Below are 57,671 nucleotides of genomic sequence, written 5' to 3' on the forward strand. Positions count from 1 at the left end.
CGTTGCCGAGCTGCTTGCTTTTGACGGGTTAATTGAAAATTCATATGACGCTGTAAGCGGAGCAGATTATGTAGGTGAAATCGCCTCTGGAATCTCGCTCGCAGCGATTAATCTTGGACGATTTACGCAGGAGCTGCTGCTGTGGTGCACACAGGAATTTGGAGTCATTCAAATAGCTGCCCCATACGTCCAGATCAGCTCCATTATGCCGCAAAAAAGAAATCCCGTTTCTGTTGAGCATATTCGTTCACTCTTATCCAGCATTGCAGGCAATGCTCAGACCGTCCTTACGATGATTCACAATACGCCTTTTGGCGATATTGTGGATACCGAAGACGATATGCAGCCCTATGCTTGGCGCAGCCTAGAAACGCTTGAAGTTGTGTATCGATTGTTGTCCAAGGTCATCTCTACCTTGCAGCTAAACGAGGATGTTCTGAGGCAGCGCACTGCTGCAAGCTTCGCTACCGTTACCGAGCTTGCTGATACGATCGTCAGAGCTGAAGGATTATCTTTTCATAAAGCACATTCAATCGTAAGCAAGCTCGTCACGCATGCCGTTCAGCATGGCAACAAGATAACTGACTTGAACCTTGAAGCATTAAATGAAGCTGCGATCCAAACCATTGGCTTCCCGCTTGGGCTGACTGAGAAGCAATTAAAGCAAGCGTTGGAGCCTGCGCATTTTGTAAATATACGCAGTCTGCGGGGCGGCCCTAGCCCTGCCGAGATGAACCGGGCACTTACCGTTCAGCAAGTTAGATTATCTGAGCTTGCGCTATGGCTGGAGGAACGAGAATCCCGATTGGAAGCTGCTGCTGCCGATATTGATTTGATTTTGACTGATTGGATCATCAAGGAATTATGAATGGAGTGAAGCTATGTTTCGCAGCCAATTTAAAGTATTTGATGTACATGGACATCTTCCTTACCGATTAGTGCTAGGAAACAACAAACGGCATGAATCCGTTGCTCGCTATGGTGCAGAGAGAAGCGAGCGAATGCGGCTCACTTGGGATTTTCCAGATGCAACGATTGCAGAAAACGATAGTGAAAATGAAAACACGCCGTTAATTGACCGATGGGCGAAGGAGCTTGATAAGTACGGGATCGGAGGGCTCAACTTCCTCACCGCGCTTGATAATGACAATTTGGCCGATCATCTAGCCAGTCATCCTGATCGTTTTACCGGCTTTGCCCATCACGCCATCGAGGATGCTGGCGCAGAGGAAGAACTTCGAAGGGCAGTCAATGAATTAGGGCTTAAAGGTTATAAGCTGTTCGGCCCGCTGACTTCCATCCCTTTTGATGATCCGTCCCTTACGCCCGTATGGACCTTTCTCGCAGAGAAGAAGCTTCCTGTGTTGATCCACTTCGGCTTACTCGGCCATGCGGGAGGAATTGCCCATCATCCGAATATAAGTCCTCTAGCTATTTTCAACACGGCAAGAGAATTTCCAGACATTCCGTTCATCATTCCTCACTTTGGCGCAGGTTATTTCCAAGAGCTGCTTCATCTGTGCTGGAGCTGCCCGAATGTATATGTCGATACTTCCGGCTCCAATCAATGGATGCGCTGGATGCCCTATGAGCTCACCTTGGAATTCGCGCTTCGCAAAACCTATGAGCTGATCGGGCCTGAACGTATTATTTTTGGAACGGACGCCAGCGGATTTCCTCGAGGTTACCCTTATCGTTACCTGCAGGATCAAGTTCGCGCTTGCCGCGAACTGCGATTCGGAGAGGAAGATATCGAGAATATATTCGGCAATAACGCTAGGCGCCTGCTCGGTCTTGAACTGCCGCCTAACACGATTACCAAGAAATCCGACATCGCAAGCCAAGCATAAGCACCGTTTTTTTTATAAAAAAGGAGTGGATACCATTGAAGAAAAAAAGCTCAGTTTCTATCGTTACAGGATCACTTATCATCGCACTTGCTCTAGCAGGCTGCGGCAGCAACAATCAAGCAAACAGCACAGAACAAAATAAAGCAACGGAAAAACCAACCGATAAAGCAACAAACAAAGAAACAGACAAAGAAACAGATAAAAAAGTGACGATTGAATATTGGCAATATGAATTTCCAGCCAAGGTTGAACTGATCAACGAACTCATAAAAGAATTCCAAACCTTGCATCCGAACATTACCGTAAAACAAACCAACTTCCCTTATGATCAATACAATCAGAAGGTTGCTACGCTGGTGCCAGCCGGCAAAGGCCCAGATGTTATTAACCTCTACTATGGCTGGCTGCCGAAATACGTCTCATCCGGTTATTTGCAGCCGCTGCCTGAGGATCATTTTCCAACTGCGGAAATTGAAAGCAATTTTTACCCATTAGTGAGCGCCGCAAAAATTAATGGCTCCTATTACGCTATTCCTACTGCCGTACGCACACTCGCCTTGTTCTACAATAAAGATCTATTGTCCAAAGCCAATATTACTGAGCTTCCTACAACATGGGAGCAGCTGGTAGACGTATCCAAGAAACTGACAGAAACAGATGCCAAAGGGCAGTTTGTCACTGAAGGTTTCGCATGGGAGCCCGGCGCGCAGCTGCATCACTGGTATCGAGATGGTCTGCTGCATCAAGCAGGCGGTCAAGACTTAAGCGATGATCGTCGCAAAATATTATGGGCAGAAACACCTGCAGGTTTGGAGGCATTTCAATATTTAATCGATTTTGCCGTGAAGCATAAGGTTGGGATTAACGGATTTTATGAGAATGACAGCAATGCCTTTATGACCGGTCATGCAGCTATTAATATCGACGGTTCCTTCCGACTTGGCTCCATTAAGAAGGACTTTCCAGATTTAAATTATGGCGTTGCACCTCTACCGTCCTACAAAACCAAATCAGCTCCTTCCTCCTTCTGGGCGAACGCCATTCCCAAAAATGTTGAAGGCGACAAGCTGAAGGCTGCTTCTGAATTTTTGGAATTTCTAACGAGCAAAGAGGTTCAGGAGAAATGGGTAGAGCAAATCGGAGAGCTTCCAGCACAGAAAGCTGTTGCGACGCAGGATAAATACGTAAACGACGAGAAGCTAGGGCCATTTATTTCCCAATTGGACGATAGCCGCGCGCATTTCTTCATCGACGAAACCCAAGAAAAAACATTGTTTGTTGATGCGACAAATGAAGTGCTGCTCAATAAAGTTCCGGTCGAGAAGGCCTTCCAAGACCTTGTAGCCAAAACGCAAAAGCTCTATGACGACTATTGGGCTGCTGCAGACAAAAAGTAATATAAAAGGCGCTCGGCCTAGAGCGAGCGCCTTTCTTTTGATGAAATGGAGGTGAGTTCCATTATGATTGCACATGCCTTAAAGCTAACCGTACGCAAAAGCCGAGAACTGTTCCTCACACGTTTGTCCTACCGCACGCAGCGTTATTTGTTTATTTATATTACGCTCGGAATTCCTCTGCTTTATTTCCTCAGCACGCGGCTGCTCCCCATCCTGTATGCCTTCAATGTAAGCGTTCGTGAATGGGATTTATTGTCCCCAAGCAAACCTTATGTTGGACTGGCGAATTTCAAGGCGCTGTTCACAGATGAAATCTTCCTCAAGTCGATCGCCAATACGTTCAAATTTGTTGTTATTGGTGTGCCCGGACAGCTGATCGTTGGGCTTTTTGTCGCACTGCTGCTTCAAAATATTAAGCGGCTGCGCGGCTTATTCCGTACCGTATACTTCATTCCTTACGTCACAAGCATCGTTGCAGTAAGCTGGGTATTCCGGTGGATTCTCATGCGCAACGGCTGGTTAAACGAGATGTTATTAAATCTCGGTCTCGAACCGCAATTGTTTCTGCAATCGCCGCGTCAGGCGCTTTTTCTCATTACGCTAACGATGATATGGCAAAGTACCGGCTTTCAAATGCTTATCTTTATGACAGGGCTTGAAGCGATACCGCGCATGTATTATGAAGCGGCAGCTATCGATGGCGCAAGCGCATGGCGGAAATTCCGTCATATTACGCTTCCGCTGCTTAATCCCGTCATCGTTTTTTCGGCTGTCATTGGCGTCATCTCTTATTTGCAATCATTCGGGCAGGTGCTGAGCATGACAAATGGAGGACCGCTGAATGCGACAACGACGATGGTGCTCCATATTTACAATTTAGCGTTTCAGCAGTTTAAGATGGGCAGCGCCGCAGCTGCTACTGTTATTTTGTTCGTCGTCATTTTGGTGCTTACGCTGCTTCAATTAAAAGTGTTGAACAAAAAAGTAGAATATTGATGGGAGGACGAATCAGTGAGCACACAAAGCGTTTACAAAACACAGAAAAACGCAAAGTCCCCCGCAGAGAGGCTGCGCACCCTTGTCATTTATTTGCTGCTGACGCTCGGCGTAGGCATCATGTTGTTTCCGTTCTTATGGATGGTCGCTACCTCCTTCAAGCTTCCACAGGACGTTTACAATCTTCGCTTAATTCCTGAGACGATAACCTTTGACAACTACTCTGCCATATTCAAAAAGGCTCCTTTCGCACAATGGATCAAAAATACGCTCATCATCTCTCTGATTGCAACCTCTACTGTTCTAATCTTCGATACAGCGGCAGGGTACGTGCTTGCCAAATTTTCATTCGTCGGCAAACAGCTCATTTTTCTGCTCATAATCAGCACCTTAATGGTTCCAACAGAGATGCTCATCATCCCTTGGTATTTAATTGCGAATGAATTAGGCTGGTCCGATACTTATTGGGGCGTGCTGTTTCCCGGTATTATTACGGCCTTCGGCATCTTTCTTATGAGGCAGTTTATGGACTCCATTCCTTCCGATTTGCTGGATGCGGCTCGTATTGATGGACTTAATGAATGGCGTATTCTGCTGCATATCGCCATCCCACTAGTGAAGCCAGCTATAATCACTTTGATTATTCTTACGTTTATCGGGAACTGGAACCAGTTCATCTGGCCGCTCATCGTGCTGCAAACGGAGGAGAAATTCACACTGCCCGTCGGGATTGTTTATTTTTCCAGCGAACTGAAGGATACGAGCAATTGGATTTTAATTATGGCAGGAACAACGATTTCAATCGCTCCGCTTATTGTTATTTTTCTTATTTTTCAGAAGCAAATCATTCGTGGAATTGCGCTTAGCGGCATGAAATAAACAGGAGGTGATCCAGATGAGCGAGCCTAATCAAAGAATGATTTTAAATTTATTTCTACACAATGCGGGCGCTCACAAAGGAGCTTGGCGTCATGCAAGCACGAAGCTGGACGAAATTCATGACGTCAGTCATTTCCTGCGGATCGCCAAAAAAGCGGAAGCCGCCCGGATAGACTCCCTATTTATCGCGGACGGTCTGTCGATTGAGGCAAAAGCAGTCCAGCATGGTCCGATCTTCGGCTTCGAACCACTGACATTGTTATCCGCAATTGCGACCGTAACGGAACGAATCGGCCTTATTGCTACCGTTTCTACAAGCTTCACCGAGCCCTATAACACAGCTAGAATATTCGCCTCGCTTGATCATATAAGCGGCGGGCGAGCTGGTTGGAATATTGTAACTACTGGCGTAGAACGTACAGCCTTCAACTTTGGGCTGGAACAATTGCCAGCTCATGCAGAACGTTACGAGCGAGCGCGGGAATTCACAGAGGTCGTGCTCAAATTGTGGAGCAGCTGGGAAGCCGATGCGCTCGTTCAAGACAAAACATCCGGTGTGTATGCCGACGTCAACAAGGTTCATGATATACAGCATCAGGGGAATTATTATTCCGTACGCGGTGCGCTTAATATGATGCGCCCACCACAGGGAAGGCCTCTGCTTGTCCAAGCTGGAGCCTCAGAGGATGGCAGAAATTTAGCTGCTCAATATGCCGAGCTTATATTCACCGTCCAAAACTCATTTGAAGACGCGCAGCTGTTTTATCAAGACATCAAAGAAAGAACTGTCAAAGCCGGACGTTCCCCGCATGATATTAAAGTATTGCCGGGCATTCATGTTATTGTTGGTGAAACGGAGGCTGAAGCTCGTGACATTGCGAGAGAGCTGCAGCAGCTCGGTTCAATAGAACGTTCCGTCATGTCTCTTTCCAATTTGCTTGGCATCGATTTTTCGGGATATGCACTGGATGATCCTTTTCCTAAGCTGCCTGATATGGGCCAAGTTAATGCGTATCAAACCTTCTATCAGATGGTCAAAAAGATTGTTGATAATGAACAGCTGACACTCCGGGAGCTGCTCGAGAAATATTGGGTAGGCAACGGCCAGCTAAGCATCGCTGGAACACCTAACCAAGTAGCTGATATTATGGAGCATTGGTTCGTAAATGGTGCTGCTGATGGCTTTAGCGTTATGCCTCAGCTGGCATTTGGCGGTATTGACGCCTTTCTGGAACTAGTCGTTCCTGAGCTGCAAAGGCGAGGATTATTTCCTAGCGAGTATGCTGGAAAACATTTGCGTGAAAACCTCGGCTTCAGTCCGTTGTAACTTATTAAAATAAGGAGGCTGCTCACATAACGAATACGAGCGATTTACAATACCCTAATGAACATCTGCTGGCAGAGGTGCATTGGCTTGATAACTATTACCAAGAGCCGAACATCGTTTTATTAGATGTTAGAGCCAGCGGATATCAATCAGGTCACATTCCAGGAGCGTACTGGCTGGACGCCAAAGCATTAAAGGATAGCTCACGCTGCACTATAGCTGCCGCGGATACTCTTGCTTATTTGCTTGGAAATGCTGGCGTCAGCAGTGATTCAACAATTATCGTCTATGATGATGGAGGCGGAGTGTTAGCGGCGCGCGTCTTTTATGTGCTGGAGTATTATGGTCTGAAGGATCAAGTGAAGCTATTGCATGGCGGTTTCGCAGCGTGGACAGCGGCGAGTTATGAGACAACAACTGATTTGCCGCCAGCCTCTAAAGGTACACTGACGTTATCTGCCCATTCAGAGCTGGTTGCCACGAAAGCATCTATCCAAGCTGGGCTCGATAATTGCCTTCTTGTCGATACACGTTCCGCTTTAGAATACACCGGAGCTGATCAACGCTCGAATCGTAAGGGCGGGCATATTTCTGGCGCAGTTCATAAAGAGTGGAACGATTCCCTAGAAGGGGCAGATCAAGATGGCGTCGTGCTTTTCAAAGCTTATCGAGATTTAAAGCAGCAATTTGATGCTCTTGGCATTGACCCTGCAAAAACAATCGTGCCTTATTGCCAGACAAATCAACGCGGAGCGCATACTTATTTTACTTTACGACTAATGGGCTATCCTCATATTCGCCCCTATGAAGGCTCTTGGGATGAATGGGGCAACGACGAGTTTACCGAAGTGAGCCAATTGAACGCCTCATTCTCTAGCTTATCTAACTCGTAGGTTTGCAAGAAAAAGAGCTGTGCAACGGTCATCGCAGACCATGCACAGCTCTTTTTGCCATTGAATATTTTACTCGGCTTTTTCTTTCTCCTCAGGAGGCAGCAGGATAATCTTGCCTTCTCCAAGCTCTACGCGCAGCTTATTTGAGTTTTTCACACCGATGGATTCCAAATAGTTGGAAGGCACCTGCAATCGGCCCGCTTTATCAAGCACCGCATATTCTACATGCGTGCCTTCCTCATCCTCCTGCTCTAGCTCCGCCAGCTCTTCCGCATATGAACGTTTGCGCAGCATTTCGGATGAAATCTTGCCGTCTCGGATTGCCGCTACACGATCTACCTTCTTCGCAAGCTCTGGATCATGCGTAACGATAACAACGGTAATGCCAATCGTACGATTCAGTTCACGGAATAAGTCCAAAATCTGATTAGCCATTCGCGAGTCTACCGAACCAGTAGGCTCATCCGCAAGCAGCAGCTTAGGATGATTGGCGAGCGCAATGGCGATTGCCACCCGCTGCTGTTCTCCCCCTGATAATTCATATAGCTTATTTGAAGCACGGTGGCTTAGGCCAACGGCGTCAAGCAGCTCCTTCGCTCTCCAGCGCTTGCGACTGCCTGTTAGCAAAATAGGCAGCTCTACATTTTCAAGCGCGGTTAAATAAGGAATCAAGTTTCTCGCATTATTTTGCCAGACGAAACCTACGCTCTCTCGCTTATACCGAACGAAGTCGCGTTCCTTAAACTTCAGCATATCTCTTCCGTCAACGGTCAGCTTGCCTGCCGTCGGACGGTCCAGTCCGCCAAGCATATTCAGCAGCGTTGATTTGCCGCTGCCGCTGTTGCCAATAATGGCCATCAGCTCGCCGCTTTCAATTTGAAGATCGAGGCCTTGCAGGGCGAATACCTCTAGGTCGGCTGTTTTGTATATTTTGACAAGCCCTTCGCAATGAATCATCCGTCAATCCTCCCCTAGCTTGATCGCTTGATGAATACGCAGCTTCGATAGCATATAAGCTAATATGCCAAGTCCGATGACCAACATAAAGCCGACAAGCACATAGATCCGTATTAAATCCGTAGCATCGAACATAACCTTGAAAGGCGGTACAAGGCTGCTTGGATTAAACGCAATTTGGAAGTTAGGCACATACAATCGACTCGCGATATTTCCGACACCTATTCCAATAAGAACGGCAACGCCCGATGTTAACAGCTGCTCAACCCCAAGCATGCCGATGAGCTGTCTCAGCGATAGGCCAATCGCGCGCAAAATACCATTTTGCAAGGTCCGGCCTCGGAGTGATAGTACCCAATATAATAGAAACCCGATAAAGCTAACAAGAATCGACAAGACAAAACCTAAAGTCAAAATACCGTTTAGTGCCATGAGGAACGGATCGTTTTTGGCAGTCACAAGCTTCTCTCTTGTATTGACAATATTCGTAATCGGAAGCTTCGATTCCTTAAGCCCCTCATAAAACTCGGAAGTGCTCACCTCCGGCTTTAGCTTAAGCCATACGTCGTAAGGCTCAAGTGCAAGCTGAACTTGAATACGCGGCAAATGGCCGACAATCAGCATCGGTGCTCGGCCACCCGATGTATCTTTATCTTCACTAACATTTACGCTGCCTACAGCAGGGTTCGGATTAAAGGTTGGGAAATAATTAATGATGCCATACACCTTGAACGGCTGCTGCGGTACGTCGCTCCAGCCTACCCAAATCGTGTCGCCAGGCTTCACTTTGTTCTGATCGGCTAAGGTCCGCGATATGAGAACAGCCTGCGGATCTGCTGCAAGCAGGTTCAAATAATCATTAAGCGGATAGTCAAGCAAGCTGTCACGGAACCACGTTGTTTCACCGAACTCATCGGAATCGATACCAATTAACGTTGCAGGGCCATTGCTTTCATTTACGCTAAAGGCGACTTCTTTCTTGAATACTTTAGCTGCATGCTCTACGCCTTTGAGTGCTTTAAAGGGCTCGAATGCCGGCTCCAAGTAATGGACTGGCGCGAGCATAGCTAGATCCTGCGCCGGCGTCGACGGTGCTCCCGGAGGCGGGGGCGGCGGTGCATCGTTCATCCATTGTGTAGTCAATACAACCTCTGCGCCATTGCCATACCTGATTCGATCCTCTGTGTTATTGTTGATCGTTCTTGCCGCTGAAGCGCTAAATACGCCGGTAGCAATCGTCATAATAAGAAAAATCATTAAAAACTGATATTGCGAACTGGAGCGTCCAACCTGAATTAATGTCGCATATACGGAAGGCGGCCACCATTTCTTGCCGATCCAATAGATGAGTCTAAGAACCCACGGGTACAAACGAAGCAAGAGCAAACCCGCACCCATAATAAACAAAGCAGGAACAACAAATTGCAACGGATCGATGTTCAAATCATCTGCATTTAAACCTAAGCTCTGCAAATCAGCAAGCCTTTTCCGGAATGTGTATAAGCCATAAATAGCTAACGCTAATGCAATCACATCAAGGAACATTTTGTGCCATAACGGTGATTTCAAAAGTCTAGCGAGCTGCTGCTTATGACCAACAATAGAGACGCGAGTAGCCATAATGATAGGAATCATCATAATGATAAAACAAACGCCGGAGGCAATGGCTCCATAACGGAAAGACTCGTCCGTAAGTTTGACAGGCAGCCGAACGCGCTGTACAAATTCAAGGAAACCATTGGATGCACCAAGCATCTCGGTTAGGATGACGCCAAGCAAAGGACCCACACCAAAGGCGATGCCGCATAAAATAATGCCTTCCACTGCATAAGAGCTAATAACCTGCCAACGTGCAGCTCCTCTGCTTCGCAGAACAGCAATCTCATTTTTTTGCCGATCCGCAATTAGATTGGATACCATGAACATGTAGAACCCGAGCATAATCAAAACAGGAACATTAAGCGACCACATGAGCGTCTTCAGCTGTTCTGCCCGCACCATGTATTTCGAAATCGTATCCAGAGCCGGTGTTTCCGAGACGGCTTGATACATCGTTACATTATTAAGCATAACGTTGCGAATTTTATTCGTTGTTTGTATGAAGCCATCTACCAAGCTTAGCTCAAGCTTTGAATAATCCAATACAAAAAACCAACCAACGGACGCTACCGGAATCCGGCTTTCCTGCATGAGCTGCTGCTTGGCGAGTTTGTCGCTAATGACAAAGCTTGAGCTTAGCTCGCTTAGATCCGTATCTCTAAAATAGGGGTCGTCATCCTGCTTTTTCTTGAATACGCCTACCGGTTTAAATGCTATTTCCCCGGCAATTTTATCGTCGTTCACATAAAACTTTGAATCCAGTACTGTTTTGAACTGAACGAGGCTTCGTTCTGTAACAAGCACCTCATAAACGCCATCAACTGGCTGCTGCTCAGCCGGCATTCTGCCGTCCGTCAGCGTAATATGCTTCTCAAGATCGCTGAAGGAGCGCAGCGACATCGTCTTGAGATTTTTTTTCGTATCTGGCTCAGGATCATTCTCCGGCCTGATCTTCATTGATCTGGATTGAAAATCAACGATAAGCTCCTGCACCGGTATGCCAAAGTTGGATTGTGCTTGCTCACGTATGTAGCGATCTACTTTTGTATAAATCTTATTTACTTGCTCCGGTGTTTCTTTCGTGTAAAAAAGTTTATTGTATTGATTGCCGGGATATATCCCCCGCTCGCTCTGCATAGTCTCCAAATCCTTGACCAGCATCCTCGATAAAATGGCTTCCGAATAAATCGGCATGCTGCTTACCAAGGCTACGGACATGACTAAGCCAATAAACAAGCTCCCGACCAACCACTTATTTTGCACCATTTTACGAATAATCATAATAAACAAAGCCACTTCAAAACCTCCCAAGCGTAAACGGCTCATAACCTTCCTTATGGAGCTAGTTGATGGTTATCGATCGTTCTATACAGACTCATTATTGAAGTACAACAATCGCGCCTTCTTCCAAGCCCTTCGTAATTTCAATTTCCGTCGAGCCTTTTATGCCCGTTTCAACATCAATCTCACGAATTTTATTGCCATCCTCAAGCGTTCTTACGAATGTTCTGCCAAGGAAGCTGCGCACGCCGCTGCGTGGAATTTTGAGTACATCATCACGCTGCTGCAAAATAATTTTGACATCAGCAAACGCACCGATTGTGGCGTTTCCAGGCACTTTCGGCACTTCAATAAATAATGTTTTGGAGTAACGATCCTGAAGCTGCTGGTTCAGCGTTGAAGGTGCCGATGATGGTGTTTGTACGACTTTGCCTTTCACTTCTTCGGAACCGAACGTAACCATTGCTGGGAAACCCACATCAACGCTGCTAATTTCCGCACCTGATTCAACTCGCAGCGCTAGACGCAGCTGAGATGGATCGGATATGACAACAAGCGTTTGATAAGCCTCAACAAAATCGCCTTCCTTCAGATCCTCTACGAAAGTTACTTGGCCGTTTATTTCGGCAACAAGCTGCTTGCTGTTAAAGGTCGCCGTCAAACGATCCAGCTTTAACTGTTCAATATCCATTTGCAGCTTAGCGATATCGATCGCATCATTGTCACCGCCTAATTTGGCCTGTTTAAATGAAAGCTTAGCTTTGGCATAGGCGAGCTGCTGTTCCTTTAGTTGAATGTCCAGTCCATCTACATTAAGCTGAACTAAAATATCACCTTTTTTCACCTGCGCTCCCGAGGTAACCATCATCTTCGCAATACGGCCGCCTTGTCCTTTAAACTGCGCAATCTCTGATTGTGTCGACTCCAGGCTTCCGCTTCCTTTAATTTCTTGTGTAATTGTCCCCTTCTCGACCGTTACCGTGCGGTAATTTTCTTGCGCCGGCTTAACAAGAGGAGGTTTCAAGGCTGCCTCCTCGGCAGGAAGCAAGGAGCACCCTGTTAGTGAAGCGCTAAGAAGCAGCGCGAATGACCAGCCGAGTATCGGCTTAAGCTTTTGCGACAATTTGTCCATCCTCCAATTCATAAACATGGTCAACAATTTCCATTATTGCAGGATCATGTGTCGTCATGATGATTGTCATTCCTGCCATTTCTACCAAATCACGAAATACTTTCATAATTTGCAAGCCTGTGCGGCTATCCAGTTCAGCTGTAGGCTCGTCTGCCAAAAGCAGCTTCGGCTTATGGGCAATTGCCCGTGCTATAGCTGTTCGCTGCTGCTCTCCGCCCGATAGCTCGAATGGCCGATGATGCATGCGGCTTTTTAAGCCAACTTGCTCTAAAGCGTTAATCGCTGCTTCCTTGCGGCCGTTTGCCGCCATACCTGAAACTCTTAATATAAACTCCACATTCTCATAGGCTGACATCAGAGGAATGAGCGCAAAGGATTGAAAAATAAGCCCCATTTCCTTGCGGCGTACCATATCTCTCTCATGATTCGACATCGCCGTCAAATCGCGTCCAGCAAACGTAATATTCCCTTCGGTCGGACGGTCCAGTGCGCTTAACAAATTAATAAGCGTCGTTTTTCCAGAACCTGATCTTCCTTTAAAGGCAATAAGCTTGCCGGATGGTATCGACAAATCAACACCTTTTAACACGGTAACTGCACCGTTTCCACGTCCAAATGTTCTTTTTAAAGCGCTTGCATGAATAATATCATGCGCGATAGGCAGCATCTAGTAATAGACCTCCATTTCCAATAAATCGATTGCCCTTGTATCTTTTTCCATTTTAACCTTGTCCATCTTGTTGCACAAGAAATAAAAAACCTAACAAACTCAAAATTAAGAGGTTGATAGGTTTACTAGTTTCTAGATATCAAGATTTAAGAAAAAAATGACTGCGGTAACCGTGACTATACTTAAAATAGTAGAAACGAAAACAGATTGCGAGGCAAACTCTGGCTCGTTGTCGAACTCTACAGCGAGCAGCACACTGCTGAGTGAAGTAGGGACAGCTGATGAAACGATGAGGGCAGCTGCCGTCAGCTTGTCGAGTCCCATCAGCCAGACGATCAGCCATGCGAGCAAAGGACCGGCAATCAGTCTGAGTATGCCCGATATGCTGACATCAATGAGGAGTGAGCGCTTTATTTTCCACTCCATATTACCCAGCTGTACGCCCAGTGTAATAAGCGCTGTACCGATAAACGCTGCTGATAAGTAACCGATCGGTGTAGCTATAGGCTGCGGGATGGGAACATCGAACCCTCTGAGCAGGAAGGCAAGCGGGATGACATATATAATCGGCATTGAGATAATTGTCCGCCAAATCGCCCTCATATCTGCTTTGTGCGCGTTGACGTTATATATGCCATACGTGTTCGGTATAAGAGATTGCATCATCATAATTAATATCTGAATAGCGAGTGTCTTCTCGTTTCCTGCAAAAGCCAGCTGATTAAGCGGTATGCCGTAATTTGCGCTGTTATAGAATAAGACGCTGTTGCGCATCGCGCTTTTCATGCTTGGCTGATACCCTCTTATTCTAATAACCAGCTCAACGATAATATATTGCGTAACCATAAACAGCACAAAAAACAATAAAATTCTCCCTACCACTTGGGCAGAAATGTCCGTTTTATACAGGAGGTCAAACATAATAGCTGGTGAAAATAAATAAAAATTCAGCTTCGATAACGTTTTAATATCCAGCTTGAACGCTCTTTGAATAATAATGCCAAGCCCAATCATGATGACCATCGGAAGCACGTTTGTCATTAAAATGTGAAAGAAAATATTCATCGCTGCATCTGCTTCTTTCTATTATATAGTGTGAAAAATGATAGTGTCGGAAATGGCCATGACTGCGACTAAGATCGCTTCCTCATTTTAATAGGTTCATGCTTGATAAGGCAAGCATTCATGTGGCGCTTATTGTTGTGACAAAGTGTTTGGTCTTCAGTGAGTTGCTGTGACTTGTTGTGATGTGTGATACTACAAATCAATTCACATACACATCCATGCGGCGAATCAGTCCATATATTCTCTAAGAAGTGAATCAGCTGAAATAGATCTAGAAACTAGATCTATTTCCATCAAATTAGCTGGTTTCGTGCAAATAAGACTAGAAACTAGTCTTATCCGTAAGTAAACTCGCCCCACTATTCTCGTCTAATCGGCGAATCAACAGAAATAGAACTAGAAACTAGTTCTATTTCCAACCAATTAGCTGGTTTCGTGGGAATAAGACTAGAAACTAGTCTTATCCGTAAATAAATCAACCCAATATACCCCTCAAAGTACCAAATCAGCAGAAATATAACTAGAAACTAGTTCTATTTCCATCATATTAGCTGGTTTCGTGCATATAAGACTAAAAACTAGTCTTATCTGTAAGTAAATCGCCACACAATTCCCGTCCAAACACCAATTCAGCAAAAATAGATATAGAAACTAGATCAATTCCCACCAATCCAGCTTGATACGTGCAAATTAGTCTAGAAACCAGACTTAAACCCCAGATGGCGCTCATTCAACAAAGCAAACAATCGTTTAGTCAATGAACCATTCCTATTAACCTAACCGCTCACTCCAGAACAGTCTGCGCCTGTTGCTGCCTTACGCTCCCTCCATCCGCAGCAGCAAATAAAAGACAGCCTTTGGCTATATCGCCTCTGGCTGTCTGTCCTTCTACTATGACCAAACCTTTAAAGCTGCTGCTCCTGTTGATACAGCACCGTTGACAAGTAGCGCTCGCCGTTGCTTGGGATTACAGCAACTACCCGCTTGCCGGTGCCCAGCTTCTGCGCCAATTGAATAGCGGCATATATAGCTGCTCCTGAGGAAATGCCGCCTAAGATCCCTTCCTCCTTGGCCACTCTTCTAGCTGTCTCGAATGCATCATCATTGCTCACTTGAATAATCTCGTTATAAATATCGGCATCCAATATTGAAGGTACAAAACCCGCGCCAATGCCTTGAATTTTGTGCAGGCCAGGAGCACCTCCCGATAAAACCGGTGATGAGGACGGCTCAACAGCTACAATATGGATATCAGGGAAGCGATCACGCAGTACTTCGCCAGCGCCCGTAATCGTGCCTCCTGTGCCCACACCTGCTACAAAACCGTCCAGCTTGCCATCAAGCGACTCCACAGCTCTTACGATTTCAGGACCAGTCGTTTCCCGGTGAATTTTCACATTTGCTGGATTATCGAATTGCAGCGCTGGAAAATAATCCGGATGTTTCTCTTGCAGCTCCTTCGCGGTGCGAATCGCTCCCTTCATTCCCTCGGCTCCGGGCGTAAGCACTAGTTCTGCACCGTATGCCCGCAGCAGATTGCGGCGCTCCAAGCTCATCGTCTCCGGCATAACAAGCACCGCTTTATAGCCTCTTGCTGCGGCTACCAATGCGATTCCAATGCCCGTATTGCCGCTCGTCGCTTCAATGATCGTATCGCCCGGCTTCAGCTTCCCTTCCCGCTCCGCCTCTTCAATAATGCTGATGGCAATTCGATCCTTTACGCTGCTGCCTGGATTAAAAAACTCCAGCTTCAAATAAATTTCTGCACTTCCGTCCGGCACGACCCTGTTCAAACGAACCAAAGGCGTGTTTCCTATCAAATCCGTAATATGATTGACAACATGACTCATCTAATCTGCCTCCTATATGATGAATGGCCTAGCGGCTCGTGCCGAAAAAAGGAAAAATGGCGCAAAAAGAGTTTTATACAGCAATATTGCCTTGCGAATGCTCATACAGCTCCTTATAGTGTCCATCATGCTCCAGCAGCTCCTGATGATTGCCTTGCTCCACGATTTCACCATGGCTCATCACAATAATCCGATCCGCCTGCATAATCGTCGACAAGCGATGCGCAATTACAATGGTTGTTCGATCTTGCGATACGACCTGAAGCGCATTTTGAATTAATTGTTCCGTATGAGAATCCAAGTTAGCGCTCGCTTCATCCAAAATAAGCACTTTAGGCTTGAACACAATAATTCTCGCAAAAGAAATCAGCTGCCGCTCACCTGCGGATAAACCGCTGCCGCGTTCTGACAGCATCGTATCGTAGCCATCCTTCAGCTTATGGATAATCATATCCGCGCCTACAAATTCACAGGCACGAATAACCTCCTCGCGAGAAATGGATTCGTCGAACATTCTTATATTCTCAATAATGCTGCCCGAATACAGATAAGGCTCCTGCTGAACCAAGCCGACTAGTCGATGCAAGGTTGCTTGCGGGATATCCCTCACATCGATCTCATCTATTCGTATGCTGCCTTCCTTCACATCATAGAATCTGCATAATAAGCTGATCAATGAGCTTTTGCCCGCTCCTGTTGTTCCTACGACGCCAATAAGCTCACCCGAATGGATATGCAAATCCAAATCTTTTATGATCGGAATTCCTTCCTCATAGGAGAAGGAGATCCGATTAAAATCGATTTGGCCCTTCACCTGCTCCAAGCTCAAAGTGGATATAGATGCTTGACGTTCATCCGCCTCTTCATCGCTATCCGTCTTATGCAGCTCGATCGATTCAAGCTCGCGGTCTGTAATGTCCGGCTTATTCGCGAATACGCCCCAAATTCTCGTAATGGCAACGGTAGCAGACTGCAACGTATTCCATTGCTGCGTAATCGTATTAATTGGCTGAAAAAACTGGCGGATATACGTAATAAACGCATACAATACGCCGAATTCCAGCTGGTGGCCAAGAACAGCATTCCCGCCAATCCATGTCACAAAAGCAATCGATAAATTGCTCAAAATATCAAAGGTTCGGCCAAACACAACATTCGTCCGAATTTCCCGAAGATTTGCTTTAAAATATAAGCTGTTTCTCTCGTTGAATTGCTTCTCTTGCTCCTTCTGCTGATGAAACACCTGTACAAGGTTCATCCCCGACAGGTTCTCGGCAACAAACGCTACAAGCCGGGATAGCCTCGTTCTAGCAAGCTGATAGGTCGTGCGCATAAAGGAGCGGAAGGCGATCGCAATCGCCCATATGATCGGCAATAAAATCAAGCAATAAAGCGCAAGCTCCGTGTCTAATTGAAACATCATCACCATAATAAAAATGAGTGTAAGCCCATCCCTAAACAGGCTCAGCAGCACCTGATTAAAAAACTGGTTCAGCGCCTCTGTATCGCTTGAGACATGCGTAATTAAGCTGCCGCTCGACATCCGATCGAAATACCGCATAGACTGCTTCAAAATATGACCAAACAGCTGCTTGCGAATGCGCGACACGATGCTTTGCCCAATATTTTGAAGCAGATTGTTTTGCAAATAGCTAAAAAGCAAACTAGACACGGATAAGCCCAGATATATGAAACAAATGGTTAGCAGCCCTTTGTAGTCATTTTTGCCGGATAACAAATTGTCATCGATCGCTATTTTCATTAAAAAAGGCTGGAACAAATCAGATAAAATCGCGATTAACGTACAACAAAACACACCAATAAAAGCCCATAGATGAGGTCTCGCATACCCGAACAATGTGCGGAAGGCCGAGACATATTCCGGTTTCTGCTCCGGTTGATTCGGATCAGCCTTCTGATCTGCCTGCCAATTATGAATGGCTTGTGCCGGTCGCATGTTGACTTCCCTCCTCCTGAATCGCATGAAGCGTCGCATAGAGTCCTTGCTGCGAGAGCAGCTCTATATGAGTGCCCCGCTGCACAATCAAGCCGTCATCCATCACAATGATTTCGTCCGCATGCTTGATTGCACTAATTCGGTGCGCAATAATGATCGTCGTTTTGCTGTCTCTTTCCGTTTGAATCGCTTCTATAATATCCTTCTCTGTCACCGCATCTACAGCACTAACACTATCGTCCAAAATCATAATCGGAGCATCCTTAATCATTCCGCGGGCCAAGCTTGTGCGCTGACGCTGACCGCCGGATAAGGTTAATCCGCGCTCGCCGAGCCTCGTTTCAAACTGATCAGGCAGCTCAGCGATATTATTATAAATTTGAGCTTGCTTCGCAGCTTGCTCAACCGCTTCAAGCTCAAGCTCTCGATTTGAGAAAGCAATATTTTCTCTAATTGTGGTACTGAACAAAAAGCCGTCCTGCGGTACGTAGGCAACTTGAGTTCGCAAGCTTTCAAGCGTCATTCCTCTTATATCTGTTTCTCCATACCAGACCGTCTCTGGAGGCGGGTCGTAGGTGCGAAGGAGCAGCTTCATCAATGTTGTCTTGCCGCTCCCTGTACGCCCGATGATGCCAAGTGTTGAGCCTGGTTTAACGTTCAGGTTAATATTTTTCAGTACTGGACTAGACAACGGATCGTATGAAAAGGATAAATTACGAATCGTAATGCCCGCGTCTGTCAAATTCACTTCTTTCGCGTTAGGAAGCTCCATAATTTCGGTTTGCTGCGACAATAAGCCGTTTAAACGCTCAAGTGAAGCGCGAGAACGTTGAATCGAATTAATGACATTGCCGATTTGCTGGAGTGGATTCATCAGCATTCTAATATAAAGCGTCAATGCAACGAAGTTGCCCAGCGTAATTTGCTTCGTGATCGTCATGTAACCGCCAAAAGCAAGCGCGACGATTAAAGAAATTGCTCCTAGAAAAGGAATCAACGCTTGGAAAAAAGATGAAACGCGCACTAGCCGCAATTGCTTCAGCCTGATCTGGTCGACCGTTTTGCCGAAGCGCTCATTCATAATGTCTTCTACCGCAAATTTTTTCGTTACACGAATGCCGCCGAATTGCTCCTCTGCCGTCTCTGTCATGAGGCCTAGAGATTCCTGCACCTCAAGCGACCTTTTTCTAATAATAGGTCCGAGATATACGACGATAAAAGGGATAAGCAGCAGCGGAAATATCGAAGCCAATATCAAATAATAAGGAATATGGCTGACAAGCATCATCGTTATGGAAGCCACGAGCAGCATCGACGCATTCGCTGTTGAATTGACCCCCATCGAGATCGATTCCCTTACAGCTGTAACATCGTTCATAAAGTAGCTGAGCAGCTTGCCTACACCATTTTTCGAATAAAACCGTTCGCCCATTTGTGTAAAATGCTTGAATAGTCCTCTTCGAACAACAAATTCAAATTTTCTTCCTACATACATAACCAAGTACATTGCGATGCCGTTAAACAGCACCTGCCCAACGCCAATAAGCAGCAGCAATATGCTGTAATCCACAATAAGCTTGCTTGTTAATCCGCCAATTTGCAGCTTATCCGTGAATTGTCCCAGTACCTTTGGAAAAAAAACGTTGATCAGGTTAGAAATCAAATGGAAAAAGAGAGAGAACAGGTAAATATGCCACGTACTCCGAAAAAAATCGGCCAACAGCCTTTTTGATTTCAAGAAGCGACCACTTCCTATTTTTCAAAATTATTGTTCTGAAACATCCTTTTGCGGGAATTGCAGCTCATAGAGCTGACTGTACCGGCCTTGATGATTGAGCAGTTCATCATGCGTTCCATGCTCAACGATTTCACCTTGCTCCAATACGTAAATCCGATCCGCCTTCTGAATCGTAGACAGACGATGCGCGATGACGAGACAAGTGCGGCCTTGCAATAATTGTGCGAGCGCGTCTTGAATATGCTGCTCTGATTCAGTATCAAGTGATGCAGTTGCTTCATCCAAAATAATAATCCGCGGATTTTTTAAAATCGCCCGCGCAATGGAAAGCCGCTGCTTCTGCCCGCCTGACAGCTTCACGCCGCGCTCGCCAATTTGCGTCTCATAGCCCTGCGGGAACGATTCTATAAAGCCGGCAGCATTTGCCGCTTTTGCCGCTGCAAGCACTTCCTGATCTGTCGCATGCAGATTGCCGTACCGAATATTCTCTTCAATAGAGCCATTGAACAGCACAATATCCTGTGATACGATGCCGATTTGCTCCCTAAGAGACGCGATCGTTATATCCTTTAAGGAATAACCATCAATCGTGATGTCGCCAGACTGAGGTTCATAAAATCTAGCGATAAGATGTGCAATGGTTGTTTTGCCAGAGCCCGAAGATCCAACAAGCGCTGTCACCTTGCCTGCCGCAAGCTCCAATTGAAAATCTTTTAACACAGTCGAATCCTTAGAATAAGCAAAATCAATATGATCAAAAACAATATGCCCGCTCACTGGCGGAAGCTTCACAGCTCCTTTCTTCTCAATAATTTCAGCCTTCGTGTTCATAACCTCCATAATGCGTTCATAGGCGGCGGCCGATTGCTGAATCGTATTAATAATGCGGCTGAAGTGACGAATCGGGTTTTGCAGCAGTCTGAGATAAGCTATAAAAGCAACGATTGTACCCACTGTCATTTGTTCTTTCATTGCAAGCCATGCGCCAAAAACAAGGACGATTGCAAGGCCAAGAAAATTAAGAAAATCAATAATAGGTTCATAAGCGGCTCGCAGGCGAGTCACTTGAATATTCGCATCCATATTTTTCTGTGTTCGCTCGGAGAATCGTTCGGACTCGTAATTCTCGGCAGTAAACGCTTTAATAAGGCGGATGCCGGTTAACGTATTTTGCAGATGATCGCTAACATCAGCCACCGATTCCTGTACCGTTCGGAACGAGGAGCGCATTCTTTTGCTGAAAAATCTAGTTGTCAAAATCATAAAAGGGAAGGTCGCAAGCAGCATTAGCGTCAGCTTCCAATCGATCCACAGCATATAAACCGCAATGGCCGTAAAGGTGAAAAAATCGGTAAACAGCTGCATCATGCTGGAGGAAATCATTTGCTGTAGGATGCTTACGTCATTCGTAACCCGAGACATTAAATCACCGGTACGATTGCGATCGAAGAAAGAAATATCAAGGCTCTGCATATGCCGGTACAAGTCGTTTCGCAAATTGTATAGCACCCTTTGACCGATAGAAGCCATAAGTGAAGTGCTAATATAGCGCAAAGCACCGAGCGCAACAGCTGCTCCCATGACGCCGCCGCCGATAAGCAGCAGTTTATTAAAAAGCTTATTCGGAATGATGTGGTCAATCGTCAGTCTCGTTAACTGCGGAACGATGAATTCAAGCAGCGATATGGCGATAACGCAGGCCACTGCTGCAATCAATGCGGGCAATTGCGTCCGCGCATGCGCATATATTCGTATAAACATGCTGTAAATGCTGGCAGGCTTTACTTTCTCGCCTGTTCCGAATTTTCTCATGCCGCCCATTCCTGCCCCGCCTCGAAATGCCGGTGCTGAATTGTGCTGCTCTCTCATATCGCGCCGCCTTCTCTGCTGTCACATTCGGATTCTGTTGTGATTTGGCGAAGCGCTACTCGAAGGTCATCCAGGATGACGCGCAGCTGCGCAGCTTTGCTCGGATCAGTGACAGCCGCTCGTTCTGCAGCCTTCAGCAAATGCAGCAGCTCCTTGCCAGCAGGCGTCAATCGACGGTTCGGCTTTCTTCTCTCAAAGGGAGCGCCTTCGTCTTCGGATTCACTCTGCTCAGGGCGTTCCATTCCCGTTCCAGCATTATCGTTCTCCTCCAGCAAATAAGCTCTGCCTTCCTCAGTAATCTCAAACACCTTTTTGCCGTCTTGCTTGGAGGACTCTACAAATCCTTGATCCCGCAGCATCTGCAGTGTGGGATAAATGGAGCCAGCACTTGGTTTATAGGTGCCTCCTGATTGCTCCTCAAGCGCCTTCATCATTTGGTAGCCGTGCATGCCCTCCTGTTCAAGCAGCGCCAGCAAAGCATATTTAACTCCGCCGCGGCTGAAAAAACGTCTGCCCGAGCCGTGTCCCTCCCTTTCATTCGCATGATGTAAAAACAATTGTTCCTCTGGCTGCCATTCTTTCGTCATTGTGCAATCTCCTTCGTTAACGATATATCGTATTAATTTACATACTATACGATATATCGTTAACTGGCAATTACTTCTTGCGATTTCATGACAAAGTCCAGTAACGAGATGCTCTTTACTGGACTTTGCTCATTTTTGGCCAGAGATGATTAGAATGAACCTCGTGTAGATACAGGGCCGTTATCGATAACCGCTGCAATACGTTCTAGTGTCTCATGATCAAGTGCAATACCTGATGCCTTCACGTTTTCTTCGACCTGATCGGGACGGCTTGCACCAATCAAAGCGCTGGATACGTTCGGCTGGCGCAAAATCCATGCGAGCGACAGCTGACCCACCGTCAGCTCCAGTTCGGATGCGATTTTCTTCAGCAGCTCAACCTTCGCCAGCTTTTCCTCAGTTATGCGGTTTTTAAAATTTTCTTGCTTCGCGGCTCGCGACTCATCGGGCACTTGTTGATTGGATAAGTACTTCCCTGTGAGCAGCCCTTGCGCAAGCGGCGAGAACACGACCTGCCCGAAGCCCTTTTTAATGCCAAGCGGTATGATTTCCTTCTCGATGTAGCGCTCAAACAAATTATAGATAGGCTGATTCACGACAATACGATCGAGTAAATATTTGTCTGCGATGGCGAACGCTTCGGTTATTTGAGCAGCCGTCCATTCGCTGACGCCGACATAATGCACCTTGCCTTGACGGACCAAATCCTCAAAGGCGCGCAGCGTTTCTTCAAGCGGCGTCTCGTGATCAAAGCGATGGCTGTAGAACACATCTACGTATTCAAGTCCAAGCCTCTTCAAGCTTGCATTTGCCGATTCGATCACATGTTTGCGAGAGAGCCCGCGATCATTCGGTCCATCGCCAATTTTCCCATAGACCTTGGTCGCCAGCACATAGGATTCACGGGGATAAGCACGCAGCGTTTCTCCGACTACTTTCTCGGCTTCGCCTTTCGCATATACATTAGCTGTATCAAAAAAATTAATGCCGAGATCATACGCCGTTTGAATCGACTTCACTGCATTTTCACGCTCGACATAACCGCCATACGTCAACCAGCTCCCGAGACTAATCTCACTAACCTTTAATCCGCTTGCGCCTAAATTTCGATATTGAATCGCCATATGAACAACCTCCTCAAATGTATACAAACGTTAGTTTTCTGCTGCGGCAGCGGAATGAGAACTGCTGCCTCGTTATGGAAATCAGCCGTTTATCTTTTCTGCTTCTCTGCTTAAAGCCCATATCGCTTTATGTTTATTTTCCGGCTTTTCCAGCCCTAAATTCTCGCGCAGCGTTTTGCCCTCATAGGCCGTTCGGAAGAGTCCGCGATTTTGCAGCTCAGGAATGACCTTATCAACAAACGTCTCCAACCCGCTGTAATAAATATGAGGCAAAATATTAAAGCCGTCCGCGCCGTTATTTCTAATCCAGCTTTCAATAAAATCAGCCGTTTGCAGTACAGAACCCGTAAACGATACATGACCATGACCGGCTGCGCTTCGAGCAAGAAATTGCCGAATTGTCATTTTGTCTCGTACCGCAGCATCCACCACTACCTCTTGCCGGCTTGTAATGCCTGTCGTTATCGTTCCGTATGGCTTTGCTTTATCGATTGGAACAAGACTATCAAGCGGATACTCTGACAAATCTACTGTAAAATAGTTTGAAAGCCGCTTTAATGCTTGCTTCGTATTCAGCAGTCCATTAAACTCGTCTTCGATATCGCGGGCTTCTGCTTCCGTATCAGCCACAATCGGACTAAGCCCTGGCATAATGAGCAGCTGCTCCGGCGTCCTTCCATGCTTCTGCAATCTCCCCTTCACATCCGCATAAAACGCCTGAGCAGCGCCTAATGTTTGCTGTGCCGTAAAAATAACATCCGCTGTTTTGGCTGCCAGCTCCTTGCCGTTTTCCGAGGAGCCCGCTTGCACTAGAACCGGATATCCCTGCGGAGGCCGCGGTATGTTAAGCGGTCCTTTTACCGTGTGGTATTTGCCCTTAAAGTTAATTTCGTATACTTTGCTTTTGTCCAATGAGACATCTGCGGCTCTGTCATAAATCAATGCATCCTCTTCCCAGCTATCCCAAAGCTGCTTCGTCACCTCAACAAATTCATCGCCGATTTCGTAGCGCTTTTGCACGTCTGGATGCTCCGTCTTATTAAAGTTTTCAGCATCATCTTGCGAATGCCCCGTTACGATATTCCAAGCAGCCCGCCCTTTGCTGATATGATCCAGCGAAGCGAATTTGCGCGCTACATGGTAAGGATCGTTATAGGTTGTACTGACGGTTGCGATAAGTCCAACATGCTTAGTCAGCGCAGCAAGCCCAGAGAGAAGTGTAAATGGCTCCAGTCTCCTGCCAAGTCCGGAATAGTTGTCGGCTGTAAACAACGAATCAAACAGCCCTCTCTCCGCAATCTTTGCTATGTTCGCATAATACTCCAAATCCAAATCCTCCTTTGGATTCGAATCCGGGTGTTTCCACGCGGCAGAATGATGGCCCGCTCCACGCAAAAACACGTTAAAATGCGCCTTCTTGTCCCGCTTATTCTCGCTCATTTGCCATCCCTCATTTTCGGTTCATTATAAAAACACTCCAAGTTCAATGCTGCTTCTCAGGCTTCGTTTCTTCACCACGATATTTGGTGCCACTTGAGTAATTAACATGAATTTCTCCTGTTAATTCAGCGGAATTCGAAGAGAAAATGGATTTAACAGGAATTTCTCCTGTTAATTTAGACATTTGCTGATAAAACCGCTTATTTCCGCCCATTTAACAGGAACTTTTCCTGTTAATTGAGTCCTATTTAAATCATTCGAAAAATTAGCTGGAGCTTTTCCCGTTAGATTAATAAAAAAGATAAGAATCCAAATAAAATGATCTAACTAACAAAAAAGAGACTTAGCTTATCGTCAGCTAAATCTCCGGTGGTCCGGTCGTATGGTATGGATTGTGCCTTTTATAAATAAATTCATTTCAGCTTGAACCCTTGACCTACAAGGAAGTCATGCAAATGATCACGCAGCCGATCCGACTTGAACCTTCTTAACATTTCACGAGACCATCTTGTTTCCTGCTCTCCGCCTTTGCCTCCGCCTTTGCGCGTAGCATAATACTCCCGAGTGATCGAATCGTAAGCAATAATTTCATCCTCCAACCCGCTCTGCTTATACGTTTCTTGATGATAGACAGCTGCGAGCGGCAATCTTGGACGAAGATCAGGCTCTTGATCAGAAACGCCTACGCACATGCCAAACACCGGATAGACAAGCTCAGGCAGCTCAAGCAATTCCGTTACTTCTTTAGGATTATTGCGAATTCCACCGATATAAACGATCCCATAACCAAGTGACTCCGCAGCGATTGCCGCATTTTGAGCAGCCAGTGTCGCGTCAATCGTTCCGAGCAGAAACAGCTCCACGTTCTGACGAAGCTCTACATCCTCATGCAGCCTTGCTGCCAATCTGACTTTATTTAGATCGGCACACCAGATGAGAAACACCGGACTTTCAACTATTTGCTGCTGATTGCCGGCAAGCTCCGCAAGCTTTCGCTTCCGCTCTGTGTCCTTTACAGCAATTACGCTGTAAGCTTGGATATTGGATGAGGTGGAGGCTGCTTGCCCTGCCAATATGATTTGTTCCAAATGCTGCTCAGGAATGGGCGAGTCTTTATATTTGCGGATGGAGCGATGGTTTTTTAATAAAGCAATAACTTCGTTCATTGCTTTACCTCCTCTACATGAATAAGTGCTCTTGAAACAAAAAAACCGAAGACACAGATCAACTGTTGTCTCCGGTTTTCCGGTAGAACTATAATCCCGATTATTCAAACTGTTTTAGTGCAAAAAATGTACTGAAAATTTATCACGTAATAAATCTTTTGTCAATCATCATTGTTGTACGCAATACGATCTATCGTACCTTTTAGAAAAAAGTGTATTGTAAAACATATTATTCTTAGTATAATACTCGGCATAAAATCAAAACAACTCAAATGGAGGTGAAATCTGTGGTTGATCTCATCATTATTGGCGCAGGCCCCTACGGAATTTCACTTGCCGCTCATGCAGCCGCAAGCAAAATGTCCTATGTCCTTCTGGGCAAACCTATGTTTTTCTGGAAGGAGCAAATGCCGCAAAATATGTTCATTCGCACCCATCCACGCTACATCAGTCTCTCCGATAAGAATGATGAATTCACCATTGAACGATTCAGCTGCGAAACCGGCATAGAACTGCAGCCCCCCTTTCCTCGTCCTCATTTTGTTGATTATGCCTTATGGTTTGCCAAACAAACCGAGATCTCCTTCACTTCGGAGCATGTATCAGAGCTTCATTATTCATCCTCTGGCTTCAACGTAATTACTCACGAAGGTAAGCAATATCAAGCCAAACATGTGGTCATAGCTACAGGTTTGCAGCATTATAGCTACATCCCTCCAGTACTAAGCTCGTTGCCGCCACCGCTCATCTCCCACACCTTCGCTCATCGTGATTTTAACCCCTACGCAAACAAGAAGGTAGCTGTTATCGGCAGCGGCCAAAGCGCTTGGGAAGCCGCCGCACTGCTTCATATGGCTGGAAGCGAGGTTGAGCTTTTGTTCCGGCGTGACGCCGTCCAGTATGCAAGCGAGGATAATGTCGAATCTGGCCAGAAGCTCATCGACTCCGCTGAACAGTTCTATCTACAGTCCGACCAGCTCAAGGAGGAGCGGAGAGATACACCGCGTCAAAGCAGTGTTGCTCCTTTCTTAAAGCCCTACGTAGAAGGGAAAGTGACGATGACTGGCGGCGCAGCCATTACACATGCAGAAGCTACGATTGATGGCAAGGTGCTGCTTCAGCTTGGAAACAATGAAACTCGCCTCGTCGATCATGTTATTGCCGCTACCGGCTACCAAATCAATCTAGACCAGGTGCCTTTTCTGCCGTCCCATGTGTTGCAGCTTATCGAGCGAGAGCCAAATTCTAATACAAAATTCCCTCTGCTAAGCGCTCAATTTGAAAGCAGCATACCTGGACTTTACTTTGCCGGCCCACTAGCGACCTTTACTCATGGTCCCGCTTTCGGCTTCGTTGCAGGCTTGCGCCAAGCATGCCGATCCATTATTCCTCATATCCAGCAGCATACGTAATAAAAGCAGGGGCAAATGAATGTTACATTCACTTGCTCCTTCGCTTTCCTTCCTTAACCCATTCCAATCCGCTTAAATGAACAGCACAAAACAAAGGGGCCGCATTTTACGCTGCACCTTTGCTTTGGCTCTCTAATCTACTTATCTCCTATTGTCGTTCGGAGCGTTTCAACGTCTTTGTTGATGGCCTCCGTTGCTTTGCGAATTGCAGAGTTTACATCCAACCCGTTGATGGCTAAATCCTCAGCCGCCTCTGTCAATCTTGTCGTTATTTCCAGTTCGTAGGGATGAACGTAATGCTCCTGCAGCGGCTCGCCAATAAACACGTTTTGCACCGTTTTACCCTGCAGCACTGGAATGTCCAGCCCATATTCCTTCTCCAGCTCTGGATTAATAACAGCCGGAACCCGGCCATTTCTAGATAAAATCCGCTGGCCCTCATCCGATAAAATTTCAGCAATGACTTGGAAAGCTTCATCCTTATGCTTGCTCTGGCTGTTCACCGAAAGCGAATGAATTTGCGCCTCTCTTGTTTTGCCCAGCTGGTCGCTAAAGTTTGGTGCCGGAGCGAAATCCCAATTAAACTCAACGCCCTGCTGACGCAGCTCCTCCAGCGGACCGATCATATTTGCCAGCCAAGTTACCCGCATGCCGATAATTTGATCCTTCATAAATTGATCGCGACCCCAGTTCCATGTATGTTCTGGCGTTACGTAACCAGGAATTTCAAAGATGCGCTTGTTAAGCTCAAACACGCGCAGCCAGTCGGGCGTATCGAGTGCAGCATTTCCCGTGTCATGATCGACGTACGGCAGCCCCAGCCCTTTGGCTAGCCCCGTTAGGTTGTCAACCGATAGACCGATATACTGCACGCCATTCTCCGTACGAGTCAGCTTTGCAGCAATATCCAGCACCTCATCCCAGGTCAGCTGTTTTTCTGTAGGATACGGAACACCAAACTTATCAAAAATATCTTTATTATAGTAGAGGATATGCTGATTGGAGTTAAACGGAATCGCATAGATTTCGCCTCCCTTGTCTTTCGTTATATCTTTGATGTAGTCATACAAAATCGGTTTGATCCGGCTCTCATCAAAATGATGGCGTTTAATAAGCTCTCTCAAATCCTCATAGGCGCCCGTTCGGATAATGCGCTGATGGGAGGAAGAGGAGGAATAAATAATGTCTGGAACATGTGTGGAAAGCACTTCTTCATTTGTAGTTGTTGCCGCAGGCGTTATTCTTTCGATAGTTACATTTGGATATTTTTTCTTAATCGGGTCTGCTATGAGCGTATTAAATTCCACGTCTGGAAAAGTACCGCTCGTGCTGAAAAGGGTCAACGTAAGTGGTTCGTCACCAAGCTTTTTGAAGTCCGCTTCTTCCGTTACGGCTGCGTTCGTTTCTTGCTGCTTATTTGCATTGCTCTCAGCCTTGTTAGCCGGTGTATTATCCTTACTGGCACAAGCCCCCAATATAGCAAACAACATTAAAATAACTACGCCTATCGTAAGTTTTTTCATGATTAATCTCTCTCTCCTCTATCATGAGGTTCAGCTGTGTCGTTTAATAGCCAACATGCTCTCACCTAGTCTTTTAAAGTACAGCTTTGCTCTCATAACGAATATTCGCCGGCCGCTTCAATCCAAGCTGCTCTCGCAAGCTCGTTCCCGAATATTCCGTCCGAAACAATCCGCGATTTTGCAGCTCTGGAATCACCTTGTCTACAAATTGCGTAAGGCCGCTCGGGAAAATCTGTGGCATAACATTGAACCCATCAGCAGCGCCGTTAACAAACCAATTTTCAATCACATCTGCAAGCTGAAGAGGTGTACCTGTAAACGTAAAATGTCCTCTGGCTCCTGCTAGGCGATTAATCAATTGCTTCAGCGTTAACTGCTCATGGCGAACGAGATCCAGTATGAGCTGATGTCTGCTTTTGTTGCCATTAACCTCATCCGTTTCACGCACGCCCTCCAATGAAAGCGGCTCATCAAGCGGATACTCGGATAAATCAATGCCTAATCGTTCCGATAGCTGTTTAATTGCACCATCTTTATTTACATAATTGAATAGTTCGCTCTCGATTTCTCTCGCTTCCTCCACCGTGTCTGCCAATATCGGGCTAATACCCGGCAAAATCTTCAGCTGGTCAGCCTCTCTTCCATACTTCGGCAGTCTTGATTTTACATCCTTATAAAACTGCTGAGCACTTTCAATGCTTTGATGCGCGGTAAAGATAACTTCCGCTACCTTTGCAGCAAATTCCTTGCCGCTCTCCGAGGAACCCGCCTGCACCAGCACAGGATAACCCTGCGGCGGCCTTGCGATATTTAGAGGTCCCTTCACCGAATAATATTTTCCTTTAAAATCAATCGTATGAACTTTGTCTTTATGGATACGGGTTCCCACCGTTTTATCATTAATGACCGCCTCATCCTCCCAGCTGTCCCACAGCTGCTTGGCGATTTCTACGAATTCATCTGCTTCCTCGTAACGCAGCGCATGATCGGGATGATCCTCCCTGCCGAAATTATGTGCGGCTGATCCAGCACCCGTAACGATATTCCAGCCCGCTCTCCCTTTGCTTATGTGGTCTAGGGAGGCAAACTTCCGCGCCACATGAAAAGGTTCATTATACGTAGTGCCAACCGTAGCAATTAATCCGATATGCTTCGTCCTGCTTGCCAGCGCAGCCAGCTCCGTGAATGGTTCGAGCTTATTGGAGCGTCCGATATAGCCATCAGCCAGAAATACGGAATCCATTAGTCCTCTTTCAGCCGTCTGAACGATTTGCAGCACATGCTCGAAATCAAGGTTGCGGCTCGGCTCCGCCTCCGGCAGCCGCCATGAAGCTTCATGATGGCCGGTCCCGAACAAAAAGGCGTTGAGATTTAATTTGCGCTCCGATTCTCCCATATTTAATCCCCTCTCCATCGTCTGCTTATTGACCGATCGTCGTTTTTAAAGTCTCTACATCTTTATTAATCGCATCCGTTGCTTTGCGTATAGCCGAGTTAACATCTAGACCATGGATGGCAAGATCCTCAGCTGCTTCGGTAAGCCGTATCGTAATGCTCGATTCATAAGGATGAATGAAATGCTCTTGAATGGGCTTCCCAATAAAAACATTCTGAACGGTTTTGCCTTGCAGAACCGGTATTTCTAAGCCGTAATCCTTCTCCAGTTCCGGATTGATAATAGCTGGAACACGCCCGTTCTTAGCAATAATTCGCTGCCCCTCATCCGATAAAATTTCTGCGATCACTTGAAACGCCTCATCTTGATGCGGGCTTTGGCTGTTGATCGCAATAGAGTGGATTTGCGCTTCTCTCGTATTGCCAAGCTGATCGCTGAAGTTTGGCGCCGGCGCGATATCCCAGTTGAACTCCACACCCTGTTGGCGCAGCTCCTCAAGCGGACCAACCATATTGGCAAGCCAAGATACCCGAATGGCAATGTTTTGATCCTTCATGAAATGGTCACGAGTCCAGTTCCATGTGCCGTCCTGCGCTACATAACCTGGTATTTCAAAAATCTTCTTCTGCAGCTCGAATACGCGAAGCCATTCCGGCGTATCGAGCGCAGCCTGCCCCGTCTCCCGGTTCAAGTAAGGAATGCCCAGCGATTTACCCAAACCAGTTAAATTGTCTACAACAAGCCCGATATATTGAATGCCGTTTTCTGTTCTGGTCAGCTTCGTGCCAAGCTCTACCGCTTCGTCCCATGTCAACTGCTTCTCGGTTGGATAAGGAACGCCGAATTTATCAAAAATATCTTTGTTGTAATACAAAACATGCTGATTGATATTGAAAGGTAGCGCGAGAACCGCATCTCCTTTGCCCTTCGTTATGTCCTTGATATAGTCGTAGCCAATCGGTTTGAGACGGCTCTCGTCAAAATGATGTTTTTTGATTAATTCTCTTAAATCCTGATATACACCCGTCCGAATAACCCGCTGCTGCACACTGCCAAATATAATGTCCGGCACATGTGTGGACAGCACCTCCTCCGGAGTCGTCGTCGCTGCTGGCGTAATTCGTTCAATGGTTACGTTCGGATACTTCGCATGAATGGGACCTGCGATCATCGCTTCGAATTCCACGTCCGTAAAGGTAGCGCCAGTGGAATAAAACGATAATTTCAGCGGCTCATCCCCAAGCTTCTTGAAATCCGCGGTTTTGGTCGCACTGTTCGTTGCATCCTTCTTGCCTGATGCATCATTCTGCTTTGCAGGTGCGTTATTGTCTCCCCCGCATGCGGAGATCGATGCTGCAAGAACAAATATGACGATAATAACCCCTAGTTTCTTCATCCTATATCCTCTCATTTCTATTATTTATTTATATTTGCTGAAGATGGCGCGTATTGGCGGGACGCTGTAGCCCTAAGCTGTCACGAAGCGTCTTGCCTTCATATTCGGTACGGAATAATCCACGGTTTTGCAGCTCTGGAATGACCTTGTCTACAAAGGCCTCAAGCCCTGTAGGAAAGAGCTGCGGCAGCACGTTGAAGCCATCAGCCGCATGGTTTTTAAACCATTTTTCAATAAAATCCGCCGTTTGAAGCACAGACCCGGTAAACGTGATATGCCCATGTCCTCCATTGCTGCGATAAAGAAGCTGGCGAATCGTAAAGCTTTCTCTGCGCGCCGCATCGATAATGACCTCCTGCCTGCTGCGAATGCCGTTGAAATCCTCAGCAGGTTTGGCTTTCTCCAGCGGCACCTGCGCATCCAGCGGATAATCATTCAAATTCACCGTGAATCGCTCCGATAAGCTATCAAGCGCACGCCTTGTATCTACAAAAGCATGCAGCTCCTCCTCAATCTCGCGCGCTTCCGCTTCCGTATCAGCCACAATCGGAGCGAGCCCTGGCAAAATAACGAGCTCATCAACCGTTCTCCCATACTTCGCCAAACGTGATTTCACATCGTAGTAGAAGGCACGACCTGCATCGAACGTTTGCTGCGCCGTAAAAATAACCTCCGCCGTTTTCGCTGCCAGCTCCTTGCCTTGCTCGGAGGAGCCTACTTGCACGAGCACCGGATATCCTTGCGGCGGACGCGGAATATTGAGCGGTCCCTTCACCGAATAGGTATGTCCTTTAAAGTTGATCTCGTGCACCTTATTTGCATCCAGCAATTTACCCGCTTTTTTATCGAAAATAAGGGCGTCGTCTTCCCAGCTGTCCCATAGCTGCTTCACCACTTCCACGAACTCCTCGCCCGTCTCGTAGCGCTGCGCATGCTCTGGGTGTTCGTCTCTGCTGAAGTTATGGGCAGCTGAGCCAGCACCCGTCACGATATTCCAGCCAGCTCTGCCGCCGCTTATATGATCCAGCGAGGCGAATTGCCTTGCGACATGGAACGGATCGTTATATACGGTCCCGACTGTCGCAATCAAGCCGATATGCTCCGTTACAGAAGCAAGTGCTGCGAGCAGCGTAAACGGCTCCAGCTTGCTGCCGCCGCCTGCATATCCATCTGCTAAAAATACGGAATCCAGCTTGCCACGCTCAGCGATTCGAGCCAGCTGCCCTAAGTAATCAATGTCCAGCTCCAAATCCGGACGAGCATCTGGATGCCGCCAAGCTCCCGCATGATGGCCTGTCGCTCTCAAAAAAACGTTCAAATGAACCTTTCGACTCGCTTCACTCATTAGGAATGCACCTCTTCTTCCGTTTTTTTGGCCTGCCAGCTATTTGCAGGTCTTGCTAAACCTAGATTTCCGCGCAGCGTTTGCTCTTTATAGGAGGTACGGAACAATCCGCGATTTTGCAGCTCAGGGATAACTTTGTCGACAAAGCGCTCCAGCCCGCTCGGATACACCTGCGGCATCACATTAAAGCCATCGGCCGCCCCATTCTTGAACCACTTTTCAATGACATCGGCCAGCTGCAGCGGTGTACCCGTAAAAGTAAAATGCCCTCTTGCCCCTGCTAAGCGATTGATCAATTGCCTGAGCGTCGGCTGTTCGCGTTCTACTAAATCCAAAATAAGCTGGTGGCGACTCTTCATGCCGCTTACCTGATCTGTCGTTTGTGCGCCATCCAGATTGACAAGGTCATTAAGCGAATGATTAGACAAATCAACGCCTAAGCGACCCGATAACCGCTTAATCGCTCCTTCATGATCGATAAGCTCAAACAGCTCATTTTCCAGATCCTGCGCCTCTGCTTCTGTATCCGCCAATATCGGACTAAGTCCTGGCAATATTTTCAGCTGATCCGTCGTCTTGCCATACTTCGCCAAACGTGACTTCACATCTTTATAAAAAGCTGCTGCCTCCTCGAAGGTCAGTTGAGCAGTAAAAATGACCTCCGCCAGCTTAGCGGCAAATTCCTTGCCCGTCTCAGATGAGCCCGCTTGGACGAGTACAGGATAACCTTGCGGCGGCCGCGCGATATTAAGCGGTCCCTTTACTTTGAAATACTTCCCGGCATAATCAATAGTATGAACCTTGGCTTCATCAATAAGAATGCCGCTTATCTTGTCATTTGGCAGCGCGTCATCCTCCCAGCTGTCCCACAGCTGCTTGACGATCTCTACAAATTCCTCCGCTGATTCATAACGATCATGATGCTCCGGATGCTGCTCCCTGCTGAACTGCTCTGCAGCAGGTCCCGCTCCCGTCACGATATTCCAGCCTGCGCGACCCTTGCTAATATGGTCTAAGGAAGCAAACTTTCTTGCGATATGAAACGGTTGATTATAGGTCGTTTCTACCGTTGCAATTAAGCCGATATGTTTGGTTGCCGCTGCTAATGCTGACAGCATGGTGAACGGTTCAAGCGATCCCGATCCCGCCCAGTAGCCATCCGCCAGAAATACAGAATCGAGCAAGCCGCGTTCGGCAATTTGAGTCAGCTTTAAGTAGTGTTTAATATCAATACCTCGCTCCGGCTGCGTATCCGCATGCCGCCACGATGCTTCATGATGGCCTGATGCGGCCAGAAACGCATTAAGATTTAGTTTTCTTTCCAATCCACTCATCGCACGACTCCCCTTAAGTTATTTTCGAATGAAATAACTTTGTTCAATTCCCCAAAAAAAATAGCCAGAGCTGCCCTAAGGCAATCTCCGGCTATCCGGTCGATAATTTCCAATTAAATCAATTGGTTTTATAAGGATTATAGTAAGTGCTAAGAATTTATCATCTCAACTTCGTAATGTCAACGTTTTTTTGATTTACTATTCTACTAATCCTGTCCGTTCTACCCCTTCAATGAACCACCGCTGAGCGAACAAATACACGACAAGCAGCGGCATAATAATTAAGAAAGAGGCCGCCATCTTGATCGCTTCGGCATAAACGGTAATCTCCCCTGCCCCTTCAGCCAGCTTCATCTCGCCAGCCATTCTTGCCAGCGTAATGGAGAGAGGTACGTTCTCCGCAGTAAACATAAAGAGTGACGGAAAGTAAAAATCATTCCAGTTCCAGACGAAGGAAAATAGTACAACCACAACGGTAGCCGACCTCGACAGCGGAAACATGACGCGAAAGAACAAGCGGAAAGGGCCTGCGCCGTCCATTCGCGCAGCCTCGTCCAGCTCTTTGGGCAGTGTGGAATAGAAGGATCGATAGATGATTACGAACATCGCTCCTTTCAAGCCATGGCCAAATAAAGCGGGGACAACCATCGGCAAAAACGTGTTCAGCCAGCCGAACTCTTTAAAGAGCATGATCGATGGCAAAATCGTAATTTGCGGCGGCATAATAAACGTAAACAACAGCAGAGCTCCCCATACTTTTTTGAAGGGGAACTCCAGCCTTGCGAACGCATAACCGGCAATTGCACAGGAGAATACCTGCAGCACCGCAACGGAAGAAGCCAGCGAGACGCTGATGAGGAAACTCTTCGTGTAATTCAGCATTTCACTCGCCTGCTGCAGATGCCCCAAAAATATGGACCGCGGCACCCAAATAACGGTTGGGTCAAGAATGTTTCTCGCATCCTTCACCATCGTCGTCACCATGTATAGAATCGGCTTCATATAGATGAAGGCGACATTGATCAGAATAATATAAACAAACAGCTTGAAGAGAATGCCCTTATCTATTTCTGCTCCAAGCAGCCGATACCTGAGACCAATCAAGCTTCTTCGCAGCTTTTCATCGCTATATAGATTAGTCGCAATCTCATTTCCTTTTTTCACAATTTTCATGAACGCTCACCTCTCTTTCCCGCTTATCGTTTTCCTGAAAGCGACTTATCCACTCGGCTGTATATCAATAAGGTCAAGAGTACGAAGGTTAGGATGATTAAAAAATAGATCCATGCCAAAGCGCTGGAGCTGCCATAATTGCTCGTATTCACTCGACTGACAATCGGATTGGAAGGGAAGGTGAATAAATCGACTACCGTGTACATTAAGTTCAAAAAAATATAAGGGACAAGTCCGGGCAGCGTTATTTTCCAAAACGTATTCCAAGGTCCCGAGCCGTCAATACGAGAAGCCTCGTACACAGATGCCGGCAGCGTCTGGCGTCCCGCGAGAAAAATAAGGATTTGCACGCCTGAATACCAAAGGACAAGCACAAATGAGCTCATAACCTTTTGAATCGGAGCCGCCCATGATCCCGGAACATATTCACGCAAATAATAGTCGATACGCAGCGTCTCCATAATGCTGAGGGAGCCTTCCCCCTGCGCAATAAACTCCTGCACGATCTGGCCGGAGGAGAAAATAACAGGCAGAAAGAAAATAACCCGAAACAGCGTTCTGCCTGGAAAACGCAAATTAAGCAAGATGGCAACAAACAGGGAAAAGACAAGAATGATCGGAATCATCATGGCTGACTCCCTTAGAAACGGGAACAGCTCCTCATAGAGCAAGCTTCCGTTCGCGATCAATATTTCCCGGTAATGGCTGAGTCCAATAAATGTATAGTTGACGCTGCTCACCGTAATTTTCACCTGATGAAAGCTCATATACAGCGAATAGCCGAGCGGGAACGCCACAAAAACGAGGAAGCCAAACACCCAAGGCGCGATAAACAGGGAGCCTTCGAGCTTCCTAACTGTCGTATTTTCCAGCTTGCGACTCCATCTCATGGCTTCGTTCCTCCTTTTATGACGACAAAGTCTTTTGCTGGAACGATAATGCCATCCTTGCTGTAATCGGTCTGATTATAATTGACGATGATACGATAATCGCTGCCGTACTCTGTTTCCTTCACATTTGGAGCGAGCGTACGATGTCCCGTAATAAACTGCTCCTGCACAGCTGCAAGCGCCTCATTTGTTTTGGCATATTCAGCTCGTAAATGATCGATCCAATCCTTATAGTTCAAGCTGTAATACCAGTAGGAATAGGAATTTTTTAAATCAGCTGCCTTGTCGCCGCTAAGCACATAAGCAGGGTAAGCCCCATATTCAATGCTGCGGAGCAGCTCATCATCGAACTCATCGCGCAAATTAGACCATTCCAGCGAATACGTGCGCAAGCCGTGAAGAACGATTTGGGCAAAAGGAATCGCTTCACTGATGAAGACATCATACGAAAAATCAGCGGTTAGGCGGTGGACATGATCGATTTGGGCTAACGCATAGAAATTCACATTATTCGCCGCAAGCGACCCGAGTGCTTCCTTGCTTTTGTTCAAAATGCTGCGCTGTACATCGACAACCTCTGCCCTGCTCGCCGAGTATCGGCTGTTGAAATCCGTATTGACCTGCTTGCCTATGCCATCCTCGAAATAGATGCCGTCAGCTCCCAAGCTTTTATAGCTGTTCAAATCGGCCGAGACTACCTTCTCATAGAACCTCGGGCTTACAAACTTCGCTGCGTCCTGGTCCTCATTTCCCCTTTCCTCCAGCACCGTTCCTGCCAAATTGCGCAAGCCGTCGCGTCTCCACCAGAACCGATCGTCGCCATTCGTATTGAGCGTATAATTCGCCGTCAAATAAACCGGAATATCCAAGGTATGAGCGAAGGAAATAAAGCTTTTCATCCCTTTGTTTCCACCTAAGCGCTTATCTACAGGAAAGTAGCCCCCATGCGTGCTGTAACCGTCCTGCTGCCACCCTGAGAATTGAATTTGCAGATGCTGAATCCCGCTATCATAAATCGAACGAACAAGCTCGGTCGCCTCTTCTGTCGTGGTCGCTTTTAAATATGAATCTGCAAAAAGCCCCTTCTCGATGTCTGCGCCTACAATGTCCACAAACAGCGGAATGTCTTTTTTGTTTGTTTCCAGCGGTTTTACACCCTGCTCTTGAATCAAATAATTGCGATAAACCTCCGCCATGCCAGCATAATCACTTTTATTAGGGAGCAGTGGATAATAACGTGTTGCACGAGCATTCGTTATAAACTTATCGCCGCTGTATGTATAGAAGCCCTCACCCGTGCTCTTGCTTACACTTTGGAAAAACTTCTTCCGATACTGCCATTCGGTCGTCACCCAGTTCGATCGGCCCACCGCGCCTGAGGGGGCTGCATAAACATTCGCGAACGCCTCACCTTCGGAGATAATCGCAACAAACGCCTGATCCCCTGACTTTAAGCCGAATACAGGCATCGTAATCCCCTGTCTGCCTGTATTTTCGTTGTAATAGGATAGATCCTGCCCATAAACACTCTCATTGTAGGTCAACTGCTGCATCAAACGATCTGCCTCAAAATGGATCAACGAGCCGGAGCCGTCCGGCAGCAAAAGGTAACCCTCCTGCCCAGCAGACGGCTGTGCCCCAAACAAAGGGTAAAGCTTAATATTCAATAAGCTTAAAGCGCCTTCGACGATTCCCTCATCCAAGATTCTCGTCTCTACATAGTCCTTTTGCAGACGCACCTCAATCGGAATTTTCAACTGCACCTTCGGCAGCGCGAAGGTCACTGTGAATCCATTTTCCGCAGCCTGGAAATTTTCCAAGTAACCTTGGTTCTCGATTAATCCGGCAGTTACAGAGGAGGATTTGTAGTTTTTAGCATTTACGTATTCAATAATGACGGGAGAGGTTAAATTATTTTTCCACGTATTCGGTACCGTTTCTTCCTCCCAATACTTCGGCTCTGGATAAGAACGCCATAACTTCCCTGTCGCTTTATTGATGACTTGGAAGTGAGCTGATGCCTTATCTACAAGCAACAGTAATTGGTCTGATTCTGCGATTTGCTCGAAATTTGCTTCAACTGGCAATCCCGCTTTATAGGGAAAGGTGCCTTTCGTTTCAAATAGATTTGCAGCATCTACGGCCACGGCAGCGGGTTTACCCCATAACCCGACCGCCACAAGAGCAAACCATCCTATACCGGTCAGCAAAACAGCAAAGAGCAGCAGCTTCATAACGAGCTTTATGTTTATTTTGCGTACAGTCATCGGATGATCACCTCCTGATATAAGGAATTAATAAAGTTGACTAATTCTATGCTTAGGCTAATTAAGATGAAAATGAGAATGACAATAATAGCAAGCGCAAGCAACGATAGTAGAATAATAAAAATAGCTTCAATAAAGGTATAGTTGTGTATGCCTTGCACCATCCATATGAATAGAAAAACAACCCATAAAACGATAAACAGCTTCAAAAACTTAAAGATCGCCAGCTCGTTTAAGGTCAGCACATTGGAGAGTAAAGTTACAGGTATACCGATGAGAATAATCGGAAATAAGGCGTAGCAGCTGCCATAAAATACGTCTCGGAACCGTCCCTCACCTCTAAGAAGCGAGCTGATCAAATAGTTGGAGATGACAAAACCCAGCCATATCAGGGCAAATTGAATCGTAATGGGAAACAGATCAATACCGACATGCACAGCCGGGTTAAAGACAAAGCTTGTGCCCGCCTGTATATATCCGTACGATGCTAATGCAAATACAAGTATCAATATGCTGCTTAACCATCCTGCCTTGTTTTCGTACCGAATAGCATAGAAGCCGTCTACAGGATGTTTTATTAAATAGAACATATGCTGCAGCTGTTCAAGTATTGGATGCCTAGCACTGCGTTTAACTGACGATTTGCCTTTTAAGCGAAGCTTTTTGGATAAAGCATTCCATAGAAGATACACGACGCCGAGCACGAGCGCCACATTCATGAGGACGCCAAAGTGCTTCTGAAACCATGTCAACCGATTTTGCCAAAAGGATTCTGAATAGCCGCCTACTACGCCAGCCTGATAAAACAGCTGCTCCGACCTTGCGTACTCCTCTTTTTTGTAAGCGGCCTTCGCCAAACCGATCAATGCCGGTGTATATTGTGCATTTAAACGATGAACCTCGCTCCAGAGCGGCTCGCTTTGCTCGTATCTGCCTTCCTGCGTTAATTGATTCGCTTCATGGACGAGATGGCCGAACTCAGACAGTCGCAGCACTTGAATGAAATTATTGACGCTGTCCAGTACGAGCAGTTCACCCTTGGAATTGCTCGCAATAGCTGCTGGCGCTTTGACGATTCCTGTCTTGGACGTAGCGGTAATGACATCCCCGCCCCAGAAAAACAACAGATTGCCATTCGAATCATATTGGCTAATCATATTGCCTACAGAGTCGATCACAGTAAAGTTGCCGGCAGCATCCACCGTAATATCATTGAGCTGAGGACTTACACTTTGCCTAGTTCTGTGAAATACCTCTCCGTAAGAACGCACCGGCTGCAGGGCGGCGAATTCCCCTTTGCCTACCAGCTGGTCGAGACCCGCGATGTTGAGCTTCTTCACCTGATCCGAGCTAATTTCCTTCGTCACCGTATAAATAAATCCGTTCTTGTCTATCGTTGAGCCCGCAATAGCTCCAGGCAGCTTCTTCAGCTCCCTTTGATACATTTCCCGCGTATATACAAATCGCTTAAATGCGTCAAACAAAGAGAAGCTTACGCGATTCGGCCCAAAAAAACTAATGAAATTGCCTTCAGGATCAAGCTGCACCAAGCCTTGAAAAGCGCCCAGCGTAGTCACATAAATAAAGCCGCGCTTATCTACAATGAGGTTAACCGGATCATACTTGAAAGTCGGCGGCAAATAGCTGGACTCTGGACGGCCAAATGCTTTTAGCAGCTTGCCTTCTTGATCGAGCCTTACGACCCGGTTGTTGCCCGTATCTGCAACGTAAATCTCTCCAGCCTCATCGACATAAATGCCGCTTGGCTTCTTGAGCGGGCTTTCTGTTACTTTGATTTCACGAATATATTGGCCGTGCTCATCCAAGTGTACGATTCGATTATTGCCTGTGTCTGCAATGTAGATATGGTCTTTATCATCCACAAATAGATCCTTGGGCTGATTAAGCTGCAGCTTTGTTTTCCCTTCGGCTCCCGCAGCTTGGTTTGCTTCCGTAATCTCAATATCCGTGCCAATAATAATACCAGCAGGAATGTAAGCCGCTTGCGTCTTCACCAGCTGACCGAATCCATCCTTATAGTAGGTTTCGTACGGTAACTGCGAGGCTGTGGCCGGTGAGATGGGCCAAGCTATGTAAATCGCCGTAATCAGGATTATAATGATCGGACGAATCCGCAGCCTCCTGTTCTTCAAACGATTTCCCCCTTATTTAATACCGGAATGCGCCATTGTCGAAATGACCTTGCTTTGCAAAATAACAAAGAAAATTAAATTCGGAACGAGCATAATAAGCGCTGCTACAGCAGCGGCGCCTTGACGCGCCACATTGTTCGCCAAGTTATTGGTCAATGTCGATAGGAAAAACGGAAAGTTTTTCATTTCATCGTCCTGCATAAACAGCATCGATGTCTCCACGTTGCCCCAAGAGTTCTGAAAGGCGAGGATCGCAACGGTCGCGATGGCCGGCATACACATCGGAATGACGATTCGAGCAAATACGATAAATTCGTTTGCCCCGTCTATTCGTGCAGCCTCCAGCAGTGAATCAGGAATCTGATCCACGAATTGCTTGAGCAGGAACACGCCTACCGGCAGAGCAAGTACGGGCAGCAAATGCCCCCAGTACGTATTCATAATGCCAAGGTGGCTGACGACCAAATACCTCGGAATTTGAATAACCTCCGGCGTAAACATCAGCATGAGAATAATCGTAGCAAAGATGAATGCGCGGCCCGGAAAAGGATGTTTAGACAGCGGATAAGCGCAAAGCGCACTCACCGTCGTCACGCCAACAACACTCGCAGCCGAAATGAACAAGCTATTGAACAAATAGCGCGATACCGGAACGATTGAATTGGACGTTACCCAAAAGAGCTCAACAAAGTTCTGAATGTTCGGCTCCTTCACAAAGAAGGTCGGCGGATAGACGAACAATTCATGATAAGGCTTGAAGGCATGATTAAAAATATAAATGATCGGCAGGATCATGATGACGGATAGGATGAGCATGAACAGATTAAAGCTTATTTTTATACCAAGGCTTGATTGTTTCAGCTGTTACTCCTCCTTCGTACCGAACAATCCCCAGCTGAGCTTGTTCGCGAAATACATAAATATAAGAAGAAACACCGAAACCGTCGCCGCATAACCCATTTCAAAACGGATGAGACCATAATCGTTAATATGGTTCACGATCAAATGCCCGGCATATTCCGGCGTCGGGTTTTGACCGGAAAGCTCAACACCAATGGATCCGGTCTTAAAGGTCGTAACGATCGCCATCACGGCGCCAAACAGCATTTGCGGCTTCATGGACGGAATCGTAATATACCAAAGCTCCTGTATGTTGTTTCTGATGCCATCGATTCTTCCTGCCTCATAAAGTATCGTATCCACGTTAAGAATACCCGCCAGCATTGCTAGGAAGCCTACACCCATGCTCGACCACAATGTGACGACGATCATCGAGTTCATAAGAAACTCTGGACTTGTCACCCATAGCTTTGGCACGTCGATAAGGCCTGCTTTTAATAGAAAGCTGTTCAAATAGCCAATGCGATCGCCCGACAGCAAGGGAAGCCAGATAATCGTCATCGCTATGCCAACGGTAAGCGATGGCGTATACATCGCAAGCGCCACCCACTTGCGAACGCCGCCGCTCAGCCGTGAAATAAGCCATGCGAGCAGGAAGGCGGCAGCATACCCGCCGGGACCAACAATGACAGCAAACTTAAATGTATTGGGCAGCGCATACTTTAGGAACAGCAGATCCTGCGCGATCAAATACTGAAAGTTGCTCCAGCCAATAAAGCGAGGAGGCTCAATCCCGTTGTAATAGGTAAAGCTTAAGCCTACCGCTGCAAGAATTGGAATAACGATAAACAGAGCGAAGCATATCAGAAACGGCGCGATAAACAAATACGAAATGCGATACGACCATAATCTACTCCACATAACGATCAATCCCTTCCCAAGGCTGATCGACAATAGGAATGTCCAGCTTATTCACCTGTTCGCCTCGCTCATTGATGTAGCCAAATTCCTGCTGCTTCCTTAGAAGCTCGCGGTTAATGTCCCGAACGGCTTGCTCCAAGGAGGACATATAATTCGCCGTTCCTACAACGGAACGATTCCATGCATTATGAATCTCGCGTTCCAAGAAATATCCGCCGGGCACATTCGGAATATCCTTATACCATTTCCACTGGTTCAAAATAATTTCAGCATCCTCCTTTTTCCAAGGCAGATGCGTGAAGGCTTCCACGTTGGACGTATTCCAGCGGAAAGCGACGCCATTGACCGCTTCCAAGTCAGAGCCATATTGCTCCTGCACCTCGGCTGACAACCACCACTTCAGGAATTGCCATGCCTCTGCTTTTTTATTGGACTTGTCAAAAATGACACCCGTACGCTGCCCCCCGCCAGCCCAGCGGCTTATCGATCCGTCCGCCTGCTTCGTACCGGGAATAAGCGCGATGCCCCAGCGGCCATTCAGCTCAGGCGCAGCAGCCGAAAGCTGCACATACATGTTGTAATCCGATATGCCGATTGGCATCGTTCCGCTGCGGAAATGCTGATAGAAGCTCGGCACCTCCCGCTCCACAGCGTATGTATTAAATAGATCCGTCCACTGCTTGAAGGCACGATATGCTTCTGGACCATCGAGACCCGATTTCACACCGCCGGGTTCATAAAACTCCACGCCGTTTTGATAGAAAAAATGCGTAAACTCCTTCGGATTTACGTAGAAGTTCATGAAGTTTTGCTGCAGCGTAGGCAAAAGCTGATAAACGTCCTCCCATGTCTCGGGAATTTCAGCTCCTATGCGCTTCAAAATATCCTTGCGATAATAGAGAACTTGGAACGACTGCGTTTCCGGCACGCCATAATAACCGCCATCGTAGTGCAGCGGCAGCCATGATCCCGGACTGAACTTCGGATACAGCTGATCAAAGTCTTCAAACTCGCTTAAATCCTGCAGCGTACCGCGAATGGCATAATCGACCGGCAAATCCTGCGTCAAGCCAAGGGCAATATCCGGCTGCACGCCAGCTGCATTAGACATAAGCAACAGCTCAGCATTTGGAAGCAGGTTCACCTTTACCTCAATGCCTGTTTCTGGCGTGAACGACTCATCTGCAAGCTGCTGCAACTGATCCACATAATCCCTGCCGCGCTGAACCCAAATGTTCAGCTTCTTGTCGTCCAAATCGTTAAGGCTGTCCCTCGCATCGAAAGAGTAAATAAAGTTTTGAGCGCTGCCCCATAGCCGGCCAAAAAAACCAGCTTCCATTTTCGGAGCATCCGTCTTCTCGGGAATAATATAAACCTCATCCAGCTGCAGCGATTGCTTGAGCAGTGTATCGATAAAAGTACCGAATTTCTCTCTCATCGAAGAAATCTCTTCGACCTCATAAGGAATTTCTTCAGGCTTCTTAAGCAATGCTCGCAAATCCTTCGCTGATGTATCGAGTCCTTGACTGATTGAATCTTTGTTGCCGTTTGCTTTCACTACCCGCTTCGACAGTGACTCCATGACATCCGCTGCCAGCGCCATCTTGTCAGTCATCCCTGGGAAGTCCTGCTCCATGTTCCACGTACGATTGCGGTCAATGGTCTTCTTCGAGCTCGAGCCTGTAATCGTGCGCAAATCCCAGTCAATCGCATCCAAATGAGCGATCAGCTTCTCGACATCCACAACGATAGATTTAATAGGCGATTGTGTGACGGCTAGCGACAACGTATGTTGGCCCTTCTCAAGCTTAAGCAAATACGGATTCTTTTTTTCGTCCTGCAAAATCATTCCGTTCCAACCAGTATAATAAGGAAAGCCATACGCTAAAAATTGCTTAAACGGTACCTCTCCATCCACTCGAACGACCCGGTAGGAGGTTTTCTGAGCTATCGTATTTTGCAGAGCGCGAAAGCCTATTTTGTACAAGCCGCTCTCCGGCACCTCAAACGACCATGAGATTTCCTGATTTTGTTCAAGCCAGCGCGGACCGCCGACCGTATTGTAAATAATTCTTCCCGTATACCGCGGCAGCGTGCGTGAGTTTTTATCCGAAAATAGCTTTATTGCCGTATCATTTTTGCTCGTAAAATCCTCGGCTTGAATCGTCAATACATCGCCCGCAAGAGAAGGCATATTGGCATACGCAGCCTTAACTTCAGCATAATCAGGTATTTGCTTGCTCGGAACAAGCTTAATTTGCTCAAGCGCAACAGGGTCAAACCCTTGCAATCGAATGGTATGCGTTCCTTGTTCGAAATGCCATTGCAAAGGCTGCGCATATGCCCCTCCTGAATCCGTTAACGGCTTCTCGCTCCAGCCCGACACGTCAATCGAACGAGGACGAATTTCATCGCCGTCTGAGTTTTTCAGAACAGGACGCACATCCTCCCATGTCCGATATAAGGATATGGAAGAGGCTTCCCTAAACGGCCTTTCGCCATCTATCGTTACCTCCCACCCGATCGGTCCTTTTCTTCCATCCTTCAGAGGGTTATAAGAAACGTGGATTTCATACAGCGCACTCTCTGCAACGTCAACTTGATATTCAACCCATCCTGTGTTCCTTGTATTCCAAATCAGTATGTTTGATTTACCGTCGTAGTCGCCTGCTTTGATCTCCTCTTCATTCGATACACGAGATGGCTTCGCTGCATCCAGCTGAATTGAAGTTGTTGCATTGCTCAGCCCCTTCTCCTGCCATGCTGCCAGCGCATCGCTAAAATAAGGATCAACCTCATAATTAAATGTAGTTACGAGCTTGTCATATTGGACCGTATCGGTTTTGTCTCCAGATTCTGAGTTTACTGCCGCTCCAGCATTAAGCAGCCATGCTGCAATGACAATACTGGCACCATAGACAAGCCATTTCCGTTTCTTATTCATAAAGGTTAAGCCGCCTCCCTCCTTCGCAAATACCGATCATTCTGTAAATCTTTCACCCGTATCCTTATGAAAGAAATGAGCCTTCGATATATCAAGCTCTACTTTCACTTTCTCATTTTCAGCAAAACGATTATCGGGATCGACGCGTGCAATGAGCAGCTTCTCCTGTCCGATGTCCAAATAAAGAAAACGATCAGCGCCCATAAGTTCATTATCCTTATAGATTCCGGTAATGATTGTCTCCGAGAACAAACCTTCCAGCTTCACATTTTCCGGCCTTATACCTAATATTACCGATTTGTTTAGTTGGTTATTTTTGCGTAAAATATCCTCCATCACTTCATTTAACTTCAGTTGAAAACGATTCGTATGAAACTCTAATCGCCCCTGCGGATTCTCCTGCACGCGTCCATGAATGAAATTGATTTGAGGAGAACCTATGAAGCTCGCAACAAACGTATTCGAAGGTTTGGAGTAGATCAGCTCTGGCGTATCACATTGTTGGATGACACCGCCCTTCATCACGACAATACGGTCCGCCATCGTCATCGCTTCCACCTGATCATGCGTAACGAATATAAAGGTTGTGCCTAATTTTTTGTGCAGCTTCGTTATTTCCATACGCATCGTTACTCTAAGCTTGGCATCTAAGTTAGACAACGGCTCATCCATCAAAAACAGCTTTGGGTCACGCACGATAGCTCTGCCAAGCGCCACCCGCTGGCGCTGACCGCCCGACAGCTCCTTTGGCTTGCGATTTAAATACGGCTCAATCTCCAGAATTCGGCTAGCATTTTTTACCGCCAAATCGATCTCATGCTTAGGAAGCTTGCGCATCCTCAGTCCAAACGCAATATTCTCGTATACACTTAAATTGGGGTAGAGGGCATAGTTCTGGAAAACCATTGAAATATCACGGTCCTTCGGAGGTAGCTTATTGACGAGCTGCTCTCCAATATAAATCTCACCTTCGGAAATTTCTTCAAGCCCCGCAATCATTCTTAATGTCGTCGATTTGCCGCAGCCGGAAGGACCGACGAATACGATAAATTCCTTATCTTTAATTTCCAGCTGAAAATCCTGCACTACCGCGTGCTTGTCTTTGCCATATCTTTTGTATAGATGATTAATCGTTACTCCCGCCATGCTTACCGCCTCCCATCCGAACTTGATAAAAAAATGAGGATATCACGCACTGCTCTGATATCCTCCATTGATACGGTAGAATGTATTTAATTATAGAATCAGCTCGGAATGGCTTCTTTTGCCGGCTCCAAATTGGAGGTTGCTTCATCGGCCTTCGCCAGTTCCTCAGCGCTTAGTTTAACATCCCAGCTTTTTGCAGCTTCCGTAATATGCTCAAGCTTCGAAGCGCCTAGAATTGCCGATGTAATGCCAGGACGACTCAGTACCCAAGACAATGCGTATTGCGCTTGAGTAAGGCCTTTTTCTTCCGCCAAAGGTCTAATCGCCTCAGCAACTGGAATTGCATTTTTCTTCAAAAGCTCCTCCAGCCTTTGCTCTCCTGCCGCAAGCCGTGATCCTTCAGGCGGCGCTTCTCCAACCCGGTACTTGCCAGAGAGTATTCCTCTGCCAAGCGGACTATAAACGATAACGCCAACTTGCTCCGATTGCACAAAAGGTATAATTTCCTTCTCAATCTCACGCGAGATGATGCTGTATTCCGGTTGGAGACTTTCGAAGCGATGCAAGCTGTGCAGCGCGCTTATTCCGTGAGCCTTCGCAAGCTGCCATGCAGCAAAATTTGAAGCGCCTATGTATCTTACTTTCCCCTGACGCACAAGATCATCTAAAGCTCGAAGCGTTTCTTCAAGGGGGGTATTAGGATCAAATCGATGTACCTGATACAGATCCAAATAATCGGTTTTCAACCGTTTCAAGCTGTCTTCAACAGCCTTGTAAATATGATAGCGGCTTTGCCCCGAATCATTTGCCCCTTCGCCTACGCGGCCATGAACTTTGGTTGCCAGCACGATTTGGTGACGCCTTTCTTTTAACAAATTGCCCAGTATACGTTCCGACTCGCCTTCCCCGTATACATTAGCAGTGTCAACGAGGTTAATGCCATGATCCAGCGCTGCATCCAAAATCGCAGCAGATGCCTCCTCATCAATCCATCTTCCAAACGCCATCGTACCTAAGCTCACCTCAGATACTTGCAGTCCTGTTCTTCCTAATTTGCGATATTCCATGTTCGTTATCCTCCTCAAATTTTGTACAAAAAAAACCGGAGACAGGTTTTGCATGTGCAAAATGTCTCCGGTTTTCCGGTCGAATATATTCATTATTAGTATGCGGCCAATGCTCTTATTACCGGAACTTCGTGTTCAGCAGCAAATTGGCTAAGCTGAGCGACCAAATTCCCTTTGCCAAAAGATAAATACTTATGGCCTTCTTCCGCCTGCAGCTTGATCATGTGATCTAGAAACTGAATAATCATCTTCCGCCGGCCTTTAATTCCAGCATAACCGTTGTCATACAGCCATTGATCAATGGTATTGTAGACACCGCGGTTCAGCCGATACATTTGCAAGCAGTAATGATGAAAGGCAAGATCCGGCCATTCATATAAACTGGAGCTCCTATCGTTCTTCATACGCATCCTCTCCACTTATAAACGGTTATCTTTGCTTGCGAGCAGCAGATGGCAGCTTCTCCACCTCGTAACGGCTGCGCTCCGTCCGATCAATTTGTACAATTTGACCATTATGAATCGTAATTTGAACGATGCCATATTGAACGCCTGCCAATTGATCCTGTATTCGCTTCAACCATTCATCAGCAACCTCAACCGTTCTGGACATATTCAACATCCTCTCCAAATTTATGAGTGTTTTCAAACTAAATGTATAAGTGCCATCAAACTAAATTTATTAATGCTATCAAACTAAATGCATGGTCACACGGGTTTCCAGAAATGCGATTAGCCGTTTAATTTACCTTAACCTCCAACAGACTCTCAGCTAAAGGACGACGTCCATTCGGAATTTCTTTATCGCGAAACTTTTCATCGAGCGTATCAAGTCCTCCACGATGACCGAGTGCAATGACGGCATGCAGCGCAATATGTTCGGGTACTTCTAAAATCTTGCGTGCTTCCGCTCGGTCAAATCCGCCAACGGCACGAGTCGATAGACCAAGCAGCCTCGCTTACAGCGCCAAAGTTGCCCAAGCTGCTCCCGTATCGAAAGCATGCGACACATTCGGATTGCCATCTTGCTTAACCGCTTCAGAAGCTAGAAGCAGCAGCACGGGTGCGTGGTCTGTCCACAAGCGGTTGCCAGGCACGATGAACTTGCGGAACTGCTCATGCTCGGCTTCTTCCCTTGCCACGTAAAATCTCCAAGGCTGCAAGTTGCTGGACGATGGCGCCCATCTTGCAGCTTCCAAAACCGTATAAAGCTCTTCATCGCTCACAAGCTGCTCCGAGTAGGATCGTGGCGACCATCGATTCAGAATAAGCGGGTGTACAGGATAATCAGGGCTTCTTGCATCGGCAACCTCTTTACTGTATTGCTGCTCAAGTGACTGAGCATTAGCTCCAAAACCAACATGACTCACTATCCCCATCTCCTCTTCCTTTGAATAAAAAGAAGGCGCACGACAACCGATTCGGCATTCGGTTGGCATGCGCCTCCAGTTTTCTAGCGAGCGCGACTTGCAATCAAATACAGCGAAACCATTGCCATGAATGACGATGCAAGTTGTCATTATTCATTTCCGACTAATTCAATAGGATAAATTAAATTTAACATGATGTTTTCCATCCGTCAACACTTATCCGTCTAATTTCCACGACTCTTTTTTACAAATTGGCGCCACGCTTTCGCTGCTGCCAAGGTCAAGCTTGCTTCGCCACTCGTTACTAAGCTCCCTACGCCAACTGAAAATTCCCACGCTGAATTCGCTCATATATTACCGAAATCCTTTTACTAACTGGATTTTTCGTATGAATTTCCCCATGATACGAAACTCACTATACTAACTCGATTCTTCACACGGGATTTCCCCTCAATTGGTACGAGAATCCCTATACTAACTCGATTTATTACGCGGGATTCACGCAAATGTTACCCAAACCCTTTACTAAATCGATTCTTCACACGTAATTCCCTTCAATTGATACGAGAATCCCTACGCTAACGGGAATTTCTCCTGTTAATTCATCAAAAACGGGCTAATTTAACTAATTACATGGAAATTCTCCCGTTAATTTTCTTCATATTCCTGAATTAAAGCTAATTTCGCCAAATTAACGGGAGGTTTTCCTGTTAGTTGAGCATTTGACTTATAAAATGAGAAATTAACAGGAGGTTTTCCTGTTAGTAGATCGATTACTCTAAATACGATTAAACCTCACCCATACTCACTATCAAGCAGCTTTGCTCAATCAAAAAAGCCTCCCCACCCACTTAGAACGTGGATTAGGAAGCTTCTTTATCGTTCCCTCTGAAGAACGATTGCATTTTTGTAAATATCCAATTAGTCATGATACAAAAAATGAAAACTGCTTTTAAATTAATAAGCTTCCCCTTCGTCTCCCTGCACTATCGCTTGCAATTCAGTCGCAATTTCTTTCATTTTATCCATTACTTCCCCTTCAGCCTCAGGGACTGTTATCCTACCTTTTGAATAACTAAATGGTACTTTAATGTCTTCATATGACCAAATGAAAAACTCTCCATCAATTGAAATATTGAAAGGACCGGCAATAGAAAACAGATTCGAATATTCAAAGTCTTTTTTCGCAGCAAAATAGGTTTTTAACTCTTCCAATGATATTGGATTATCCGCGCTATCTGTCCAATGATTTGCTCTCGTAATATGAATATCATAACTCATCTCATGATTTCCCCTTTTTAATAAAAATTTTCACCAAAATATGTTGAGACTCAGACTACTCTACTTCGTTGCGTAGTGCCATAGATAACAGATGTATTTCAACATTCAACTTCCCTGTATGTAAAGTTCTTTGCAACTACAAAAGAAGGCTCTTCATGTTGACGCATAAGTAAAAGTTTCATTTTACCCTTATCATTATGATTAATAGGGGAACGATCAATCCCAGGATTTAAGGAGTGGGCTTGAAACACCTTTTTATAAATATTTACGATTTCTATCGGTCCTGAACAAAATGAAGCATATCTGTCCTTTTCCTGATAACCGTATGTGCCGTAACTAGGCATGTAATGACTTATCGTCTCCAACGCAAAAAAGCGTTGTAAATATTTTTGCAACTCGTGATAAATGGCTCCAGCTATTTCATCATTTTTAAAAGCTTCTTTTGGACCATAAATATTATATTCCGGTTTATTATACTTAAACAAATAAGGATGCTTATTTAAAAGATCAAGGTAGCCAAACGCCTTATCTAACCTTAGCCTTTGATCCAATACGGTTTAACAAATAATTTCCCATTGTTTCCCCTTTTCCACTCTTACTCCTGACTCATCTCTATAGATTGTAATCGTTAATATGATATTCTCGTCAACATACTCACTCTTATCAATACAGAAATAGCACTCATCTGTTTCTTTACGCATTTCTTCCAGCTTGTCGTGGATTTCATCAAACATTCTTTATATCTCCCCCTATACCACCTACAATAACCTAAAAAGATCGTTCGCCAATGCCTCTGTTGTTAATTCTCTATTTTCTTCATTCATAACGTAAAGCTTTATGCCTGGAAGCTCCTTTATCTTGTCAATTTCGGGATGGCTATCCAAGCAGATCGTGCCTATAATGAGATGCTGAGAGCTTGAAACCATGTCATAGACCATCTTCCGAAAAGGTACCGATACCATTTGCATGTAGCCAATTTCATCAATAACCGTAACCTTCTTCGTCATCAAGGATTGTCTAATTGACGTTAGAGCTAAATTCTCAAAAGCTTCTATTTCAACGCCATATCTTCCTATTCTTATGGAACTTGTACTATCTACACTTGCTATTCTTTCGCTTTCTCCATCCAATGTTACGCAGTTAAATCCAATACGATCCGTTTCGCTCCGTATTTCTTCCGTATAAAATCCTCCAACATGCTCAGCGCCTATTCGGTTAATAAGCTGTACAATGGCAGTCGATTTGCCCACTCGCGGCTTCCCAGTCAACAAAAAACAGGTTTCCATATCATTCCCTCATTCGGCGGTGCAGCATATTTTCTGCTAGGGCATATAACAAACCCACAACCGCAAATATTATAATAGAGCTATTTCTATTCAACTCGTATCCCGAGACAAAATTATCATATAAATAATGAAACATATATACGCCCACCAATCCACCAAACAAGATATAGATTGAAGCCTTAATCATTAATGATTTCACCAGCTTATGAACAACCAAAGAGATGGGCAGCAATGTAATCGGATAAAAAAGGAAGGCGTAAACAACCATCAGCAAAACGAACGTCAGCCCAATATTACGGAGACCATAATATTCGGTTGTCATAATTTTGCTCCCCTCGAATAATTCCAAGACCACCGCTGCCGCAACAAACAATATAATCATAAAAATCCAAAGAAAAAAATGTTTGACTATCTCCAATTAAACACCGCCTTGTTTGCTTAGATAAGTATTAAACGTTTATTTAATTTACAATGTTTCACAATTGCCTTATCTGTTTTATTATTTTGATGTTTCGCTCCATACATAAAAAAGCCCGCGCAGCGCACGGACTTCACAACGATCAGCCTTTGTGGGTCTAAAATCATATTTTTCACCTATCTTGCTCCGCGGGATGTACGAGTTTCCGGCTTTAACAACTCATTCTCGAGTTCAAGCAGCTGTTTCTTTAAGGAAGCTTCAATTTCCATTATCCTTCCTCCCTAAAATTGCTGTTCTATCGATTTCCACAGGTTCGATAACTTCGAATAAAAACCGTTTATCATTTAAATAATCTCTAATATACGCCTGAGCATACGGCTGTTCTGCAATTAAACTGGCTGTTTCTCTTGGATCAGAGGCATGATGGCAGTAATTCTCGATCATGAACATAACAAAAAAGCTTTCCAGATTGCGCACATAATCCGTTTCCAGCTTTCTTAAACTCTCGTAGCCTTGAATAAACAGCCAGCGATGCTTCGGATAAAGCTCTAATAGCGAGCCTGCCATATCGTACAGAAAATAACCAAAGCCGCATCTGCCAAAATCAATGGGATACGGCAGATCCTCGTTAAAAACGATGTTGCCGCTATGCAAATCCGCATGAATGAGTCCGTAGTTATCGCCGCTGCGTTCCATTGCAGCCAGTTCCGATATGATTTTCTCAGCCGCTGCTTGATACGATCTCCATGCCTCACCCGATAAAAAACTTCCATAATACTGTTCAAGCTTAGCCATTTGACGACTAAAGCTCTCTGCTCCCCAAACAGGACGAACAAAATCAGAAGGCGGGACAAAATTTGCAGCCGCTTTGTGAAGCCCTCCCATCATGACACCCATAAGATGAACCGTATGATCCGAAAACTCCCCGCTAGCGTGCTCCCCATCTACCCATCGCATCAGAGTAACATACGGACGACGATAGCCCGCTTCCGTATCGATCTGCAAAACATAAGCGCCGCTGCAGCTTGCCAGCGCTTCCGGCACATGCAAATCCTCCGATTTATTTAAGGCCTGAAGCAAAGCAAGCTCTGAACGAATTTCCTCTATACTGAGTCGATCCGAATGAATTCGAAGCAAATATTTTTCCGCTGTATCTGTCTCAATTTTATACGTGATTGTGTCCGACAGCTGAATAAATCGAATGCTCACCCATTCCAAGTCATACTCTTGCAGTGCCGATAACGCAACTTTCCTCGCTCGAGCTAGCAGTGATATCCTATTCTCATCTGTATCAAAACGAAAAAAATCAATCATATATTATCTCCTTCAACGGCTATAGCCACCATTTCATTGTTCTTGTCATTATAATGGCTATCATGCCGTGAACCTAAGTAATAAACATTTAGAAATCATTTAGTACGCAAAATTACTCCATATCTGCTCAACGATAACAGAGGTTTGTGATTCCATATTTGCGCGTTAATTATTCATGTATATTCATATAAAACTAACAAAAAACGCCATTTCAGGAGCTGCCAACCCCATTCGCGGTAAGCCGACTCCTTCTATTGGCGTTTTCAATAAAACTTATAACAAATCAGCTTAATGCTTCGCCGCCATTTGCTTAAGCTCTGAAAGCAATTGATCAAGCTGAGCATATTCTTCTACCATCGTATGAATCTTCATATCCTGCGTCTCCATGCTGGCATGAACCTCTTCAACAGAAGCCATATTTTGTTCCGTTGTAGCTGCGATATTAAGCATTTCACTCGACATGCTCGCATAACGCTCATGCAGTTCATTGGCAGAGCTGCCAACTGAATCAGAATGCCTTTTTACAAGCTCCGTATTCTCGTTTATCTGATCAATAAGCTTCTCAACCTGCAAAGATACATCTCTGCTCGTCGTCACTGCTGCTTGGCCGCTTTCTACTTGCGCGTGAACAGCACTGATTTGTGAACGAATTCCCGTCAAAATTTCCGATATTTCATTCGTCGCCGCTCTCGCATTATCTGCAAGCTTGCGCACCTCGCCTGATACGACAGCAAAACCTCTGCCGTGCTCGCCTGCGCGAGCTGCTTCAATCGCAGCATTAAGCGCAAGTAGATTCGTCTGCTCAGCAATCGTACTAATCGTTTCTACAATTGAGCTTACACGATCATTTTGCTCATTGAGTTCAATCATCATGTCCACGGTATGAGTAATGATAGAGCGAACACTTTCTACCTCTGACGATAACACCGCCATTTTCTCCCGATTGTTCTCCGTCAAATCTGCATTAACCGTAGAAAATTGCTTCAACTGCTCCGTACCTTCCAAAAGCGTTTTAACCGAAGTATCAATGACCTGCGAGGATTCACTAATGTTCATAATAGTCCCTGTCTGCTTCTCGATCGCAGCCGACATTTCGGAGAACGTTGCCGTTACCTCTTTCGATATTTCTCCAGTGGAACGAACCGTCAGCTGCTGGCTGCTGCTGAACTCCGTTAATACAATAATAGAAGAGTTTAGTTTAGCGAGCAGCGCCTCTGCCATATCCTTAGAAGCTAAAGCTTCCCGCTGCTTGTCTGTTACCTGCCGCTGCAATTTGCCGCTGAAGCCGGCTGAGAATGCGAGCGCAACCGTAGCAAATAAGAGATACAAAAATAAATAAACAAGCGATTCGTTTGGGAATAGCTTAGGCTGCAGCACAGGATCAAAAAACAAATATGTGCTTATTGCGGCTCCCAAAACACCTGTCAAAATAATCGGTCTATAGTCTGCGTAAAGAGTAATGATTGCGAGGTTTACATAAACTAAAAAGTACGTGCTCACAATAGGATTCGGATCCGATACGATTAATAAAGTAACGATAATGGTCAATATAAAGGGTACAAAAAATTTAATAGATTGTGTAAAAATGCCACGGTATGTCATGAAAGTAGCTGCACCGCACAAAAATATACCGACTCCCGCAAGAAGAAGAACCATCTTTGCWTCAAGCCCAATAGCAAGATCTGTAACGATCCCGAGAGCAAGCAAACTCCACAGGATTTTTATTAACAATCGATTCCGTTTGTCTAGTTCTGTTAATTCTTTTTTCATGACATTTCCGCCTTTTCTGAGTTAACTCATGTTTTCATACGTTTAAACGGTACGTCCAGTTCCTCCTGCACCGTTTGCAGCTAAAACCGCTTCTTGCGGATAAACGAGCCATTCATAACTATTTTTGTTGCGATACATCTTCTCCATATCGAACAATACGGGAATGACATCATCTCCCTTATAGAACACCTTCTCTCCTACTTTTTCTATTGGTACTTGGTATGAAATGCGAAGCGCCCTCATAAATTTCGGCTCAAGCAAAGAGACAAAATATTTCAGCTGCAGCTTCTCTGCTATGTAGACTGCCGACGAGAGCAAATCTGAGATATGCCTTCCTCTATACGATCGGAGCAGCGCAATTTTGTCAATTTCAGCTACAGCGTCGCCTGCTTCAACAATTTTCGGATGCGTTTGAAACGGACCTGCATCGTTAATGGAGCTTGAAGTCAAGCAATAGGGTTTAATTTCAGACGTCCCTACATAATGTCCTTCCTCTGTCACAATGACGAATCTCTCAAGAGCGTGTTTAGAAAATTCAAGTTCAAAACCTTTCTCCATCCAGACGGTTGTCCAAATGCCGTTAAACATAGCCAGTTCCAGCTCATTCTCCACTCGTTTAAACATGATTTCTCTCCTCTATCTCTCTATTTTTGTGAGTTTCTACATAGGTGAAATAGGCAGGCAATTTTTTTATCGGAATAATTAACTCAATAATTAACCAATTTAAGAGAATAAATATATTATTTTTAAGAAATTTTCTAAAGCTTCTTCCATTTTTTCAACCTACTGAATAGTAAAGTCCTCCTTCTTGATTTTTAAAAATAAATGATTCCATTCCATCGATTTGCTCCACCTTTTATATCACATAATTCCTAGCAATAAAGTGAGAAATCGAAACAAATGTAGCATCGTCTCCCTTAAATTGTCAATAGTTTCCTTATTGTTTTGTTTCAAAACGTTTGTTTTCGTTTATATATAACTAAGAAATTCAAACAACGTTGATCAACTTGATCGACAAATACAAATCGAGGAGAGATGACAAATGTCACGAGAAAACTCTAGTAACGGCGTATTGATTGGCGCAATCGTAGGAGGTGCTATCGGTGCTATTTCAGCTCTGCTGTTCGCACCAAAGACAGGTGCAAACCTGCGGGAGGATCTCTCCAACAAGTTCAAGACGATTAGCGAAAAGACAAAGGAAATTGCCACTACGGTGGGAAATAATACAAAGGATTTAGCTGCTGCCGTCGGGCAAAACACGAAGGATATAGCAACTAATATCAAAGAGGAAGCTGGCGACTTGGTAGATCACGCCAAAAAATCAAATCAGCATATTATGGATTCCATTTCCTCTGCTAAAGATGATGTCAAGGATGGACTTGCAACAACTGGGAGGTAATGAAATGAAAGACGAGGACGAGCTAGAATCAACTACAAATTCAATGGCACCTACAGAAGAAGAGATGATTAAGCTTGGCGAGGATATGGAGAACATGGAAACCAATGCACAAGTCATTGAGAATGGCATGATTCCCGATCCGGTTCAATAACAATAAGGCTTATAACAAAAACCCCCTTTCCATCAAGATGGAAAGGGGGTTTTTAATATACTAAAAAATAATAATAGTGCTTTTACGTTCCAAATTCAGCGCTATGATCTGCGAGCAGTACCTTCAGCTTCTCAATCGCCCGCTTTTGTATGCGAGAAACGCTCATCTGCGATACACCAAGCTGATCGGCTATATCACGCTGAGATTGACCATTGTGATAAGCAAGAATAAGTACCTTCTTCTCCTCCGCTTTCAGTTGATCCAGCGCCTCCTCCAAGTCCAGACGATTATCAACATTCTGATAATCGTCCTTGTCTGAGCCAATTAGGTCGCCTATAGTAGCAGCGCTTTCCCCTTCGCTCGATAAAGGAGTATCAAGCGATACATAATGGTAGGATTCGCGGCAAGAGAGTATCTCTATCGTTTCTTCCACCGAAAGCCCCAAATGAACCGCAATTTCTTCCATTTTGGGCGAGTGGCCGAGCTCGACGGTTAAGTGATCGATGGCTTGCTGAATCAGCAAGCCTTTTTCCTTAATCCGTCTCGGCACCTGGATATACCAAGACTTGTCTCGCAAATAGTTTTTCAAATGCCCGATAATGCTCTTCATTGCATATCCCTCAAACGGGATTTCACGCGAGCTGTCATACTGCCTAAATAATCGCAGCATAGACAACTGACCGACTTGGTATAAATCCTCATAGAGATCTGGTCTGCTGCGCGACATCTTTGCAGCGGCCATCTTCACAATGGGCTCAAAATGCTGCAGCAATACGGTTGCAACTTCATTACAATTCGATTGCTGATACAATTTTATTTTTTCAATCATATGTTCTGGATCCAGGAAGGATGAATTTGCGTTCATGCCATCTCCTCTTTCCTACCAAATAGCTTGGTCAAAATTACCTCGGTGCCTCTCTCAGAAAACACTTCCACTTTATCCATCAATGCATGCATCATAAACAGCCCAAGTCCGCCAGCCGTTACTTCACTTAGTTCTTTATTATGCAGAGACTCGGTTTTGCTTGCGGATGGCTCATATTTAAAGCTCGTACCCTCGTCCTTGATGCGAATAGAAAGCCCTTCTTCCTCAAGCTCA

General features: G+C 45.8%; 51 protein-coding genes (2 of these 51 running past the window's edge). 10 read left to right on the forward strand and 41 right to left on the reverse strand.

Annotated features, from left to right (window positions below; translation table 11 throughout):
• From argH to AB4Z45_RS07265, 7 genes are all read left to right on the forward strand, one after another.
• Positions 1–868: the 3' portion of an argininosuccinate lyase gene (gene argH / locus AB4Z45_RS07235; protein ID WP_441908500.1), read on the forward strand. Its footprint begins 644 nt before the window's first position; 868 of the gene's 1,512 nt are visible here — the last part of the coding sequence; its start codon lies off the left edge, out of view; its stop codon occupies positions 866–868.
• Between the two features lie 13 nt (positions 869–881).
• Positions 882–1,850 (forward strand): amidohydrolase family protein, encoded by a 969-nt coding sequence (locus AB4Z45_RS07240; RefSeq protein ID WP_441908501.1) that lies wholly within the window; start codon positions 882–884, stop codon positions 1,848–1,850.
• Between the two features lie 35 nt (positions 1,851–1,885).
• Positions 1,886–3,247, forward strand: coding sequence for an extracellular solute-binding protein (locus AB4Z45_RS07245; RefSeq protein WP_441908502.1), 1,362 nt, complete (start codon positions 1,886–1,888; stop codon positions 3,245–3,247).
• A 63-nt stretch (positions 3,248–3,310) separates the two neighbouring features.
• Positions 3,311–4,243 (forward strand): carbohydrate ABC transporter permease, encoded by a 933-nt coding sequence (locus tag AB4Z45_RS07250; RefSeq protein ID WP_441908503.1) that lies wholly within the window; start codon positions 3,311–3,313, stop codon positions 4,241–4,243.
• Positions 4,244–4,258: 15 nt separating this feature from the next.
• Positions 4,259–5,122 carry a carbohydrate ABC transporter permease gene (locus AB4Z45_RS07255; protein ID WP_441908504.1) on the forward strand — a complete coding sequence of 288 codons (864 nt, stop codon included), beginning with the start codon at positions 4,259–4,261 and terminating at the stop codon, positions 5,120–5,122.
• A gap of 16 nt (positions 5,123–5,138) precedes the next feature.
• Complete coding sequence (locus AB4Z45_RS07260) at positions 5,139–6,449, forward strand: LLM class flavin-dependent oxidoreductase (RefSeq protein ID WP_441908505.1); 1,311 nt, start codon at positions 5,139–5,141, stop codon at positions 6,447–6,449.
• 77 nt (positions 6,450–6,526) lie between these two features.
• Positions 6,527–7,342, forward strand: coding sequence for a sulfurtransferase (locus tag AB4Z45_RS07265; RefSeq protein WP_441908506.1), 816 nt, complete (start codon positions 6,527–6,529; stop codon positions 7,340–7,342).
• Between the two features lie 69 nt (positions 7,343–7,411).
• Here AB4Z45_RS07265 and AB4Z45_RS07270 read toward each other — a convergent pair whose 3' ends face one another.
• The 14 genes from AB4Z45_RS07270 to nfsA form a co-directional block, all read right to left on the reverse strand.
• Positions 7,412–8,299 carry an ABC transporter ATP-binding protein gene (locus AB4Z45_RS07270; RefSeq protein WP_076269010.1) on the reverse strand — a complete coding sequence of 296 codons (888 nt, stop codon included), beginning with the start codon at positions 8,297–8,299 and terminating at the stop codon, positions 7,412–7,414.
• A gap of 3 nt (positions 8,300–8,302) precedes the next feature.
• Positions 8,303–11,194, reverse strand: coding sequence for an FtsX-like permease family protein (locus AB4Z45_RS07275; RefSeq protein WP_441908507.1), 2,892 nt, complete (start codon positions 11,192–11,194; stop codon positions 8,303–8,305).
• An 82-nt stretch (positions 11,195–11,276) separates the two neighbouring features.
• Positions 11,277–12,302, reverse strand: coding sequence for an efflux RND transporter periplasmic adaptor subunit (locus AB4Z45_RS07280; protein ID WP_441908508.1), 1,026 nt, complete (start codon positions 12,300–12,302; stop codon positions 11,277–11,279).
• Entirely contained in the window at positions 12,286–12,978 is a 693-nt protein-coding gene (locus AB4Z45_RS07285; protein WP_441908509.1) for an ABC transporter ATP-binding protein, read from the reverse strand. The genes AB4Z45_RS07280 and AB4Z45_RS07285 overlap by 17 nt, the downstream gene beginning before the upstream one ends.
• A 135-nt stretch (positions 12,979–13,113) precedes the next feature.
• Positions 13,114–14,046, reverse strand: coding sequence for an AEC family transporter (locus tag AB4Z45_RS07290; protein ID WP_441908510.1), 933 nt, complete (start codon positions 14,044–14,046; stop codon positions 13,114–13,116).
• 905 nt (positions 14,047–14,951) lie between these two features.
• Complete coding sequence (cysK, locus tag AB4Z45_RS07295; protein WP_339204702.1) at positions 14,952–15,896, reverse strand: cysteine synthase A; 945 nt, start codon at positions 15,894–15,896, stop codon at positions 14,952–14,954.
• Between the two features lie 73 nt (positions 15,897–15,969).
• The gene (locus AB4Z45_RS07300; RefSeq protein ID WP_441908511.1) at positions 15,970–17,853 is read right to left on the reverse strand and encodes an ABC transporter ATP-binding protein; all 1,884 of its coding nucleotides are present in this window, start codon (positions 17,851–17,853) and stop codon (positions 15,970–15,972) included.
• Positions 17,828–19,591: an ABC transporter ATP-binding protein gene (locus tag AB4Z45_RS07305; RefSeq protein WP_441908512.1), complete on the reverse strand. Its 1,764-nt coding sequence runs from the start codon at positions 19,589–19,591 to the stop codon at positions 17,828–17,830. Before AB4Z45_RS07305 ends, AB4Z45_RS07300 begins: the two co-directional genes overlap by 26 nt.
• Before the next feature lie 27 nt (positions 19,592–19,618).
• On the reverse strand, positions 19,619–21,460 hold the full coding sequence (locus AB4Z45_RS07310) for an ABC transporter ATP-binding protein (RefSeq protein WP_441908513.1): 1,842 nt from the start codon (positions 21,458–21,460) through the stop codon (positions 19,619–19,621).
• Positions 21,457–22,047, reverse strand: a complete 591-nt coding sequence (locus AB4Z45_RS07315; RefSeq protein ID WP_441908514.1) for a PadR family transcriptional regulator — start codon at positions 22,045–22,047, stop codon at positions 21,457–21,459. The genes AB4Z45_RS07310 and AB4Z45_RS07315 overlap by 4 nt, the downstream gene beginning before the upstream one ends.
• Positions 22,048–22,196: 149 nt before the next feature.
• Positions 22,197–23,171 carry an aldo/keto reductase family protein gene (locus AB4Z45_RS07320; RefSeq protein ID WP_441908515.1) on the reverse strand — a complete coding sequence of 325 codons (975 nt, stop codon included), beginning with the start codon at positions 23,169–23,171 and terminating at the stop codon, positions 22,197–22,199.
• 81 nt (positions 23,172–23,252) lie between these two features.
• On the reverse strand, positions 23,253–24,611 hold the full coding sequence (locus tag AB4Z45_RS07325) for an LLM class flavin-dependent oxidoreductase (RefSeq protein WP_441908516.1): 1,359 nt from the start codon (positions 24,609–24,611) through the stop codon (positions 23,253–23,255).
• Positions 24,612–24,654: 43 nt separating this feature from the next.
• Positions 24,655–24,795 (reverse strand): hypothetical protein, encoded by a 141-nt coding sequence (locus AB4Z45_RS07330; protein ID WP_441908517.1) that lies wholly within the window; start codon positions 24,793–24,795, stop codon positions 24,655–24,657.
• Positions 24,796–25,024: 229 nt separating this feature from the next.
• Positions 25,025–25,777 carry an oxygen-insensitive NADPH nitroreductase gene (nfsA, locus tag AB4Z45_RS07335; protein WP_441908518.1) on the reverse strand — a complete coding sequence of 251 codons (753 nt, stop codon included), beginning with the start codon at positions 25,775–25,777 and terminating at the stop codon, positions 25,025–25,027.
• Positions 25,778–26,064: 287 nt separating this feature from the next.
• Here nfsA and AB4Z45_RS07340 point away from each other — a divergent pair, with 287 nt between their 5' ends.
• Positions 26,065–27,189: an NAD(P)-binding domain-containing protein gene (locus AB4Z45_RS07340; RefSeq protein WP_441908519.1), complete on the forward strand. Its 1,125-nt coding sequence runs from the start codon at positions 26,065–26,067 to the stop codon at positions 27,187–27,189.
• A gap of 137 nt (positions 27,190–27,326) precedes the next feature.
• On the opposite strand, the gene AB4Z45_RS07345 is transcribed toward AB4Z45_RS07340, so the two are convergent.
• From AB4Z45_RS07345 to AB4Z45_RS07465, 25 genes are all read right to left on the reverse strand, one after another.
• Positions 27,327–28,712, reverse strand: coding sequence for an ABC transporter substrate-binding protein (locus AB4Z45_RS07345; protein WP_441908520.1), 1,386 nt, complete (start codon positions 28,710–28,712; stop codon positions 27,327–27,329).
• A 73-nt stretch (positions 28,713–28,785) separates the two neighbouring features.
• Positions 28,786–30,108 carry an LLM class flavin-dependent oxidoreductase gene (locus AB4Z45_RS07350; protein WP_441908521.1) on the reverse strand — a complete coding sequence of 441 codons (1,323 nt, stop codon included), beginning with the start codon at positions 30,106–30,108 and terminating at the stop codon, positions 28,786–28,788.
• 25 nt (positions 30,109–30,133) lie between these two features.
• Positions 30,134–31,504: an ABC transporter substrate-binding protein gene (locus tag AB4Z45_RS07355; RefSeq protein WP_441908522.1), complete on the reverse strand. Its 1,371-nt coding sequence runs from the start codon at positions 31,502–31,504 to the stop codon at positions 30,134–30,136.
• A gap of 28 nt (positions 31,505–31,532) precedes the next feature.
• The gene (locus AB4Z45_RS07360; RefSeq protein ID WP_441908523.1) at positions 31,533–32,849 is read right to left on the reverse strand and encodes an LLM class flavin-dependent oxidoreductase; all 1,317 of its coding nucleotides are present in this window, start codon (positions 32,847–32,849) and stop codon (positions 31,533–31,535) included.
• A complete protein-coding gene (locus AB4Z45_RS07365; protein ID WP_441908524.1) occupies positions 32,849–34,183 on the reverse strand; it encodes an LLM class flavin-dependent oxidoreductase in 1,335 nt (444 codons plus the stop codon). Before AB4Z45_RS07365 ends, AB4Z45_RS07360 begins: the two co-directional genes overlap by 1 nt.
• 198 nt (positions 34,184–34,381) lie before the next feature.
• Positions 34,382–35,356, reverse strand: coding sequence for a carbohydrate ABC transporter permease (locus tag AB4Z45_RS07370; protein ID WP_441908525.1), 975 nt, complete (start codon positions 35,354–35,356; stop codon positions 34,382–34,384).
• 23 nt (positions 35,357–35,379) lie between these two features.
• Positions 35,380–36,246 carry a carbohydrate ABC transporter permease gene (locus AB4Z45_RS07375; protein WP_441908526.1) on the reverse strand — a complete coding sequence of 289 codons (867 nt, stop codon included), beginning with the start codon at positions 36,244–36,246 and terminating at the stop codon, positions 35,380–35,382.
• Positions 36,243–38,513, reverse strand: a complete 2,271-nt coding sequence (locus AB4Z45_RS07380) for a DUF5696 domain-containing protein (protein WP_441908527.1) — start codon at positions 38,511–38,513, stop codon at positions 36,243–36,245. Before AB4Z45_RS07380 ends, AB4Z45_RS07375 begins: the two co-directional genes overlap by 4 nt.
• Positions 38,510–40,666: an SMP-30/gluconolactonase/LRE family protein gene (locus AB4Z45_RS07385; RefSeq protein ID WP_441908528.1), complete on the reverse strand. Its 2,157-nt coding sequence runs from the start codon at positions 40,664–40,666 to the stop codon at positions 38,510–38,512. The genes AB4Z45_RS07380 and AB4Z45_RS07385 overlap by 4 nt, the downstream gene beginning before the upstream one ends.
• Before the next feature lie 12 nt (positions 40,667–40,678).
• A complete protein-coding gene (locus tag AB4Z45_RS07390; RefSeq protein ID WP_430059590.1) occupies positions 40,679–41,482 on the reverse strand; it encodes a carbohydrate ABC transporter permease in 804 nt (267 codons plus the stop codon).
• Positions 41,483–41,530: 48 nt separating this feature from the next.
• On the reverse strand, positions 41,531–42,427 hold the full coding sequence (locus AB4Z45_RS07395) for a carbohydrate ABC transporter permease (RefSeq protein ID WP_441908529.1): 897 nt from the start codon (positions 42,425–42,427) through the stop codon (positions 41,531–41,533).
• Complete coding sequence (locus AB4Z45_RS07400) at positions 42,417–45,371, reverse strand: extracellular solute-binding protein (RefSeq protein WP_441908530.1); 2,955 nt, start codon at positions 45,369–45,371, stop codon at positions 42,417–42,419. The genes AB4Z45_RS07395 and AB4Z45_RS07400 overlap by 11 nt, the downstream gene beginning before the upstream one ends.
• Before the next feature lie 36 nt (positions 45,372–45,407).
• Positions 45,408–46,517, reverse strand: a complete 1,110-nt coding sequence (locus AB4Z45_RS07405; RefSeq protein ID WP_441883664.1) for an ABC transporter ATP-binding protein — start codon at positions 46,515–46,517, stop codon at positions 45,408–45,410.
• Positions 46,518–46,615: 98 nt separating this feature from the next.
• Entirely contained in the window at positions 46,616–47,584 is a 969-nt protein-coding gene (locus tag AB4Z45_RS07410) for an aldo/keto reductase (RefSeq protein ID WP_441908531.1), read from the reverse strand.
• 95 nt (positions 47,585–47,679) lie between these two features.
• On the reverse strand, positions 47,680–47,988 hold the full coding sequence (locus AB4Z45_RS07415; RefSeq protein ID WP_339204725.1) for a hypothetical protein: 309 nt from the start codon (positions 47,986–47,988) through the stop codon (positions 47,680–47,682).
• Between the two features lie 25 nt (positions 47,989–48,013).
• Positions 48,014–48,196 (reverse strand): YezD family protein, encoded by a 183-nt coding sequence (locus AB4Z45_RS07420; RefSeq protein WP_076269036.1) that lies wholly within the window; start codon positions 48,194–48,196, stop codon positions 48,014–48,016.
• A gap of 346 nt (positions 48,197–48,542) precedes the next feature.
• A complete protein-coding gene (locus AB4Z45_RS07425) occupies positions 48,543–49,103 on the reverse strand; it encodes a nitroreductase family protein (protein WP_441908532.1) in 561 nt (186 codons plus the stop codon).
• Between the two features lie 807 nt (positions 49,104–49,910).
• Positions 49,911–50,234 carry a hypothetical protein gene (locus tag AB4Z45_RS07430; protein ID WP_441908533.1) on the reverse strand — a complete coding sequence of 108 codons (324 nt, stop codon included), beginning with the start codon at positions 50,232–50,234 and terminating at the stop codon, positions 49,911–49,913.
• A gap of 98 nt (positions 50,235–50,332) precedes the next feature.
• Positions 50,333–50,785 carry a hypothetical protein gene (locus AB4Z45_RS07435; protein WP_441908534.1) on the reverse strand — a complete coding sequence of 151 codons (453 nt, stop codon included), beginning with the start codon at positions 50,783–50,785 and terminating at the stop codon, positions 50,333–50,335.
• Positions 50,786–50,791: 6 nt separating this feature from the next.
• Positions 50,792–50,968, reverse strand: coding sequence for a hypothetical protein (locus AB4Z45_RS07440; RefSeq protein ID WP_441908535.1), 177 nt, complete (start codon positions 50,966–50,968; stop codon positions 50,792–50,794).
• 24 nt (positions 50,969–50,992) lie between these two features.
• Complete coding sequence (locus tag AB4Z45_RS07445) at positions 50,993–51,520, reverse strand: nucleoside-triphosphatase (RefSeq protein ID WP_441908536.1); 528 nt, start codon at positions 51,518–51,520, stop codon at positions 50,993–50,995.
• A gap of 1 nt (position 51,521) precedes the next feature.
• The gene (locus AB4Z45_RS07450; RefSeq protein WP_076269040.1) at positions 51,522–51,938 is read right to left on the reverse strand and encodes a hypothetical protein; all 417 of its coding nucleotides are present in this window, start codon (positions 51,936–51,938) and stop codon (positions 51,522–51,524) included.
• 258 nt (positions 51,939–52,196) lie between these two features.
• The gene (locus tag AB4Z45_RS07455) at positions 52,197–53,252 is read right to left on the reverse strand and encodes a phosphotransferase enzyme family protein (protein WP_441908537.1); all 1,056 of its coding nucleotides are present in this window, start codon (positions 53,250–53,252) and stop codon (positions 52,197–52,199) included.
• A 288-nt stretch (positions 53,253–53,540) separates the two neighbouring features.
• Entirely contained in the window at positions 53,541–55,022 is a 1,482-nt protein-coding gene (locus tag AB4Z45_RS07460; protein WP_441908538.1) for a methyl-accepting chemotaxis protein, read from the reverse strand.
• Positions 55,023–55,064: 42 nt separating this feature from the next.
• A complete protein-coding gene (locus tag AB4Z45_RS07465) occupies positions 55,065–55,646 on the reverse strand; it encodes a GNAT family N-acetyltransferase (protein ID WP_441908539.1) in 582 nt (193 codons plus the stop codon).
• Positions 55,647–56,064: 418 nt separating this feature from the next.
• Here AB4Z45_RS07465 and AB4Z45_RS07470 point away from each other — a divergent pair, with 418 nt between their 5' ends.
• Positions 56,065–56,421 carry a YtxH domain-containing protein gene (locus AB4Z45_RS07470; RefSeq protein WP_339204730.1) on the forward strand — a complete coding sequence of 119 codons (357 nt, stop codon included), beginning with the start codon at positions 56,065–56,067 and terminating at the stop codon, positions 56,419–56,421.
• A 4-nt stretch (positions 56,422–56,425) separates the two neighbouring features.
• On the forward strand, positions 56,426–56,572 hold the full coding sequence (locus AB4Z45_RS07475; protein ID WP_441908540.1) for a hypothetical protein: 147 nt from the start codon (positions 56,426–56,428) through the stop codon (positions 56,570–56,572).
• 82 nt (positions 56,573–56,654) lie between these two features.
• Here the strand turns inward: AB4Z45_RS07475 and AB4Z45_RS07480 are convergent, their stop codons facing one another.
• Positions 56,655–57,437, reverse strand: coding sequence for a sigma-70 family RNA polymerase sigma factor (locus AB4Z45_RS07480; RefSeq protein WP_441908541.1), 783 nt, complete (start codon positions 57,435–57,437; stop codon positions 56,655–56,657).
• Positions 57,434–57,671, reverse strand: the 3' portion of a protein-coding gene (gene rsbW, locus AB4Z45_RS07485) for an anti-sigma B factor RsbW (protein WP_076269046.1). 203 nt of this gene lie beyond the right edge of the window; the window shows 238 of its 441 coding nt (coding positions 204–441); its start codon lies beyond the right edge, outside the window — the gene reads right to left on this strand; the stop codon is at positions 57,434–57,436. Before rsbW ends, AB4Z45_RS07480 begins: the two co-directional genes overlap by 4 nt.

Source organism: Paenibacillus sp. MCAF9 (genome assembly GCF_052114265.1).
In the GTDB taxonomy this organism is placed as follows: Bacteria; Bacillota; Bacilli; order Paenibacillales; family Paenibacillaceae; genus Pristimantibacillus.

Coding starts and splice junctions, on each gene's coding strand:
- AB4Z45_RS07240 (WP_441908501.1), top strand. CDS start 882: ATGTTTCGCAGCCAATTTAAAGTATTTGATGTACATGGACATCTTCCT.
- AB4Z45_RS07250 (WP_441908503.1), top strand. CDS start 3,311: ATGATTGCACATGCCTTAAAGCTAACCGTACGCAAAAGCCGAGAACTG.
- AB4Z45_RS07260 (WP_441908505.1), top strand. CDS start 5,139: ATGAGCGAGCCTAATCAAAGAATGATTTTAAATTTATTTCTACACAAT.
- AB4Z45_RS07270 (WP_076269010.1), bottom strand. CDS start 8,299: ATGATTCATTGCGAAGGGCTTGTCAAAATATACAAAACAGCCGACCTA.
- AB4Z45_RS07285 (WP_441908509.1), bottom strand. CDS start 12,978: ATGCTGCCTATCGCGCATGATATTATTCATGCAAGCGCTTTAAAAAGA.
- AB4Z45_RS07290 (WP_441908510.1), bottom strand. CDS start 14,046: ATGAATATTTTCTTTCACATTTTAATGACAAACGTGCTTCCGATGGTC.
- cysK (WP_339204702.1), bottom strand. CDS start 15,896: ATGAGTCATGTTGTCAATCATATTACGGATTTGATAGGAAACACGCCT.
- AB4Z45_RS07300 (WP_441908511.1), bottom strand. CDS start 17,853: ATGCGACCGGCACAAGCCATTCATAATTGGCAGGCAGATCAGAAGGCT.
- AB4Z45_RS07310 (WP_441908513.1), bottom strand. CDS start 21,460: ATGAGAGAGCAGCACAATTCAGCACCGGCATTTCGAGGCGGGGCAGGA.
- AB4Z45_RS07315 (WP_441908514.1), bottom strand. CDS start 22,047: ATGACGAAAGAATGGCAGCCAGAGGAACAATTGTTTTTACATCATGCG.
- AB4Z45_RS07320 (WP_441908515.1), bottom strand. CDS start 23,171: ATGGCGATTCAATATCGAAATTTAGGCGCAAGCGGATTAAAGGTTAGT.
- AB4Z45_RS07325 (WP_441908516.1), bottom strand. CDS start 24,611: ATGAGCGAGAATAAGCGGGACAAGAAGGCGCATTTTAACGTGTTTTTG.
- AB4Z45_RS07330 (WP_441908517.1), bottom strand. CDS start 24,795: ATGTCTAAATTAACAGGAGAAATTCCTGTTAAATCCATTTTCTCTTCG.
- nfsA (WP_441908518.1), bottom strand. CDS start 25,777: ATGAACGAAGTTATTGCTTTATTAAAAAACCATCGCTCCATCCGCAAA.
- AB4Z45_RS07345 (WP_441908520.1), bottom strand. CDS start 28,712: ATGAAAAAACTTACGATAGGCGTAGTTATTTTAATGTTGTTTGCTATA.
- AB4Z45_RS07350 (WP_441908521.1), bottom strand. CDS start 30,108: ATGGGAGAATCGGAGCGCAAATTAAATCTCAACGCCTTTTTGTTCGGG.
- AB4Z45_RS07355 (WP_441908522.1), bottom strand. CDS start 31,504: ATGAAGAAACTAGGGGTTATTATCGTCATATTTGTTCTTGCAGCATCG.
- AB4Z45_RS07360 (WP_441908523.1), bottom strand. CDS start 32,849: ATGAGTGAAGCGAGTCGAAAGGTTCATTTGAACGTTTTTTTGAGAGCG.
- AB4Z45_RS07365 (WP_441908524.1), bottom strand. CDS start 34,183: ATGAGTGGATTGGAAAGAAAACTAAATCTTAATGCGTTTCTGGCCGCA.
- AB4Z45_RS07370 (WP_441908525.1), bottom strand. CDS start 35,356: ATGAAAATTGTGAAAAAAGGAAATGAGATTGCGACTAATCTATATAGC.
- AB4Z45_RS07375 (WP_441908526.1), bottom strand. CDS start 36,246: ATGAGATGGAGTCGCAAGCTGGAAAATACGACAGTTAGGAAGCTCGAA.
- AB4Z45_RS07380 (WP_441908527.1), bottom strand. CDS start 38,513: ATGACTGTACGCAAAATAAACATAAAGCTCGTTATGAAGCTGCTGCTC.
- AB4Z45_RS07390 (WP_430059590.1), bottom strand. CDS start 41,482: ATGCTCATCCTATCCGTCATCATGATCCTGCCGATCATTTATATTTTT.
- AB4Z45_RS07395 (WP_441908529.1), bottom strand. CDS start 42,427: ATGTGGAGTAGATTATGGTCGTATCGCATTTCGTATTTGTTTATCGCG.
- AB4Z45_RS07400 (WP_441908530.1), bottom strand. CDS start 45,371: ATGAATAAGAAACGGAAATGGCTTGTCTATGGTGCCAGTATTGTCATT.
- AB4Z45_RS07405 (WP_441883664.1), bottom strand. CDS start 46,517: ATGGCGGGAGTAACGATTAATCATCTATACAAAAGATATGGCAAAGAC.
- AB4Z45_RS07410 (WP_441908531.1), bottom strand. CDS start 47,584: ATGGAATATCGCAAATTAGGAAGAACAGGACTGCAAGTATCTGAGGTG.
- AB4Z45_RS07415 (WP_339204725.1), bottom strand. CDS start 47,988: ATGAAGAACGATAGGAGCTCCAGTTTATATGAATGGCCGGATCTTGCC.
- AB4Z45_RS07420 (WP_076269036.1), bottom strand. CDS start 48,196: ATGTCCAGAACGGTTGAGGTTGCTGATGAATGGTTGAAGCGAATACAG.
- AB4Z45_RS07425 (WP_441908532.1), bottom strand. CDS start 49,103: ATGACAACTTGCATCGTCATTCATGGCAATGGTTTCGCTGTATTTGAT.
- AB4Z45_RS07430 (WP_441908533.1), bottom strand. CDS start 50,234: ATGAGTTATGATATTCATATTACGAGAGCAAATCATTGGACAGATAGC.
- AB4Z45_RS07440 (WP_441908535.1), bottom strand. CDS start 50,968: ATGTTTGATGAAATCCACGACAAGCTGGAAGAAATGCGTAAAGAAACA.
- AB4Z45_RS07445 (WP_441908536.1), bottom strand. CDS start 51,520: ATGGAAACCTGTTTTTTGTTGACTGGGAAGCCGCGAGTGGGCAAATCG.
- AB4Z45_RS07455 (WP_441908537.1), bottom strand. CDS start 53,252: ATGATTGATTTTTTTCGTTTTGATACAGATGAGAATAGGATATCACTG.
- AB4Z45_RS07465 (WP_441908539.1), bottom strand. CDS start 55,646: ATGTTTAAACGAGTGGAGAATGAGCTGGAACTGGCTATGTTTAACGGC.
- AB4Z45_RS07470 (WP_339204730.1), top strand. CDS start 56,065: ATGTCACGAGAAAACTCTAGTAACGGCGTATTGATTGGCGCAATCGTA.
- AB4Z45_RS07475 (WP_441908540.1), top strand. CDS start 56,426: ATGAAAGACGAGGACGAGCTAGAATCAACTACAAATTCAATGGCACCT.
- AB4Z45_RS07480 (WP_441908541.1), bottom strand. CDS start 57,437: ATGAACGCAAATTCATCCTTCCTGGATCCAGAACATATGATTGAAAAA.